The 56,236-nt window shown below is 68.0% G+C and carries 54 protein-coding genes and 1 tRNA gene (1 of these 55 cut by a window edge); 18 read left to right on the forward strand and 37 right to left on the reverse strand.

The features are described 5' to 3' along the window. The coding region (locus Q8R27_RS02395) for a DUF6855 family protein (RefSeq protein WP_305697511.1) at positions 1-398 on the forward strand (398 nt) is incomplete at its 5' end. Here the strand turns inward: Q8R27_RS02395 and Q8R27_RS02400 are convergent. Beyond that, positions 392-4,510, reverse strand: coding sequence for a translocation/assembly module TamB domain-containing protein (locus Q8R27_RS02400; RefSeq protein WP_305697512.1), 4,119 nt, complete (start codon positions 4,508-4,510; stop codon positions 392-394). The two genes, Q8R27_RS02395 and Q8R27_RS02400, sit on opposite strands and share 7 nt — an antisense overlap. Before the next feature lie 56 nt (positions 4,511-4,566). Next, on the reverse strand, positions 4,567-6,351 hold the full coding sequence (locus tag Q8R27_RS02405) for an autotransporter assembly complex family protein (RefSeq protein ID WP_371134635.1): 1,785 nt from the start codon (positions 6,349-6,351) through the stop codon (positions 4,567-4,569). A 285-nt stretch (positions 6,352-6,636) separates the two neighbouring features. Here Q8R27_RS02405 and Q8R27_RS02410 point away from each other — a divergent pair, with 285 nt between their 5' ends. The 3 genes from Q8R27_RS02410 to Q8R27_RS02420 are packed head-to-tail and all read left to right on the forward strand — an operon-like array spanning position 6,637 to position 10,020. Further along, entirely contained in the window at positions 6,637-8,076 is a 1,440-nt protein-coding gene (locus Q8R27_RS02410) for a circularly permuted type 2 ATP-grasp protein (RefSeq protein WP_371134636.1), read from the forward strand. Further along, entirely contained in the window at positions 8,073-9,017 is a 945-nt protein-coding gene (locus Q8R27_RS02415) for an alpha-E domain-containing protein (protein WP_305697513.1), read from the forward strand. The genes Q8R27_RS02410 and Q8R27_RS02415 overlap by 4 nt, the downstream gene beginning before the upstream one ends. 25 nt (positions 9,018-9,042) lie before the next feature. Then, entirely contained in the window at positions 9,043-10,020 is a 978-nt protein-coding gene (locus tag Q8R27_RS02420) for a transglutaminase family protein (protein ID WP_305697514.1), read from the forward strand. Positions 10,021-10,024: 4 nt separating this feature from the next. Here the strand turns inward: Q8R27_RS02420 and Q8R27_RS02425 are convergent, their stop codons facing one another. From Q8R27_RS02425 to Q8R27_RS02470, 10 genes are all read right to left on the reverse strand, one after another. Beyond that, positions 10,025-10,432 carry a hypothetical protein gene (locus Q8R27_RS02425; RefSeq protein WP_305697515.1) on the reverse strand — a complete coding sequence of 136 codons (408 nt, stop codon included), beginning with the start codon at positions 10,430-10,432 and terminating at the stop codon, positions 10,025-10,027. A 73-nt stretch (positions 10,433-10,505) separates the two neighbouring features. Beyond that, a complete protein-coding gene (locus Q8R27_RS02430; protein WP_305697516.1) occupies positions 10,506-11,537 on the reverse strand; it encodes a sulfate/molybdate ABC transporter ATP-binding protein in 1,032 nt (343 codons plus the stop codon). Between the two features lie 19 nt (positions 11,538-11,556). Next, positions 11,557-12,402: a sulfate ABC transporter permease subunit CysW gene (gene cysW / locus Q8R27_RS02435; protein WP_305697517.1), complete on the reverse strand. Its 846-nt coding sequence runs from the start codon at positions 12,400-12,402 to the stop codon at positions 11,557-11,559. Next, positions 12,399-13,298 carry a sulfate ABC transporter permease subunit CysT gene (gene cysT / locus Q8R27_RS02440; RefSeq protein ID WP_305697518.1) on the reverse strand — a complete coding sequence of 300 codons (900 nt, stop codon included), beginning with the start codon at positions 13,296-13,298 and terminating at the stop codon, positions 12,399-12,401. Before cysT ends, cysW begins: the two co-directional genes overlap by 4 nt. A gap of 236 nt (positions 13,299-13,534) precedes the next feature. Beyond that, a complete protein-coding gene (locus Q8R27_RS02445; protein WP_305697519.1) occupies positions 13,535-14,113 on the reverse strand; it encodes a hypothetical protein in 579 nt (192 codons plus the stop codon). Beyond that, positions 14,110-14,568: a translation initiation factor 2 gene (locus tag Q8R27_RS02450; protein ID WP_305697520.1), complete on the reverse strand. Its 459-nt coding sequence runs from the start codon at positions 14,566-14,568 to the stop codon at positions 14,110-14,112. The genes Q8R27_RS02445 and Q8R27_RS02450 overlap by 4 nt, the downstream gene beginning before the upstream one ends. 112 nt (positions 14,569-14,680) lie before the next feature. Next, positions 14,681-15,160: a GNAT family N-acetyltransferase gene (locus Q8R27_RS02455; protein WP_305697521.1), complete on the reverse strand. Its 480-nt coding sequence runs from the start codon at positions 15,158-15,160 to the stop codon at positions 14,681-14,683. Between the two features lie 92 nt (positions 15,161-15,252). Then, positions 15,253-15,507 (reverse strand): hypothetical protein, encoded by a 255-nt coding sequence (locus Q8R27_RS02460; protein ID WP_305697522.1) that lies wholly within the window; start codon positions 15,505-15,507, stop codon positions 15,253-15,255. A gap of 132 nt (positions 15,508-15,639) precedes the next feature. Next, a complete protein-coding gene (locus Q8R27_RS02465) occupies positions 15,640-16,080 on the reverse strand; it encodes a group III truncated hemoglobin (RefSeq protein WP_305697523.1) in 441 nt (146 codons plus the stop codon). A 66-nt stretch (positions 16,081-16,146) separates the two neighbouring features. Continuing rightward, positions 16,147-16,221 (reverse strand) — tRNA-Lys (locus Q8R27_RS02470). Positions 16,222-16,353: 132 nt separating this feature from the next. On the opposite strand from Q8R27_RS02470, the gene Q8R27_RS02475 reads away from it, so the two are divergent. Further along, the gene (locus tag Q8R27_RS02475) at positions 16,354-16,950 is read left to right on the forward strand and encodes a hypothetical protein (protein ID WP_305697524.1); all 597 of its coding nucleotides are present in this window, start codon (positions 16,354-16,356) and stop codon (positions 16,948-16,950) included. Here Q8R27_RS02475 and tgt read toward each other — a convergent pair. Together tgt and queA are read right to left on the reverse strand one after the other, a co-directional pair. After that, complete coding sequence (tgt, locus tag Q8R27_RS02480; protein ID WP_305697525.1) at positions 16,935-18,050, reverse strand: tRNA guanosine(34) transglycosylase Tgt; 1,116 nt, start codon at positions 18,048-18,050, stop codon at positions 16,935-16,937. The genes Q8R27_RS02475 and tgt overlap by 16 nt on opposite strands. Then, positions 18,050-19,126, reverse strand: a complete 1,077-nt coding sequence (queA, locus tag Q8R27_RS02485; protein ID WP_305697526.1) for a tRNA preQ1(34) S-adenosylmethionine ribosyltransferase-isomerase QueA — start codon at positions 19,124-19,126, stop codon at positions 18,050-18,052. Before queA ends, tgt begins: the two co-directional genes overlap by 1 nt. A 63-nt stretch (positions 19,127-19,189) precedes the next feature. Between queA and Q8R27_RS02490 the strand changes: the two genes are divergently transcribed. Beyond that, on the forward strand, positions 19,190-20,194 hold the full coding sequence (locus Q8R27_RS02490; protein WP_305697527.1) for an endonuclease/exonuclease/phosphatase family protein: 1,005 nt from the start codon (positions 19,190-19,192) through the stop codon (positions 20,192-20,194). Here Q8R27_RS02490 and Q8R27_RS02495 read toward each other — a convergent pair. The 4 genes from Q8R27_RS02495 to gyrA form a co-directional block, all read right to left on the reverse strand. Next, positions 20,166-20,633 carry a peptidylprolyl isomerase gene (locus Q8R27_RS02495; RefSeq protein WP_305596449.1) on the reverse strand — a complete coding sequence of 156 codons (468 nt, stop codon included), beginning with the start codon at positions 20,631-20,633 and terminating at the stop codon, positions 20,166-20,168. The genes Q8R27_RS02490 and Q8R27_RS02495 overlap by 29 nt on opposite strands. After that, positions 20,633-21,538: a peptidylprolyl isomerase gene (locus Q8R27_RS02500; protein ID WP_305697528.1), complete on the reverse strand. Its 906-nt coding sequence runs from the start codon at positions 21,536-21,538 to the stop codon at positions 20,633-20,635. The genes Q8R27_RS02495 and Q8R27_RS02500 overlap by 1 nt, the downstream gene beginning before the upstream one ends. 44 nt (positions 21,539-21,582) lie before the next feature. Continuing rightward, positions 21,583-22,080, reverse strand: a complete 498-nt coding sequence (coaD, locus tag Q8R27_RS02505; protein WP_305697529.1) for a pantetheine-phosphate adenylyltransferase — start codon at positions 22,078-22,080, stop codon at positions 21,583-21,585. A gap of 120 nt (positions 22,081-22,200) precedes the next feature. Next, positions 22,201-24,969 carry a DNA gyrase subunit A gene (gyrA, locus tag Q8R27_RS02510; protein ID WP_305697530.1) on the reverse strand — a complete coding sequence of 923 codons (2,769 nt, stop codon included), beginning with the start codon at positions 24,967-24,969 and terminating at the stop codon, positions 22,201-22,203. Positions 24,970-25,078: 109 nt separating this feature from the next. Between gyrA and Q8R27_RS02515 the strand changes: the two genes are divergently transcribed. The 4 genes from Q8R27_RS02515 (at position 25,079) to Q8R27_RS02530 (ending at position 28,281) form a co-directional block, all read left to right on the forward strand. Then, the gene (locus Q8R27_RS02515) at positions 25,079-25,609 is read left to right on the forward strand and encodes a superoxide dismutase family protein (RefSeq protein WP_305697531.1); all 531 of its coding nucleotides are present in this window, start codon (positions 25,079-25,081) and stop codon (positions 25,607-25,609) included. Continuing rightward, entirely contained in the window at positions 25,609-26,670 is a 1,062-nt protein-coding gene (locus Q8R27_RS02520; RefSeq protein ID WP_305697532.1) for a 2OG-Fe(II) oxygenase, read from the forward strand. The genes Q8R27_RS02515 and Q8R27_RS02520 overlap by 1 nt, the downstream gene beginning before the upstream one ends. Before the next feature lie 65 nt (positions 26,671-26,735). Next, positions 26,736-27,791, forward strand: a complete 1,056-nt coding sequence (locus Q8R27_RS02525; protein ID WP_305697533.1) for a 2OG-Fe(II) oxygenase — start codon at positions 26,736-26,738, stop codon at positions 27,789-27,791. A gap of 49 nt (positions 27,792-27,840) precedes the next feature. Next, complete coding sequence (locus Q8R27_RS02530; RefSeq protein ID WP_305697534.1) at positions 27,841-28,281, forward strand: DUF3617 family protein; 441 nt, start codon at positions 27,841-27,843, stop codon at positions 28,279-28,281. 5 nt (positions 28,282-28,286) lie between these two features. Here the strand turns inward: Q8R27_RS02530 and Q8R27_RS02535 are convergent, their stop codons facing one another. The 11 genes from Q8R27_RS02535 to flbT all read right to left on the reverse strand — a co-directional run bounded on the left by Q8R27_RS02535 (position 28,287) and on the right by flbT (position 38,366). Continuing rightward, the gene (locus tag Q8R27_RS02535) at positions 28,287-29,444 is read right to left on the reverse strand and encodes a CaiB/BaiF CoA-transferase family protein (RefSeq protein WP_305697535.1); all 1,158 of its coding nucleotides are present in this window, start codon (positions 29,442-29,444) and stop codon (positions 28,287-28,289) included. Positions 29,445-29,500: 56 nt separating this feature from the next. Then, positions 29,501-30,121, reverse strand: a complete 621-nt coding sequence (locus tag Q8R27_RS02540; protein WP_305697536.1) for a 2-hydroxychromene-2-carboxylate isomerase — start codon at positions 30,119-30,121, stop codon at positions 29,501-29,503. 36 nt (positions 30,122-30,157) lie between these two features. After that, a complete protein-coding gene (gene ssb, locus Q8R27_RS02545) occupies positions 30,158-30,649 on the reverse strand; it encodes a single-stranded DNA-binding protein (RefSeq protein WP_305697537.1) in 492 nt (163 codons plus the stop codon). A 102-nt stretch (positions 30,650-30,751) separates the two neighbouring features. Beyond that, positions 30,752-31,129: a hypothetical protein gene (locus Q8R27_RS02550; RefSeq protein ID WP_305697538.1), complete on the reverse strand. Its 378-nt coding sequence runs from the start codon at positions 31,127-31,129 to the stop codon at positions 30,752-30,754. A 38-nt stretch (positions 31,130-31,167) separates the two neighbouring features. Next, the gene (locus tag Q8R27_RS02555; RefSeq protein ID WP_305697539.1) at positions 31,168-31,842 is read right to left on the reverse strand and encodes a hypothetical protein; all 675 of its coding nucleotides are present in this window, start codon (positions 31,840-31,842) and stop codon (positions 31,168-31,170) included. Positions 31,843-31,907: 65 nt separating this feature from the next. After that, positions 31,908-34,685 carry a hypothetical protein gene (locus Q8R27_RS02560; protein ID WP_305697540.1) on the reverse strand — a complete coding sequence of 926 codons (2,778 nt, stop codon included), beginning with the start codon at positions 34,683-34,685 and terminating at the stop codon, positions 31,908-31,910. Between the two features lie 145 nt (positions 34,686-34,830). Beyond that, positions 34,831-35,661 (reverse strand): flagellin, encoded by an 831-nt coding sequence (locus tag Q8R27_RS02565; RefSeq protein WP_305697541.1) that lies wholly within the window; start codon positions 35,659-35,661, stop codon positions 34,831-34,833. Between the two features lie 174 nt (positions 35,662-35,835). Then, on the reverse strand, positions 35,836-36,063 hold the full coding sequence (locus Q8R27_RS02570) for a flagellar protein FlaG (RefSeq protein ID WP_305697542.1): 228 nt from the start codon (positions 36,061-36,063) through the stop codon (positions 35,836-35,838). Between the two features lie 181 nt (positions 36,064-36,244). Next, entirely contained in the window at positions 36,245-37,078 is an 834-nt protein-coding gene (locus tag Q8R27_RS02575; RefSeq protein ID WP_305697543.1) for a flagellin, read from the reverse strand. Positions 37,079-37,627: 549 nt separating this feature from the next. Beyond that, a complete protein-coding gene (flaF, locus tag Q8R27_RS02580; protein WP_305697544.1) occupies positions 37,628-37,981 on the reverse strand; it encodes a flagellar biosynthesis regulator FlaF in 354 nt (117 codons plus the stop codon). Continuing rightward, positions 37,941-38,366, reverse strand: a complete 426-nt coding sequence (gene flbT / locus Q8R27_RS02585; protein WP_305697545.1) for a flagellar biosynthesis repressor FlbT — start codon at positions 38,364-38,366, stop codon at positions 37,941-37,943. Before flbT ends, flaF begins: the two co-directional genes overlap by 41 nt. A 201-nt stretch (positions 38,367-38,567) precedes the next feature. Here flbT and Q8R27_RS02590 point away from each other — a divergent pair, with 201 nt between their 5' ends. The 3 genes from Q8R27_RS02590 to Q8R27_RS02600 all read left to right on the forward strand — a co-directional run bounded on the left by Q8R27_RS02590 (position 38,568) and on the right by Q8R27_RS02600 (position 41,914). Beyond that, positions 38,568-40,361, forward strand: a complete 1,794-nt coding sequence (locus Q8R27_RS02590) for a tetratricopeptide repeat protein (protein ID WP_305697546.1) — start codon at positions 38,568-38,570, stop codon at positions 40,359-40,361. Positions 40,362-40,424: 63 nt separating this feature from the next. Continuing rightward, positions 40,425-40,901, forward strand: a complete 477-nt coding sequence (locus Q8R27_RS02595) for a primosomal protein (protein WP_305697547.1) — start codon at positions 40,425-40,427, stop codon at positions 40,899-40,901. A gap of 137 nt (positions 40,902-41,038) precedes the next feature. Continuing rightward, the gene (locus Q8R27_RS02600; protein ID WP_305598431.1) at positions 41,039-41,914 is read left to right on the forward strand and encodes a MoxR family ATPase; all 876 of its coding nucleotides are present in this window, start codon (positions 41,039-41,041) and stop codon (positions 41,912-41,914) included. Between the two features lie 30 nt (positions 41,915-41,944). Here the strand turns inward: Q8R27_RS02600 and Q8R27_RS02605 are convergent, their stop codons facing one another. Both Q8R27_RS02605 and Q8R27_RS02610 read right to left on the reverse strand, forming a co-directional pair. Continuing rightward, on the reverse strand, positions 41,945-42,319 hold the full coding sequence (locus Q8R27_RS02605) for a hypothetical protein (protein ID WP_305697548.1): 375 nt from the start codon (positions 42,317-42,319) through the stop codon (positions 41,945-41,947). A gap of 32 nt (positions 42,320-42,351) precedes the next feature. Further along, positions 42,352-43,164 carry a universal stress protein gene (locus tag Q8R27_RS02610; protein ID WP_305697549.1) on the reverse strand — a complete coding sequence of 271 codons (813 nt, stop codon included), beginning with the start codon at positions 43,162-43,164 and terminating at the stop codon, positions 42,352-42,354. A gap of 128 nt (positions 43,165-43,292) precedes the next feature. On the opposite strand from Q8R27_RS02610, the gene Q8R27_RS02615 reads away from it, so the two are divergent. The 3 genes from Q8R27_RS02615 to Q8R27_RS02625 are packed head-to-tail and all read left to right on the forward strand — an operon-like array spanning position 43,293 to position 45,399. Then, a complete protein-coding gene (locus tag Q8R27_RS02615; protein ID WP_305697563.1) occupies positions 43,293-43,886 on the forward strand; it encodes an HD family hydrolase in 594 nt (197 codons plus the stop codon). A gap of 14 nt (positions 43,887-43,900) precedes the next feature. After that, positions 43,901-44,422, forward strand: a complete 522-nt coding sequence (locus tag Q8R27_RS02620) for a tyrosine phosphatase family protein (protein ID WP_305697550.1) — start codon at positions 43,901-43,903, stop codon at positions 44,420-44,422. Between the two features lie 8 nt (positions 44,423-44,430). Further along, positions 44,431-45,399, forward strand: a complete 969-nt coding sequence (locus tag Q8R27_RS02625) for an NAD regulator (protein ID WP_305697551.1) — start codon at positions 44,431-44,433, stop codon at positions 45,397-45,399. A gap of 48 nt (positions 45,400-45,447) precedes the next feature. Here the strand turns inward: Q8R27_RS02625 and Q8R27_RS02630 are convergent, their stop codons facing one another. After that, positions 45,448-45,984, reverse strand: a complete 537-nt coding sequence (locus tag Q8R27_RS02630) for a porin family protein (RefSeq protein ID WP_305697552.1) — start codon at positions 45,982-45,984, stop codon at positions 45,448-45,450. Between the two features lie 256 nt (positions 45,985-46,240). Between Q8R27_RS02630 and Q8R27_RS02635 the strand changes: the two genes are divergently transcribed. Next, entirely contained in the window at positions 46,241-46,594 is a 354-nt protein-coding gene (locus Q8R27_RS02635) for a septal ring lytic transglycosylase RlpA family protein (protein ID WP_305697553.1), read from the forward strand. A 12-nt stretch (positions 46,595-46,606) separates the two neighbouring features. On the opposite strand, the gene Q8R27_RS02640 is transcribed toward Q8R27_RS02635, so the two are convergent. After that, positions 46,607-48,286 carry an MFS transporter gene (locus Q8R27_RS02640; protein ID WP_305697554.1) on the reverse strand — a complete coding sequence of 560 codons (1,680 nt, stop codon included), beginning with the start codon at positions 48,284-48,286 and terminating at the stop codon, positions 46,607-46,609. Positions 48,287-48,450: 164 nt separating this feature from the next. On the opposite strand from Q8R27_RS02640, the gene Q8R27_RS02645 reads away from it, so the two are divergent. Beyond that, positions 48,451-49,488: an aldo/keto reductase gene (locus Q8R27_RS02645; protein ID WP_305697555.1), complete on the forward strand. Its 1,038-nt coding sequence runs from the start codon at positions 48,451-48,453 to the stop codon at positions 49,486-49,488. On the opposite strand, the gene Q8R27_RS02650 is transcribed toward Q8R27_RS02645, so the two are convergent. From Q8R27_RS02650 to glyS, 4 genes are all read right to left on the reverse strand, one after another. Next, positions 49,485-50,150 (reverse strand): SOS response-associated peptidase, encoded by a 666-nt coding sequence (locus Q8R27_RS02650; protein WP_305697556.1) that lies wholly within the window; start codon positions 50,148-50,150, stop codon positions 49,485-49,487. The genes Q8R27_RS02645 and Q8R27_RS02650 overlap by 4 nt on opposite strands. An 8-nt stretch (positions 50,151-50,158) precedes the next feature. Then, positions 50,159-51,334 carry a M48 family metalloprotease gene (locus tag Q8R27_RS02655; RefSeq protein ID WP_305697557.1) on the reverse strand — a complete coding sequence of 392 codons (1,176 nt, stop codon included), beginning with the start codon at positions 51,332-51,334 and terminating at the stop codon, positions 50,159-50,161. 161 nt (positions 51,335-51,495) lie between these two features. Further along, positions 51,496-54,192, reverse strand: coding sequence for a pyruvate, phosphate dikinase (gene ppdK / locus Q8R27_RS02660; protein WP_305697558.1), 2,697 nt, complete (start codon positions 54,190-54,192; stop codon positions 51,496-51,498). A 9-nt stretch (positions 54,193-54,201) separates the two neighbouring features. Further along, positions 54,202-56,236, reverse strand: the 3' portion of a protein-coding gene (gene glyS / locus Q8R27_RS02665) for a glycine--tRNA ligase subunit beta (protein ID WP_305697559.1). The gene runs 242 nt beyond the window's last position; only the last 2,035 of its 2,277 coding nucleotides appear in the window; the start codon falls outside the window, past its right edge; its stop codon occupies positions 54,202-54,204.

Here is a 56,236-nt window from a genome sequence, read left to right on the forward strand (position 1 = left end):
CCGGTGTGAAGGACGATCCCTGGACCCTGACCACGCCAAGCGGCGGGTCGCAGTTCCAGGCCTGGCGAGACGAAGCTCTCGATCCCCCCGCGCTGGTCGTCCAGGTCGGCAAGACCCAGTTGCGGTACGCCATCAGCGCCATCGATGACCTGCACGCCATGCTGCGTGACCACGGCGATTGGATGCTGCTTGGCGGCGCCGACGAGCAGAAGCCCGCCCCGGCCGACAGCGTCGAGGCCTGGGGCCGGGCGCCCGACAACCCGTACGGCGGCTGGTATGGCCTCAAGAAGGGCCTACGCGGCCGGTTTGGCGTCTATGTGCCGCCCGTGCTCGAGGCGTTGGGCCTCGTGGAGCTAGACCGATCGCCGCGTAACGGCAAGGTGCGGGCCGCTCAGTAGTCGCGCCGCCAGCGCACCGCGAGCTTGGCGTCCTTCTGTCCGGCCAGCTTCGACAGGATCGATAGGCTGCGCCCCACCCGCCATTCGACCTGCGCCGACGGCCCTTCGCGGCCGCCGCCGGTGATCTCCAGATAGACGTTGTCCGTCAGATACTTGCCGCCGGACACTGTGACGCCGGAAGCGTCGCCGCCGCCTAACGCCAGGCGGTCGAGCCCGGCGAACCCACGCAGCTCTCCGATCAGGTCGAAGCCGCCCCCGCCCGCCAAGGCCGATAGGGCCGAGGCGAGCTGGGCCGCCTCCAGTGGCGAGAGCTGCGACGCCGAGCGGCCGAACAGCACCTGGGACAGCACCTCGTCATTGGGCAGCACCGGCGAAGAGGTCAGCGTGATCTCCGGCTTCGCCGCGGTGCCGCGGATCCGCACCGCCGCGGTCAGCGCCGGATCGTCTCGTGTGGCGGTCAGGTCCAGGCGGATCTCCTGAGCGCGCGTGGACAGATAGACGACGCTCTGGGTGTCGAAGGTGAAGCGCTTGCCGGCGAAATCGTAGTCGCCGCGCACGATCCGCGCCGTCCCGCTCAGCACCGGCCGCGCCGTTGATCCCGCTACGCGGGCGTCCAACGAAAGCTCAAGGTCGAGGCCCCGGCCGCGTAGGAACACCCGCCGCGGCGCCTGCAGGGTGACGTCCAGAACCCACCCGTTCCCGCCACGCTTCGTCTGAGCCGGCAGGCCGCGATCCAGGGTGTCCGGCACATTGCGCTCCACCACCTCCATGGACACCACGCCGGACGGCGTCGGGGGGTCGGCGGCGACGTCGGCGCGGTCGATGGCCAGCGCGCCTGACAGCCGCACCTGACCGCTGGCCGCCCGGTCGATGGTCACCGGCCCAGTCGCCGAGGCTGTCGCCTGCTCATTGTCGATCAGCCTGAAACCCTTGAGATCGAGGCGAAAACTGCTGGCCCCTTCGCGGGTCAGGTTGATCCGCCCCTTGCCGGACAGCGTGCCGCCGTGACCATCGGCGCCGCTGGCCTGGGTCACGTCGATCGCCGTGTTGGCGAACTGGGCGCGGACCACCACGTCGCGCAACAACAGCCCCGTCGCGCCGTCCTCGAAGCGCCCTGCGTCCACCGCCGCCTGCCCCACGGCGCGCGGATCGGCAAGCGTGCCGGCCAGCGTCCCCTCGGTCCGCACGTGACCCGAGAGGCTGCGCTCGCCGCCGATGAGCAGATCCCACAGCGGGCGGATCTCGCCTTCCGCGAAGAACCGACCGCTCATCGGCCGGGTGCGTGCGACGGCGATGCGGACCGGCGCCGCGGTGGCGACCACCGGCACGGTCACCGCACCATTGGCCTTAAGGCCCTCGCTGTTGGTCGCGTCGAGGTCGAGCGTCAGGCTGTCTCCGGCCAATCGCGCCCGAAGCGCACCGTCCAGCCCCGACGCTGCATTGGCGCCGCGACCGCGCGCGCCGTCCAGCTTCGCCGACATAACGCCGTCGAGGCGCGCGCCGCGCCCGTTCAGGGTCATGTCGGCGTCGAAGCGGCCAGTGAGGTCCTCGTTGAGCATCTCCAGGCCGAGCTTGGCGACCTGGGCGCGGATCTCGGCGCCCCCGCCGGATAGGCGCGCGTCGACATTGACCCTGCCCCCATCAGCGGCGGCCAGCCTCAACCGCGCGCTGCGCTCGGGACCGCCGAAGCGCAGCACCGCCGGCTCGACGGTGCGCACCGCTCGCGTCCCGGCTTTCCCCGCACCGGAGAACGCCAACTCATAACCGGGTTTGGCTTCGGCCAAGGTCCCACCGCCATCGAGATTCCATGCCCCGCCGTTCATCCTGCCCTCGGCCTTCAACCGGTAGGGCAGCCTTGCCATCGGTCCCTCGGCGTTCAATGAGCCGTTGCGGATGGTCAGGTTCGAACCGCGCAGCGCCGCACCATCGGCGGTGAGCGCCAGATTGGCCTGCGCGCCGCCCCGGCCGTCGACGATCCTCACCCGGCCAGCGATGGATCCAGCGGTCAGGAACGCGCCAGGCCCTGCCTCCACCGTCAGATCGGCGGTGGATGGCGTGCGACGGCGCAGCGTCAGCGCGCCCGAGGCCTTCACCCCGCCGGCGTCGACGGCTAGGTTGGTGAGATCGACACCGCCGTGCGGGAACCGGAAATCCGAGCGCGCCCGCGCCGGACCGTATTCGGACTCCGCCGCGATCGTCACCAGCCCGGCCGCGCCGTCGGTCCTTCGCTGGAAGTTGAGCGTCACCCGCGCGGCCTTCAGCGGCAGTCGCGGCACGTCGATCACGTCGAAGTCGGCGATCAGGTCCGCGCGCGGCTGGGCCAACGAGCCGCCAATGGCGCCGGTCCCCTTGGCGCGCCCGGTGATCTCCACCGGGCCGGCGCGGAACGGGCCGTCGGCGGTCCAGTCGAGCTTGAACTTCAGCGCCCCGTCGCTGCCGAGCACGCCGGCGGTCTCTGCCTTGAGCGACGCGCCGGCCAGCTTGGCCTGGGCCACCGACACCTGCCTGCCCGCGATGTTGGCGCGCGCCTCGAGGCGCGGCGCGGGGCCTAGCAGCCGATCGGCCTCAGGATACCCGGTGGCGAACCGCTGGCCCTTAGCGTCGAGGCTGACGGTCCACGGCTTCCCCGCCCCGCCCTGGACCGCCGACCAGTCGGCGTCCAGCCCGCCGGAGGCGCCGGCGCGCGCGGCGGCGAGATTCGAGATCAGGACGCGCCCCTTGAAGTTCAGGCCGCCGAGCAGGCTGCGCCCGCCGCTGGCCTCGACCTTCAGGCCCGAGCCGGCGACGTCCAGACGGCGCAGCGACAGCCGCCCGTCGCCCAGGCGCTGGGCATCCAGCGCCAGGGTCGGACGCGCGCCCAGCAGCGCCGCTGCAAGGCCTCGTCCGGCGCCGCCGGCGCCCGTCAGCTTCGCCTCGACGCCCAGGTCGCCGTTGCGGCGGGAAAGGTTCAGCGGGCCGGAAACCCGCGACAGGACGTATCCGCCCAGGCCGATGTGATCCACCGACCCTTCGCCGGCGAAGCGCAGGTCCTTGGCGTCTCCGGTGAGCACGCCCGCGAGCCGCCCCGCTCCCGTGGCCGGTCCGCCGGTGATCTTCGACAGAGCGCGGGCGTCGGCCGTGAGCGTGAGACCCTTCGGGCCTGCGCGTTTCGCCTTGAAGTCGGCGAAGCCTTTCGCCGTCGCGTTGAGGTTCGCGGACCCCAGCCGCACGTCCACGGCGTACAGCCCGTCCGGCGCACGACGCGATCCGAAGGCGAAGCGCGCCTGCGGTCCGAACCGGGCGACCAAGGGCGCGGTGAGACGCGACGAGGCCAGCTCGATCCGCCCGCCGGCCTGTCCGCCATACGGTCGCCATGCGCCCTTAGCCGACAGGGGTCGCTGCTGGCCAGAGTCGGCGATCGCGGTGAACTTGCCGGAACCCGCCTGGCCGTCCGCGCGAACCGCCAGGCTGAAAGGCTGGTCCGCCGGCAGCCCGAGTGCGCCGGCCAGGGCGCCGCCGCTGGCTTCTTCCGCCAACGCCTCCACCAGCATCGGCCGGTTCTTACCGAGGTCGAAGCGGACCCGCAGGTGATCGCCGGCGTGCAGCAGGCTTTTCGCCGCTACCCGGCCGGACTGCCGGCCTCCGCTGCCGCGCGCCACGTCCAGCGCGCCGGTTACGTCATAGAGCCCGCGCCGATAGCTGAACGCCGGAGCCAGTTCGACTCGCGCCCCCAGCCGCGCGATGTGGAACGACACCGGCAAGCCGCCGGCCTTGCCCTTGGGCGTCAGCGTCGGGCGGCGCAGCAGCCGCAGGCTCTCGGCGTCGATGGAGTCGGCGTGGAAGCTGCGACGAAGCAGGTCGCCGTAGCGCCAGGTGACGTGGAGCTTGCTGGCCTCCAGCCAGACTCCCTTCTCGTCGGCGATGGTCAGCCGGCGCACGGTGAAATCGCGCCACACGTCGCCGTCCAGGCCCTCGATGCGCAGCTTTCCGAAACGTCCGATCTTCAAGCCCTCGAGCCGGGCCTCCAGTAACAACCGCCCCTGCGACGAGACCACGCCGTAGCGGGCGGCCACGAAGGCGCCGCCGATCAGCAGGAACAGCACCGCACACACCGCCACGATGATCTTGGGCAAGGTCGCGCGCCTGCGCGGCGGCGGCGTGTTTTCAGCCGGGGTGGCGTCAGGCGCGCTCAAAAGCTCTGCCCGATGCTGATGTAGATCTGGAAGGGCGCATCACCCTGGCGTTTCTCCAGCGGCACGGCGATGTCGGCGCGGATCGGTCCGAAGCCCAGGTCGTAGCGAACGCCGAAACCTGCGCCGACGCTGAGGTCCTTGCCGCTGGGATAGGGATCGCTGCCCACTGCGCCCGCATCGACGAACGCCACCACGCCCCAGCGGCGCGTCAGGTTGTGGCGCACCTCGAACGAGGTCTCCAACAGCGAGACGCCGCCCTGCGGCGTGTTGTCCGAGAGCCTCGGGCCCACCGCCTGGTAGCCATAGCCGCGCACCGACCCGCCGCCGCCGGCGAAGAACCGCCGCGACGCCGGAATCTCGGGGATCGAGCCGCCGACCATCGCACCGGCCCGAACCCGTGCCGCGACGACCGTCCGCGCCGCTTCGCCCAACGGAAGATAGACCGACGCCAGGGCCACCGTTTCCAGATACGGCAAGGTCGTCTCGCCGGTCAGCAGCGTGGGCTCCAGCCGCATGCCGACCCGCCAGCCGCGGCGCGGGTTCAGAGGATCGTCGGAGCGATCCAGAGACAGGTCGGCAAGTCCGGCGATCGCAAACAGGTCGCGCCCGAGCGGCGTCAGCGTGCCAGGCCGCCGTTCGTCGGTGCGGCTGAAGTCCAGCGAGCCGCCGACAGTCAGATAGGATGTCTTGCCGTAGCGCCGCTGCAGGTCGGCGCGGACGCCGACGCCCTTCTCGTCGTAGGCGTCGGTGCGGGTGCTGTAGGCCGCGGCGCCCAGCTTCAGCGTCTGCGCCGGCCTGCGCCAGTGCGGCAGGGCGACCTCGGCGGCCAGCCGGCTGTCGATGTTGGACAGCCGTCCGCTCAGAGACTGCGTGTCGGCGCGGCCCAGGACATTGTACCGCGTCCAGCGCGCATCCAGCCCGACGCCTTCGCTGGTGGAGTAGCTGGCCCCGGCTTCGAGCGTGCGGCGCTTGCGGTCGGCGAGGCTGACGATGATCGGGCGTAGCCCGTCTGTCGTGGTGTTCTGCTTCGGGGCCAGCCCTACGGTCACCGACTCGTAGACCCCGGTGTCGAGCAGCCGCCGCTCGAGCTCGGCGACATCCTCCGGATCGTAGACCTTTCCGGCGCGCCACGGCGCGAGGCGTCGCAGCCAGTCGGGGTCGGTGCGGCCGCGCGCGCCCGTGAGGTCCAGGCCGCCCAACCGCACCAGTTCGCCGGCGACAATCCGGTAGGTCGGCCGCACGGTGTGATCGGCATGGTCGACGATGACTTCGCGGGGCGCGGCGGCGACGTCGGCGTAGCCCTGCTTCTGCACCGTGGCCACCACCCGACCTTCGGCGGCGACCACGTCGGCCGCGCGGCCAGGCGCGCCGTCTCTCAGGCCCATGGCCGCCTCGCCCAAGGCGCGCACCGGGGCGCTGGGCTCGGGCGCGGTCCAGTCGACCTTCGGATCGGCGATCACGAAGCGTCCGCCGGGCGTCACCTTGACCACCGGCGTCGGCGCATCGCCCTCGCCGACGTCCGGGATCACCTCGTAGCCGTAGTAGCCCTCAGATCGCAGGACAGCGACGGCGTCCTCAGATGCTTCCCGCGCGCGTCGCCGCGCCTCGAACCGGTTGAGCAGAGGACGGTCGGTCTCGCCGATGGCCTTGACGATCGCGGTGCGCAGCGATGAGTCCATCTCGCCGTCGACCCGTGCACGCGGATCGGCCGCACGCGCCGGCGCAGCCCCGCTGAAGCACAGGACCGCGCATGCGGCCGCGGCGAAGACGATGCGTCCCACGCGTGTTTCCCTGCCGCCCCCGACGTCGGGGTGTAACGGCGGTCGCGCAGCATGTCACCACGCCGCGCGACGCTCGCGAAAAGCGCCCATTCGCTCAAGCCGCTTTCCATGCGGTGCGAACTTTGCCCAAATGTCGGGCAGTCGGGGCGCCTGCGAGCAAGTCGCTGCGAATGGCGTGCCTTAGACGGCCGCGTTCGCCCGCAGGATGCGCCGATGGACATGAGAGACGAGGCTGGCGTGGCGTTGAGCGTAGGACCGGAACAAGTCGCCGGAGAGGCCCGCATCATGGAGCCGGCGGTCGCGCCCTACGACGAAATGATCACGCCAGGTCAAGATGTACGCCCGCACTACGCGGCGCTGGCCAACCGGCTGTCGACACTGGGCGCCCAGGAGCTTTCCGAACGCCAGCGCACGTTGGAGCGGTTCTTTCTCCTGCAAGGCATCACCTTCACCGTCTATGGCGGCGAAAGCTCCACCGAGCGGATCATCCCCACCGACCTGCTGCCGCGAATCATCCCGTCCGACGAATGGACCAAGATCGAGCGCGGGCTGACCCAGCGCCTGCGCGCGCTGAACATGTTCCTGGCCGACATCTACGGCGACCAGCAGATCCTGATGGACGGCGTCGTCCCGCGCGAGCTGGTGCTGCAGGCCCCGTCGTACCGGCGCGAGATGCAGCACCTGTTCGTGCCGCACCAGGCTTTCGCAAATGTCTGCGGCAGCGACCTCATCCGCCAGCCGGACGGCTCCTTCGCCGTGCTGGAGGACAATCTGCGGGTGCCTTCGGGCGTCTCCTACATGCTCGCCAACCGCGAGGCGTCGAAGCGGGTGTTCCCGGGTACGTTCCGTGGCGCCGGCGTGCGCTCCATCGACCGCTATCCCGACCTGCTGCTGGCGACCCTGAAGAGCATGGCGGCCGATTGGCGGCCCGACCCGCAGGTCGTGGTGCTGACGCCGGGGGTCTACAACTCCGCCTATTTCGAGCACGCCTACCTGGCCCGCCTGATGGGCGCGCCGCTGGTCGAGGGGCGCGACCTGGTGGTGCACGACAACCGCGTCTACATGCGCACCACCACGGGCCTTCGCCGTGTCGACGTAATCTACCGCCGGGTCGACGACGACTTCATCGACCCCCTCACGTTCCGTCGTGACTCAGGACTGGGCGCGGCGGGGCTGTTCAACGCCTACCGCGCCGGCGCGGTGGTGATCTGCAATGCGCCTGGCACCGGGGTCGCCGACGACAAGGCGGTCTACGCCTATGTGCCGGAGATCATCCGCTACTACCTGGGCGAGGACGCCATCCTGCCGAACATCGAGACCTTCCTCTGCCGCGACCCGTCGCAGCTCAGCTACGTGCTGGCCAATCTCGACAAGCTGGTGGTCAAGGCGGTCGGCGCGTCCGGCGGCTACGGCATGCTGGTCGGCCCCCACTCCACCCAGGCCCAGCGCGAGGAGTTCGCCGACGCGCTGAAAGCCGATCCCGCCAACTACATCGCCCAGCCGACGATCCAGCTCTCGACCGCGCCGTGCCTGGTCGACCAGACGATCGAGCCGCGGCACGTGGACCTGCGCCCGTTCATCCTGTGCGGCGACAAGATAACCGTCACGCCCGGCGCGCTCACCCGCGTCGCCCTGCGCAAGGGCTCGCTGGTGGTGAATTCCAGCCAGGGCGGGGGCTCCAAAGATACCTGGGTGCTCGACGACGCCGGAGAGCTGCGCCCATGATGCTCGCCCGTGTCGCCGACAGTCTCTACTGGATCGGCCGCTATATCGAACGCGCCGAGCACATGGCGCGGCTTTCCGACGTCATGCTCAACGCCACGCTCGACCGCACGGAAGCGGCCTACGAGGTGGCGCAGATCGCCATCGCCGCGGTGGGCGAACCCGACCCGTCCAAGGCGGCCAACCCCTATCAGGCCGCACTCGCCCTAGCGCTGGACCGCGAGGACGCCGGCTCGATCACTTCATCGCTAGCCAAGGCGCGCGAAAACGCCCGCCAGGTGCGCGATCAGATCACCACCGAGACGTGGGAGCGGTTGAACCTGCTGTACCTGCGCCTGACCGGCCCCAACGCCGACAAGGCGTTCGCCGACGGCTCGTCGACCTTCCTGCACGAAGCGATCGCCGACCTGCATCTGTTCAAGGGGGCGGCCGACGCCACCATGAGCCATGGCGAGGGCTGGCGCTTCCTGCTGCTGGGCGTCTATCTCGAACGCGCCCAGCTGATCGGACGGCTGCTGGAGGTCTGCTTCGGCGATGCGCGCCGCGGGCCGATCACCGACCACTTCGCCCTGACCAGCCTGCTGCGCATGAGCTGCGCGCTGGAGCCCTATCTGCGGGTCTACACCGCCGACATCCAGCCGCGTTTCATCCAGGAATTCCTGCTGCTCGACGAGGAATTCCCGCGCTCAATCCGTTTCTGCACGTCGCGGATCGAAGAGCATCTCTCCAGCCTGACCCGGCACATGGATGTTCCCGGTCAGGTGGGGCCCGAGCGCCTCGCAGGGCGGCTGAAGGCGCGGCTGCAATACGCCGACATGGATGAGCTCGAGGCCAGCGGGGTCAGCGCCTTCCTGTCCAGCATCCTGGACGAGTGCGCGGCGATCCATCGCGGACTCTACGAGACCTTCGTAGCCTATCCCCTCGAGCTGCGACTGCCTGCCTAAAGACCCCCGCCTAAGGACCCAAGCCTTGCTCCTCGAGATCCGCCACGTCACCCAGTACCACTACGACGACGACGTCCGGGAAAGCGTCATGGAGCTGTGGATGCAGCCCCAGAAGGGCTCGCATCAGCGGCTGGTGAGCTTCGAGCTCGACCTCGACCCGCCGGCCCAGCTGTTCTCCTACGCCGACCCGTTCGGCAACGCCGTCTACCACTTCGACGTTCCCCAGCCGCACGACCGCCTGACCATCCAGGCCCGGTCGGCGATCGAGACCCAGCCGCCGCCTGCGCTGCCCGAGGCGCTCGACATGGGCGAGTGGGATCGGTTGCGCGGTGAATTCGTCCGCGGCGAGAACTTCGACTTCCTGTATCCGCACGGATTCGCCGTGCCGACGCCGGCGCTGGAGGCGTTTATCGACGAGCACCAGCTAGACCGGTTGAAAGCCCGCGATCCGCTCACTGCGGTCCGGGCCCTGTCGCAGGTTATCTACCAGGCCTTCGCCTACGATCCGGACGCCACCGACGCCGACAGTTCAATCGATGTCGCCCTGGCGGCCCGCGGCGGCGTCTGCCAGGACTTCGCCCACATCATGATCGCCATCTGCCGGTCGTGGGGAATCCCGGCGCGCTACGTTTCCGGCTACCTGTTCACCGACCGCAGCGGCGGTGACCGCTCCGATCCCGACGCCACCCACGCCTGGGTCGAGGTGTTCCTGCCGAGTGTGCGCTGGGTGGGCCTGGATCCGACCAACAACATCGCCACAGGCGAGCGCCACGTGGCCTGCGCCATCGGCCGCGACTACGCCGACGTGCCGCCCTCGCGCGGGGTCTACAAGGGCGAGGCTGACAGCCAGCTGGCGGTGGGCGTGTCGGTGCGCCGGGCCCGAGCCGCGGTCACCGAGCCGGAATTCATGCGGGCGGCCCAGACCACGGCGTCACGCGATGGCCGACGTCGGGGTCCGATCGGCGGCCTCTCCTACGACCAGCAACAGCAACAACAACAGTAGTCGCTCAGCGGTCGCCGAGCTGCAGGCTCGCCACACGAACGATGCTGCTGGGCGGCGTGGGGATCACCTTGGCGAGGCCCTCGCCATGTTGGTCCGCATCGTCATAGGCCAATTGCAGCGTCACTTCGCTGTCCCCGCGGACGAGCAGCACGTCGGCGGCGTCCGTGCGCAGATGTGACCGCTGCAAGGCGTGATCGACGGCCGCGCGCGCCAGTCGTTGGGCGCTGGCCTCGTCGGCCGCCAGGGCTGCGGCTTCCAAACCGTCCCGTGCGGCGCGTTGCAGCGCTCCGCCCATCCGTGCGTGTTCGATCCACAGGTTCAGGCCCGCGCCTAGCAAGAGCATGGCTGGCGCGAGGAACGCGAGCTCGACCCACGGCACGCGCCGAGCCGCCTTTTCAATGAGTGAATTCATGGAGAGCGCGCCAGTCATGCGCGACCTATCGCCGCGCCGAGTGAATCGCACGTTAAAGTCGAGCTTGTCAGTCTTACGCGGGAAAGACGTAAGCCTTACTGGGCGCCAATCGCAGCTTGGCGCCGGGCGCGAGGCCCTGCGCATTCTCCCGCGCGAAGTGGGCCTCGAACGGCAGTCCCGCCAGTGTCAAACCCTCAATGTGCACGACCGGCCCCTGGGCGGTGACCCGGTGGGCCACCACGTCGAAGCCGTCGCCATCCGCGGCGGGCACGAGGTCGTGCGGGCGCACGAAGGCGGTCGCTGAACCATTGGCGACGCCCGGCGCGGCCAGCGTGAGGCCTCCCCCCGTGAAGCGCTCGGCCTGAACGTCGCCTTCGAAACGGTTGGCGGCGCCGACGAAGCCGCAGACGAACGGACCGCTGGGCGCGTCATAGACTTCGGTCGGCGTCCCCACCTGCTCGATGCGTCCGAGGTTCAGGATCGCCACGCGGTCGGCCAGCTCAAGCGCCTCCTCCTGGTCGTGGGTGACGAAGATGGTGGTGACGCCGGTGGCGTCGTGGATGCGACGCAGCTCCTTGCGCAGCGACTTGCGCACCGTGGCGTCTAGCGCCCCGAATGGCTCGTCGAGCAGCAGCACGCGCGGATTCACCGCCAGGGCCCGGGCCAGCGCGACGCGCTGACGCTGGCCGCCGGAAAGCTGATTGGGGAAGCGCTTGCCCAGGCCGTCCAGCTCCACGAGCTTGAGCAGCTCGTCGACGCGCTTCAGGATCTCTTCCTTGGACGGGCGCTGGGCGCGCTTTCGCACGTCGAGACCGAAGGCGACGTTGCGCGCCACGGTCATGTGGCGAAACAGGGCGTACTGCTGGAACACGAAGCCGACCCGACGGTCGGCGGCGCCGGCCAGGGTCATGTCCTGATCGTCGAACAGGATCTGGCCCTTCTCGGGGAATTCGAGGCCGGCGATCAGTCGCAGCAGCGTCGTCTTGCCCGAGCCCGAAGGACCCAGCAAAGCCAGCAGCTCGCCCTCGGCGATCTCCAGGGTGACCCCGTTGAGCGCAGGGTAGCGGTCGAAGGTCTTTTCGATGTCGCGGGCGGTGATGGTCATGAGGGGTGCGGGCTACCGGTCAATGGCCAACCCGGCCGTGCGGCTGGGCGACTTCTAGCAGGGTCTTCAGCGTCAGGGTCACCACCGCCAGGCCGCACAGCACGCCGGCCACGGCGAAGGCGCCGACGAAATTGTACTCGTTGTAGAGGATCTCCACGTGCAGCGGCATGGTGTTGGTCATGCCGCGGATGTGGCCGGACACCACCGACACTGCGCCGAACTCGCCCATGGCGCGGGCGTTGCACAGCAACATCCCGTAGAGCAGCGCCCAGCGGATGTTGGGGGCCGTCACACTCCAGAACGTGCGTAGGCCCGACGCGCCCAGCGAAACCGCCGCCTCCTCCTCGTCGACGCCCTGTTCCTGCATCAGCGGGATCAGCTCGCGCGCCACGAAGGGGAAGGTCACGAACACCGTCGCCAGCACGATGCCGGGCGTCGCGAAGATGATCTTAATGTCGTGGTCGATCAGCCACTCGCCGAACCAGCCCTGCGCCCCGAACACCAGGACGTAGATCAGCCCCGCGACCACCGGCGACACCGAAAACGGCAGGTCGATCAGGGTGATCAGGAATGGCTTGAAGCGGAACTCGTGTTTGGCGACCGCCCAGGCGGCGCAGATGCCGAAGAACGCGTTGAAGGGCACGGCGATCGCCGCTGTCAGCAGCGTCAGCTTCATCGCCGCCACGGCGTCGGGCTCGCGGATCGCCTCCAGCGCCGGGCCGACGCCACGCCGCAGCGCCTCGACGAACACCGTGACCATGGGCAGGATCAGCACCAGCACCAAAAACGTCGCCACCACCGCCAGGATCAGCGCCTTGATCCAGGCCGGTTCTTCGGTGGCGAGCCTCGCTGTCGCGCGCTTCATGCGAAACGCCTCGCATAGGCCTGGATGGCGTTGATCACGAACAGCATGGCGAATGAAACCAGCAGCATGACGACTGCGATCGCCGCCGCGCCGGCATAGTCGTACTGCTCCAGCTCGATGATGATCAGCAGCGGCGCGATCTCCGACTTGTAGGGCATGTTGCCGGCGATGAAGATCACCGAGCCGTATTCGCCGACGCCGCGGGCGAAGGCCATGGCGAACCCGGTGACCCAGGCGGGCGCCAGCGACGGCATGATGACGCGCAGGATCGTGTCCAGACGGCTGGCGCCCAGACTGGCCGCGGCCTCCTCCACGTCGTGCGAGAGATCGCGCATCACCGGCTCCAGCGTGCGCACCACGAACGGCAGGCCGATGAAGGTGAGCGCGATGATCACGCCGAGCGGCGTGTAGGCGACCTTGACCCCCAGCGGCGCCAACAGGCCCCCGACCCAACCGTTCTCCGCATAGAGGCTTGCCAGCGCGATCCCCGCCACCGCGGTGGGAAGCGCGAACGGCAGGTCGATGATCGCATTGACCGCCGCCTTGCCGGGAAACTGGTAGCGCACCATCGCCCAGGCCGTCGGAAGGCCGAACAGGCCGTTGATCAAGGCCGCCACCAGGGCCGCCCCGAACGAGAGTCGATAGGCCGTGAACGCCCGTTCCGAGAAGGCCGCCGATAGGAAATCCGCGGGCCCCTGCCCCGCCGACCGGAGGATCACCGCCGACAGCGGGATCAGCACGATGCACGACAGGATGGCGAGGGTGACGCCCATGGTCAGGCCGAAGCCCGGGATGGCCGAGCGCCTGCGCCAGGTCCAGCCACGCCGGGGCGCGGCCTGCACGGCCGTGCGCTGAGGCGCGTTCGCCACGATGTTGCGATCAGTCGGGGCGGTCATGGGGAAAGCGGCGCTGGCCCTTTTCGACACGAAAACGCCCGCGCGCCAGGAAAGCGTCAGCCCCCTGTCCGCCAGCTCGCCTCCCGCTAATCCCTAGTTCGTCTATCGACAATAGAGATTTTCTGCGGAGCCCCCCGCGAAAGCTGGATCGGGGTCATCCGCCGAGCGGCGGGAAGGCCTGCATGCGGAAATGGTCGATGCGCCACCCGTCACCGGTGGACCGCAACGCCGCCGCGTTAAGGCGTTTTGGGTTCAATCGACTTGTCCTTCAATGATGCCCGGAGGCGCTCGATGAACGACTCGATGTTCGCCCGTACCGACGCCTCGTTCGCCAACCTCAAGCGCTCCACGCCAATCAGCGCGTCGCCCATGGTAGCGGTGCCCGTCGCCGCCACCGTGTCATCGAACACCACGCCGCCGCTCTTCAGGTCGGTGGCGCTGTAGCGAACCCTTGTCGTCACCGACATGTCGAGCCCGGCAAGAGGACGTTTCAGGTCGATCATACTTGCTGTGATCTCAGAGGTCGCGGCCTGGGCCTCGTCGGCAAGGTAGTTTGCGGCGCGCAGCGAAGCCTCGAGGGCGGCCTTGAAGTCGACGTTGGAGATGTTCGACATCCAGAGGGGATTGGTCTCCGAGCCGCCTTGCGTCGCGGCAACTCGAAATTGCCGGTAACCTAGTTCGCCAGCCGATGCAGGCGCTATCGTCGGGGCGGCGATCATCTGTGTGGAGCGCGCGCCCGACGCGCAGCCTGTAACGCCTAACGAGGCGGCCGCGAGCATCAGGGCCATCCCGGCCTGAAGCATGAATCTGGTCATTGCGTGATCCCCTGTGTTCCAGGCGCTGACGCGCCCGCGGCGGCTTTGTCCACGATGGTCTCTGCGTCCTTCTTCTCGAGGACGATATGGAGTGGATTGGGACTGAGGTCGTTCATCGCCCCGCTCGTCGCGTCGACCCCGACCCCGATGATCCCGCCGAAGATGATGTTCCCAGCCATGCCCGCCCCGCCGGCGCCCGCGATCTGCGTGCGGACATAGGACGAGGCGTTCTTGTAGCCCGCCTTTGAAGCAGTGACTTCGAACGGATCCTTGCGCGGCATCTTGAAGACGCAGGGCGTCGCTGGGCAGCTAAAGCCGCTAGAAGTCCTCACCGTCGCGCCTGGTGGTGTGGATTCCACGACGAACGAGGTCGTGGTCCCGCGGGTGATGGTCGCGCAGGCGCCGAGCGAAAACCCAAGCGCGGTCGCCGCCGCAAAGCGGATAGATAGCTTCACCATAGCCTCCCCACAACCTATGGTGAAGCTTACATCAGGTGACAATGTTGTCGAGAAAATTACTCTCTTTGATTGCGGTTCGGGCCAGCGAAAGCAACCAAAGAGGGTGACGTCATGCCGACTTCAAATGCTTCTCCATCGCATAGTTGTGGATCGCAACGCCGCGCACCGTGAGATCGCGACGCGCGACGATGCGAAACCCTTTGCGCAAGAACATCCGGCGCGCCGCCTCGCTTGCCTCCATATACAGCCGCGAGACGCCGTGCCCGCGCGCCACTCTCTCCAAGGCGTCGTAGAGCTGGGAACCCACGCCCTTCCCTACGACTTCAGGCCGAAGATACGTGTGATCGATGTGACCGTCGGCTTCGAGGTCGATGTAGCCGACAGGCCCATCGGCCTCATCCGTCGCTACAAGGAAGCTCAACCGGCTGGCGGCACGGCGCTCGAACGACAGCGGGTCCGGCGGTGCAGGCGCCCACGCCTCAACCTGCAAACGGCTGTAGTCGCGCAGGCCCGCTTGGCGGACGGAAGCGAAGAACAGGGCGGCCAGCGCGGGCGCATCCGCAGGTCGATAGGGGCGGATCGTGATCACGGAGGGTCCTGCCGGCGCGGCAGACGGCTGCGCATGCGAGCCGTCCTACGCCGAGATTAGCCGGTGGGCGGGGCGATTCGTCCGCCGGAGTTTCAGGCTTTGTGGGCGTCCCAACCCAGCAGCGGCGACATCGCTTCCTGGCCGGGCGCGAGGTCGTGGAGATGGCTCTCGAATTCTCGCTGCTTCTCGAAGGCGCGGATCTTGTCGGCGAGCTTGTCGAACCTTTCGGCCAGTGCAGGAGGCGGCGCCCAGGAGCGGGCCGGGTCATGCGGTCCGGCGTCCAGCGGATGCTCGAACAGGGTCCTCATCTCGCGAAGGACGGCCTCAAGTTCGGAATATGGGTTCATGGCGGCTTCCTACCGGATCAGCCGACGAGGCGCCCTCGCCGGCGCCGCCCGCCCCCCGTTCATCCGCGAGGCGGGGGCAGCCTTAAAATAGGCCTGCGGACATAAACGTTCCAGGGGTGTGGCGACGTAGCCTCAAGGGCTCTCGACCGGTGGGAACTCGCCGCGACTGACCGCGATGCCCAGCTTGAGGCTCTGGGCGATCAGCTCCGAACGCGCGACGAACAGCGCTGCGGCGTCAGCCGGGCAGAGCCGGCGCACCGTCTCGTGGAACAGCTCCAGCCAGCGGGCGAAGTGTTTGGCCTCGATGCCGCCCACCGCCACATGGGCCACCATGGGCGATCCCTCATAACGCGCGGTGCGCAGCAGCACCGACGACCAGAAATCGCACAGCTTGGCCAAGTGCTGGCTCCAGTCGTCGCCCAACACGCGGCCAAAGATCGGCCCGAGGTCCGGATCGATTCGCACTCGGGCGTAGAAGGCGTGGACGACCTCGTGGATCATCGCCTCGGTGACCCCAACGGCGACGCCCGCGCCGACGCGAAGCTTTGGGTTCGCAGGTTGTTCGGAAATCACGCGCACGCCCTCCTGACCGCAGATATGGGGTCGGCGGCGCGGGGGCGCATCGGCCCGCGACGATGTTGGTAGGCCGGGTGGGGGTCGAACCCACGACCACTCGATTAAAAGTCGGGTGCTCTACCACTGAGCTACCGGCCCTCAGCGCGACGCGATGGTTTGCGTCGGGCGAAGCGGCGCGGACCTTACCCAGCAGGCCCCGACGAAACAAGGCCGCGGGAGCGTGCGGGCCGCGGGGCGCGTTTAGCCTGGAGTGATATAGGATCGCTTCCGATGCGCTTCGCGACTCTCGCCCTTCTGCCCGTCCTGGCTCCCATCCTGCTGCTTGGCGCCTGCACGACGACGCGCGCGGACGGCTCGGCGAAGATCCAGACGACGTCGGAAGCCAACCGCGAGAACCTGCAGGGGGCGCTGGCTGCGCCGCTTCGCGACGTCAATGTGCTGCGTACCAAGATCCCCGACGTGCTGCTGCAGGCCGAGGCCGATCCCTATCAGCGCCCGACCGCCGGCGACTGCGAGGAACTGCGCGCCCTGGTCGCTCCGCTGAACGAGGCGCTGGGCGACGACCTGGACCTGTTAGCCATCGAGAACGCCAGCATGATGATCAGGGGGCGGGAGACGGCGCTTGGGGCGATCGCCGGTCTGACCACCGACGTGATCCCGTTCCGCGGCTGGGTCCGTAAGCTGACCGGGGCCGAGCAGCACGACAAGCTTGTGGCGCAGGCGATCATGGCAGGCGCGGTGCGTCGCGCCTACCTGAAGGGTCTGGGCGAGAGCAAGGGATGCGAGCCGCCGGCGACGCCGTCGCACCTGCTCAGCGGCACGCCGCCCGTCGAGCAGGAGCCGAAGCCCCGCTATCCCGTTCGCTGACGCGCGGCGAAGTCGCGGCGGAACACGTCCAGCCGGCCCTCGGCGATGGCCTCACGCAAGGCCTTGGTCAGGATGTGGAAGAAGGCCAGGTTATGCCAGGAGAGCAAAACCTGTCCCAGGATCTCCTGCGACTTCACCAAGTGATGCAGATAAGCCTTTGAATAGTCTGTGCTAGCTGCGCAGCCGCCGTTTGGATCAAGCGGCGTATCGTCTTCCGCGAAGCGTGCATTCTTCAGGTTCACCGAGCCTTCCCAGGTCCAGGCCTGGCCGTGGCGGCCCGAGCGCGTCGGCAGGACGCAGTCGAACATGTCGACGCCGCGGGCCACCGCCTCGACGATGTCGATCGGCTTGCCGACCCCCATCAGGTAGCGCGGACGCTCCGGCGGCAGCATAGCCGGCGCATAGTCCAGCACCTCGCACATGGCGGCATGACCCTCGCCCACCGCCAGGCCGCCGATCGCATAGCCGTCGAAGCCGGTCTCGATCAGCCGCTCCGACGATTCGCGCCGCAGCGCCTCGAACGTCGAGCCCTGCTGGATGCCGAACAGCGCCTGGGCCTCACGCGCCCCGAATGCGGCCTTGCAGCGCTCGCCCCATCGCGCCGACAGCCGCAACGCCTCGCCCGCGCGCGCCTCTTCCGCCGGCCAGGCGACACACTCGTCCAGCTGCATGGAGATGTCCGCGCCCAATAGGTCTGCCTGGATCTCGATGGACCGCTCCGGCGACAGCGTGTGGCGCGAGCCGTCGATATGACTCTGGAAGGTGACGGCATCCTCCCTGACCTTGGCGATCTTCGACAGGCTCATCACCTGGAAGCCGCCCGAGTCCGTGAGGATCGGCCCCTCCCAGCGCATGAACCGGTGCAGGCCGCCCAGCCGCGCCACCCGCTCGGCGGTGGGTCGCAGCATCAGGTGATAGGTGTTGCCCAGGATGATGTCGGCGCCGCTGGAGGCCACCTGATCGACGCTCAGCGCCTTGACCGTGCCGGCCGTGCCCACCGGCATGAAGGCCGGGGTGCGGATCGCGCCGCGCGGGGTCTGCAGCACGCCGGTGCGCGCGGCGCCGTCGACGGCGTCGATGCGGAACGGGAAGGCGCCCATCAGTCGGCCCGCCAGAGCAGGCTCGCGTCGCCGTAGGAATAGAACCGATAGCCATCGGCGATGGCGTGCTCATAGGCCTCGCGCATCCGATCCTGCCCGGCGAAGGCGCAGACCAGCATGAACAGCGTCGACTTCGGCAGATGGAAGTTGGTCATCAGGCCGTCGGCGGCGCGGAACCGATAGCCCGGCGTGATGAAGATCGAGGTCTCGTCGGCGAAGGGCTGCACCTGTCGGTCCTCGCCCGCCGCCGATTCCAGCAGCCGCAGGGACGTGGTGCCGACGCAGACCACCCGCCCGCCCGCCGCTCGCGTGCGATTGACCGCGTCCGCTGTGGCTTGCGACACCTCCCCGTACTCCGGATGCATGCGGTGGAGGGCGATGTCGTCTTCCTTCACCGGCAGGAAGGTGCCCGCCCCGACATGCAGGGTGACAAAGGCGCTTCCCACGCCGCGCTCGGCCAGGCGCTCCAGCAGCCGCGGGGTGAAATGCAGGCCGGCGGTGGGTGCGGCGACCGATCCGTCGGCCTGCGCGTAGACCGTCTGGTAGTCGCTGCGGTCGCGTTCGTCCTCTGGGCGGCGCGCGGCGATGTAGGGCGGCAGCGGCATGGCCCCGCGCTCGGCGATGGCTGCGTCCAGATCGGCGCCCGTCAGATCGAAGGCCAGCGTCACCTCGCCGCCGTCGCCCTTCGCATGGATCGTCGCGTTCAGCGCGCCAATCAGGCAGGCGCGGTCGTTGGTCTCGCCGAAGGACACCCGGTCGCCGGGCTCCAGCCGCTTGCCCGGCTTCATGAACGCGGTCCAGCGCGAGCCGGACAGGCGACGGTGCAGGGTGGCCTCCACCGCCACCACGCTGTCGCCGCGATGCCGCTTGCCTTTCAGCCGCGCCGCGATCACCCGGGTGTCGTTGAGCACCAGCAGATCGCCGGGTGCGAGCAGGCTCGGCAAGTCGTCGACGCGGCGGTCGGCCAGCGCTTCGCCGGGCTGCACCACCAGCAGGCGTGCGGAGTCCCTCGGTTCGGCCGGGCGCAGAGCGATGCGCTCCGCAGGCAGTATGAAATCGAAATCGGCAAGCTGCATGGATCGGGCTCAAGCGCATGCGCGCGGGCGCCCGTCAAGGCCATGCCGTGCTAGAGCGCACGCGTGTCGCTACGCTCCATCCTCCTGACGGTGACCCGCACGATCGGCGTCGCCCTGGCCCTGCCGCTGGGGCTGGTCTGCGCCGGCGCGGCGCTGGCCGCCCAGGGCGGTCGATGGAGCGCCAGCCTCGACGCGCTGGCCCACTTCGCGCCGTTTTGGCTGGCGGGGGCTTTAGGCGTCGCCGCCGCCGGCGTCGTGCTGGCGCGGGGCGTCTTGCGGGGTGTGCTGGTGGTGCTGGGCCTGGTCGGCGCATTGGCCGCCGGATCGCTGATGGCGCCTGAGTATCTGCGCGACGCCGGGCCTCACGCAGACGCCAAGGCGCCGCTTCAGTTGAAGCTGCTGCAGTTCAACGTCTGGTGGTTCAATGCCGATGTCGAGCGGACCGCCGACTGGATCGCCGCCCAGAACGCAGATGTCATAGTGCTGGAGGAAGCGCGCGCCAGCTTTCGTGACGCCATGCTGCGCCGTGGCCGCTACCACGTCAGTTGCGACGGGTGCTCTGTGACGATCCTCACCCGCGCCCAGCCGGTCGCGTGGGGCGGGCTGCCGGGTCCATGGCCGTCGCCAGCGATGACCTATGTCACCTTCGCGACCGCGCAGGGGCCGTTCACGGTGTTCGGCGTCCACCTGTCGTGGCCGACGTCCAACGGCTTGCAGCAGCGCCAGGGCGTCAACCTGGGCAAGGTGCTCAGCACCTACCCGCACAGTTCGCTGATCGTCTCGGGAGACTTCAACTCGACGCCATGGTCTTTCACCCGTCGCCGCATGGATCGCGACCTTGGCCTGATCAGACGCACGCGCGGGGTGTTCAGCTGGCCAGCCAGGGACGTCACCGGCAAGGTGGCGAAAGTCCCCTTCCCGTTCCTGCCGATCGACCATGTCTACGCCGGGCGCGAATGGCGAACGGTGAGCGTCAAGCGCGGCCCGCGCCTGGGATCAGACCACTATCCGGTGATCGTCACCCTGGCGCGCGATCCGGCTACAGGTCGGCGGCGACCTTCGCGCTGACGATCTTGCCCGGCGCGCGCGGCGGCTCGCCCTTGGGCAAGGCGTCGACATTGTCCATGCCCTCGGTCACTTCGCCCCACACCGTGTACTGGTTGTCGAGGAAGCGGGCGTCGTCGAAGCAGATGAAGAACTGGCTGTTGGCCGAATCCGGGTTCGAGGTGCGCGCCATCGAGCAGACGCCGCGAACGTGCGGCTCCTTGGAGAATTCCTGCTTCAGGTCCGGCTTGTCGGAGCCGCCGCTGCCGCGCCCCGTCGGGTCGCCACCCTGGGCCATGAAGCCAGGGATGACCCGGTGGAACACCACGCCGTCGTAGAAGCCCGAACGCGCCAGTTCCTTGATCCGGGCGACGTGCCCGGGCGCCAGATCCGGGCGCAGGCGGATCGACACCGGCCCGGTGTCGAGCGTCAGGATCAGGGTGTTCTCGGGATCGTCGGCCATTACGGGGTAACCTCTGCTGGAATTTCGATGTCGCACGCCGTGAAGTCGGCGCCCTTGGAGTGCCGGACCCAGGCGATCTCGGCCTTGAACCAGGCGCTCGCCGGATCGATGACCCGCACCTTGGGGCGTTCCGCCTCGGGGATGTCGGCCATCACCCGCACGCGGTCCATGCGGTCCTGCGGCTCGGCGACCGGTTCGCCGATCTTGATCGCCCGGACCACGTCCTGGCCGACGATGACGCGGCCCCAGGCGGTATAGCGCTTCTCAAGCGAAGGATAGCCGTCGCGCATCAGGAAGAACTGGCTGTTGGCCGAGTCGGCCTCGGTTCCCCGCGCCATCGCCGCGACGCCCGGGCAATACAGGGCCCAGGCCGAGACCTTGCCGTCGGTGGTCATCGGCGCGAGCATCGAGCTCTGGCTCATCACCGGCAGCGATTTGATGAAGCCGATCTCGGCGACGGTCTGATCGGCGGCCACCACCATCCCGGCTTCTGGGCCTCGGCGGAAGGTGAATTCGGCGGCGAGGTCCGGCTTCAGCGAACCGCCGGAGCCGGTGTTCTCCGGGTCCCCGGTCTGGTCCATGAAGCCGTCCACCACCCGGAAGAAGGTCAGGCGGTTGTAGAAGCCGTCGTGGGCGAGATCACGCACGCGGGTGACGTGATTGGGCGCCACCTGCGGGATCATCTCCACCAGCACGCGGCCCTTGTTGGTGTCGATCACCAGCACGTTGGCGGGATCGGGCGTGCGCCAGTCGGCGGCCGTCGGCGGGGCGGGCTTGGCGGGTGCGGCCGGCGCGGCGGCTGCCGGCGGTTCCGGAGGCGGCGCGCGCTTGGCTTTGCGCGGGGCGGCCTGGGACGGTGCGGCCAGGGCGAGCGCGGCGGCCGCCAGTATCAGGGTACGGATCATGCGATATTGGTAAACGCAGGCCGCGCGCGCCGCCAGTCCAAAGCTCAGCGCGCCGCGGCCGCCTTCGCCGCCAGCCGGTCAGTGACCCGGGTGCTCACGAACTTCGACACATCGCCGCCCAGTTGGGCGATAACCTTGACCAGGCTCGACGAGATCGCCTGGTGTTTGGGATCGGCCATAAGGAACACCGTCTCCACCTCACGGTCGAGCTGCTGGTTCATGGCCGTCATCTGGAATTCGTACTCGAAGTCGGCGGAGGTGCGCAGGCCGCGCACGATGATGTTGGCCCCGACCTCGCGGGCGTAGTGGATCAGCAGGCCCTTGAACGGTTGCACCACGATCTTGTCGCCGGCCCCGATCGCCTCGCACTCCGCGATGATGATCGCCACCCGCTCTTCAAGCGTGAACAGAGGTCCCTTGCCCTCGTTGAGCGCCACTCCGATGACCAGCTTGTCGACCAGCTTCACCGCCCGCCCGATGATATCGGTGTGCCCGTTGGTGAACGGATCGAAAGTGCCCGGATAAAGACCGACGCGGCTCATGCAGCCCATTCCCCTTACTTGCGCCCGCTTCGGCTTTCGCCGCGCGCCGTTCTGTTGGCAAGCCAATTCTTGCACGGCGACAACACATTACGGAAGGACGCTCTTGCCGTAGAGCAGCGATCAGGTCTCGTCGGTCGCCTCGGGCTCGTCGCCCTCCGCCACGTCGTCCTCCGGCTCTTCGCCAGCGTCGGCCAGCCGTTCCACGGACACCACATGCTCGTCCTGGGCGGTGCGGAAGATGGTGACGCCCTGGGTGTTGCGTCCGGCGATCCGCACCTGGCTGACAGGCGTGCGGATCAACTGTCCGGCGTCGGTGACCAGCAGAAGCTGATCGCCATCGTCGACCGGGAACGAGGCCACCAGCCGCCCCCCGCGCTTGGTCAGGTCGTGGGCGATGAGCCCCTGCCCGCCGCGGCCCGTCCGCCGGTAGTCGTAGGCCGATGTGCGCTTGCCGAAGCCTTCGGTGGACACCGTGAGGATGAACTCCTCGGCCGCGCCCAGCTCGGCGATCCGCTCGACGCTGAGCGAGGTCATGCCTTCGCCTTCGGCCTCTTCCTCATCGGGAACCACGGCCTCTTCCGGCTCGCCGCTCTGGGCGGCCAGCATGGCCTTCTCGTGCCGCAGATAGGCGATGCGTTCGGCGGGCGTAGCGTCGACGCCGCGCAGGATGGCCATCGAGATCACCGAGTCTCCCTCGGCCAGGCGCACGCCGCGCACGCCGGTGGACTCGCGGCCGGCGAACACCCGAACCTCGTCGACTGCAAAGCGGATGCAGCGACCGAGCGCGGTGGTCAGCAGCACGTCGTTGGCGGTGGTGCAGACGCCCACCCCCATGATCGCGTCGCCCTCATCGAGCTTCATGGCAATCTTGCCATTGCGGTTGATCTGCACGAAATCCGACAGTTTGTTGCGCCGCACACCGCCCGAGCGGGTGGAGAACATCACGTCGAACTGGTCCCAGGTCGCCTCGTCCTCGGGCAGTGGCATGATGGAGGTGATGGTTTCGCCGGGTTCGATGGGCAGCAGGTTGATGAACGCCTTGCCGCGTGAGGTCGGCGTGCCGACCGGCAGGCGCCACACCTTGAGCTTGTAGACCTTGCCCCCGGACGAGAAGAACAACACCGGCGTGTGGGTGTTGGCCGAGAACACCCGGGTGACGGCGTCCTCTTCCTTCGTCGACATGCCCGAACGGCCTTTGCCGCCGCGATGCTGGGTCCGATAGGTGGCCAGCGACGTGCGCTTGACGTAGCCCGAGTGGGTCACGGTGATCACCATGTCCTCGCGGGTGATCAGGTCCTCGTCCTCGACGTCGGCGTCGCCTTCGACGATCTCTGTCCGCCGCGGCACGGCGAAGGCGGCGCGGACCTCGGTCAGCTCCTCGCGCACCACCGCCATGATCCGGTCGCGCGACGACAACATCTCCAGGTGACCGCTGATCGTATCGGCCAGCGCACGCGCCTCGCCGAAGATCTCGTCGCGGCCAAGGCCCGTGAGCCGCGACAGCGTCAGCGCCAGAATGGCGCGGGCCTGTTCTTCCGTCAGGCGCACGCGGTCGCCGCCGACAAGTTGGGTCCGCGGATCGGCGATCAGCGCGATCAGGGGCATCATGTCGCCCGCCGGCCAGTCGCGGGCGACCAGGCGCTCGCGCGCCTCGGTCGGATCCTTCGACGATCGGATGATGTGGATCACATCGTCGATGTTGGCGACGGCGATGGCCAGACCGACCAACACGTGGCCGCGGTCGCGCGCCTTGTTGAGCTCGAACTTGATGCGCCGCACGACGACTTCCTCGCGGAAGTCGACGAAGGCCTTGAGCATCGTGTGCAGGCCCATCTGCTCGGGCCGGCCACGGTTCAACGCCAGCATGTTGACCCCGAACGAGGTCTGCAGGGGCGTGAAGCGATAGAGCTGGTTCAGCAGCACCTCGGCCGAGGCGTCGCGCTTCAGCTCGACGACCACACGCATGCCGTCGCGGTCGCTTTCGTCACGCAGGTCGGAAATCCCGTCGATGCGCTTCTCGCGCACGAGTTCGGCGATCCGCTCGACGAGGGCGGCCTTGTTCACCTGATAGGGAATCGCCGTGATGATGATCGCTTCGCGATCCTTGCGGATCTCTTCGATGGCGGCCTTGCCGCGCATGATCACCGAGCCCCGGCCGCCCATCAGCGCCGCCCGGGCGCCGGTGCGCCCGATGATTTCGCCGCCGGTCGGGAAATCCGGTCCCGGCACGATATCCAGCAGGTCTTCCTGGCTGATCTCGGGATTGTCGATCAGGGCCAGACAGGCGTCGACGATCTCGCCCAGGTTATGCGGCGGGATGTTGGTGGCCATGCCGACGGCGATGCCGCCCGCGCCGTTGACCAGCAGGTTGGGGATCCGCGACGGCAGGACCGTCGGCTCGCTCTCCGAGCCGTCGTAGTTCTCCTTGAAGTCGACGGTGTCCTTGTCGAGGTCGGCCAGGATCGACATCGAGGCCTTGGTCAGGCGGCACTCGGTGTAGCGCATCGCGGCCGGCGGATCGTTGTCGACCGAGCCGAAGTTCCCCTGGCCGTCGATCAGCAACAGACCCATGGAGAACGGCTGGGCCAGCCGCACGAGGGTGTCGTAGATCGCGGTGTCGCCGTGCGGATGGTATTTGCCCATCACGTCGCCGACCACGCGGGCCGACTTCACATAGGAGCGATCCGGCGTGTGCCCCTGCTCGTTCATCGAGAACAGGATGCGCCGGTGCACCGGTTTCAGCCCGTCACGGACGTCCGGCAGCGCGCGGCTGACGATGACGCTCATGGCGTAATCGAGGTAGGAGCGCTTGAGCTCGTCCTCTATGGCGATAGGAGCGATGTCCCCGCGCCGGCCGTCGTCCGGAGGGGTCGTGGTTTCGTCGGTCAAGGGAGGGGTTCAGCCGTCAGAATCGGACACAGGAACTTGTTGGTTCTGTTAACATTGAGACCCCAGCGCGGCAACGTCCAGCGGCCGCTCAAGCCCAGGAAAACGCCTCATGAGACTGATCGCCCTCAGCATCGCCGCCATTCTCGCGGCGGGCGCCGCCGTTGCGGCCGATTCGCCGACCGCCGTGACCGTGGATGTGAAGAACGCCGCCGGTGACAGCCTGGGCCAGGCGACGATCACCCAGGCTCCGAACGGCGTCCTGGCGCGCTTCCAGCTCAAGGGGCTGACGCCAGGCTGGCACGGGCTGCATTTCCACGAGAAGGGCGACTGCTCGAAGGCCGACTTCACCAGCGCCGGCAGCCATGTCCACGACAAGGCGACGATCGTCCACGGCCTGCTGAACCCTGACGCCAACGATTCCGGCGACCTGCCGAACCTGTACGCCGGCGCCGACGGGACCGCGACCGCCGAGGTCTTTTCCCCGTACGTGACGTTGTCCAACTCGACGGGGCGGCCGAAGCTCGCCGACGCTGACGGCTCGGCCATCGTGGTCCACGCGTCTCCCGACGACTATCGCACCCAGCCGATCGGCGGCGCCGGCGCGCGCATCGCATGCGGTGTGATCGCCCCCGGCGCCTGATGTCGCTGATCCTAGGGGAGCCGGCGCCGTGGTTCACCGCGGCGACGCCTTCGAACCCGGAGTTCGCCCTCGACACAGCGGGCGGCCGCTTCGTGCTGCTGTGTTTCCTGCCCCCGGCGCCTGAGGCGCGCGGTCCGGCCATGCGTGCGGTTGCCGCCCGCCAGGCGCTGTTCGACGACGCGCGCGCTTGCGTCTTCTTCGTCGTGCCGCAGGCCCATCAGCCCGGCGCCCGCGACCTGCGCGGGCTTCGCTGGTTCCTCGACGAAGACGGCGCGGTCGGCCGGCTCTATGGCGGGCTGGAGGCGGACGGTTCCGCACGGCCCCGGTGGGTGCTGCTCGATCCATCGATGCGGGTGCTCTCGATCGCGCCGATCGATCGAGCGGAAGCCGTCATCGACCAGGTCGCCGCCCTCCCCGCGCCCGGCGATCACGCTGGCGTCGCCCTGCACGCGCCCGCCCTGGTCGTCCCGAGGGTGTTAGAGCCCGAACTCTGCGCCCAGTTGATCGCCCTGCATGAAGCCGACGGCGGCGCATTCACCGGCGTCATGCGCGACATCGACGGCCGTACGGTCGCGGTCATGGACGAAGCCAAGAGCCGGCGCGACATCTGGATCCACGACGAGGCCTGGCAGGTAACGCTGCACGGCGCACTCGAGAGCCGCCTCTTCCCGATGCTCCAGCGCGCATTCCAGTTCGAGGCCGCGGGGATCGAGCGCTATCTGGTCAGCCGCTACGCCGCCGAGGAAGGCGGCGTCTTCCGCGCCCATCGGGACAACACGACCAGGGGTACCGCGCATCGGCGGTTCGCCTGCACCATCAACCTCAATGACGACTACGAAGGCGGCGACCTGCGCTTTCCTGAATTCGGCCCCGGGCTCCACCGTGCGCCGGTGGGCGGGGCTGTAGTTTTCTCCTGCTCGCTGCTGCACGAGGTGACGCCGCTGACGCACGGCCGACGCTATGCGTTCCTGCCGTTCTTCTATGATGCTGCGGGCGCAGGCGTGCTGGCCGACTATCGCGCCACCCTGACCGAAGGGGATGCGAGCCAAGACCAAGCCTGATCTGGCGCAAGCGGCGCGCCATTGGCTAAAATGCCCGCCGGTTCGGGCAAATGGGGGCGGGACAGATGGGTCTGGGTTTCGGAGAGGCTGCGCCCTACTTCGCCGGCGACACGGCCGCCAATCCGCGCTTCCAGTTCTCCTCCGTCGCCGGGCGTTTTGTGCTGCTGGGCTTCGCGCCGCCGAATGGGGCGCCGGTTGCATTGGATATGTTCCAGCGACGTCGGGCGCGTTTCGACGATATCAACCTTGTCTGCTTCATCGTCGCCGGCGACCAGGCGACGATCGCCCAGGCCGTAGACGAAACGCCGGGCCTAAGATGGTTCCGCGATCCGTCCGGCGCGATCGCCGAGGCCTATGGCGAGGCGCCTGACTCGGGCCGCTGGCTGTTGCTGGACCCGACATTGCGGGTGATAGCCGCCCTGCCGTGGGGCTCCGCCGACGCTCTGCTGGAGCAGATCGACGCCCTGCCGGCGCCCGACCTGCACTCCGGAGCCGATATCCACGCACCCGTGCTGATCGTACCCCGCATCTTCGAGCCAGACATCTGCCAGCGCCTGATCGCCCACTACGACGCCGTGGGCGGCGCACGATCCGGCGTGATGCGCAACATCGACGGCAAGACCGTCGGGGTGATCGACAACTTCAAGAGCCGCCGCGACGCCGACGTCACCGACGAGGCGTTTCGCCAGCAACTGCGGATCCGACTGGCGCGACGGCTGGTTCCGGAGATCAAAAAGGCGTTCCAGTTCGATGTCACCCGCATGGAGCGCTACATCGTCGCCTGCTACGACGCCGGCGAAGGCGGCTATTTCCGTCCACACCGCGACAACACCACCCCCGGCACCGCGCATCGCCGCTTCGCGGTGACTATCAACCTGAACGCTGGTGATTATGACGGCGGCGATCTGCGCTTCCCCGAGTTCGGATCGCGGGCTTATCGCGCGCCGACCGGCGGGGCTGTGGTGTTCTCCTGTTCGCTGTTGCATGAGGCGCTGCCCGTCACGCGCGGGCGCCGTTACGCTTTCCTGCCGTTCCTCTACGACGAGGCGGGCGCGCAGATCCGTATCGCCAATCAGGCCACGATCGTGAACGAGGCGCAGCCCGCCGAGGTGGACGGCTGAGGCGCGCTCGCGTCTACCTTCCGCCGGGATTGGCTGCTATCGGGGCGCAATGAAAAGACCTCTCGTCGCCGGCCTTCTGGGCCTGTCGATCGCCGCCGGCCCCCTGAGCGCCAGCGCCGCCGAACTCATCCAGCCGGGCTATTGGGAATCCACCAACCGGATGCTGTCGCCCATTCCCGCCAAGAGCGTGGAGCGGCGATGCATCACGCCGGCCGACGTCGCCAAGTTCCTGATGGGCCCCAGCAACCGCCACTACGCCTGCACCTACCCGACCCGCAGCTTCGAAGGCGGCAAGATCCTGCTCAAAGGGAGCTGCGTCAGCAAGAAGGGCCGGCGCGTCCAGGTCGAAGGTCAGGGGAGTTACTCCCAGACCAGCTTCAGTCTCACCGCGCAGGTGGCGACCGAGTTCTCCGGCATCCCGATCGCCGGCAAGGTGCGCACCGAAGCCAAGCGCATCGGCGACGCCTGCCCGGCGCCCGCCGCGAGCTGACCGCCCTATTCGGCCGCCGCCGCGCGCTGCTGCAACTCGGCCAACAACTCATCGGTGTGCTCGCCTAACTTCGGCGCACGGCGCTTCGCGTTGGCCGGACTGCGCTCGAACGTCGCCGGATGGTTGGCGTGGCGGATGACCCCGAATTCCGGATCCTCGATCTCGACCACAGTTTCGTTGTGGCGCGCCTGAGGGTCCTGCATCAGGTCGACCACGTCGTTGACCTTGGAGAACGGCAGGTCCTGGGCGACCGCGCGGGCGATGAAATCCGCGGTGGTCATGCGGCCGACGTCAGCGGCGACGGTCTTGTAGAGCAGTTCGAGGTTGGGGACCCGCGCCGCGAACCCTGCGAAACGGGGGTCATCGATCAGGTCGTCGCGACCGATCGCCTTGCAGAATCCGCGGTAGTGGTTGTCCAGCAGCAACAGGCCGATCACCTGGCCGTCGGCGGTGCTCAGCGCGCGGAACATGTTGACCCCGCCTCGGGCGGGGGGTTCGACCTCTGCGAAAGTATAGGGATTCAGCATCTCCGGCAGCATGTAGGCGGCGTAGGAATCCAGCAGATTGGTGGAAACCTTCTGGCCCTCGCCGGTACGCTCGCGATGCAGCAGCGCGGCCAACGCCGCATGCGAGGTGAAGATGGCCGTCACCTTGTCCACGACATAGGTGTTGATCGCCTTGGCCGGGCCGTCCTCGCCCTGCACGGGCATGAAGCCGACCACGCCCTGGATCACCTGGTCGAACACCGGCTGGTCCGCCTTTGGGCCGCTTTCGCCATACCCGCTGACCTTCAGGTAGATCAGGCGGGGATTGGTGACGCGCAGGCTCTCGTAGCCGAGGCCCATCTTCTCCAGAACGCCCGGGCGGTAGTTCTCCAGCACGATGTCGGCGCTGTCGATCAGCCGTCGCACGGCGTCGACGCCCTGCGGCGTGCGCAGGTCGGCGACGAAGCTGCGCTTGCCGCGGTTGAATTGCTCGAAGCTGGCCGCGAGGCCTTTGTAACCCGCGGCGTTGCGCATCAAGTCGCCGCCCGGATCTTCGATCTTGATCACGTCGGCGCCCAGGTCGGCCAGCAATTGGCCGCAGAACGGCGCGGCGACATAGCGCGCAATCTCGATCACCCGCACACCGTCGCAGGGCCCCTTGGCCATCGGATCAGCCATCGTAAGTCCTCCCGTATCGGCCGCGTTCGCGACCATCTTTTCGTTCCAGCCATCGCCTAAGCGGCGGCTTTGCGTTCCATCGCCAGCCGCAGCAACTGAATGCGGTCGACGCCAAAATACATATCATCGCCGTCCAGATACATGGTCGGCGAACCGAAGGCGCCGCGCGCCATGGCTTCGTCGACATTACGCCTGAGCGCGTCCTTGACGCCCTGCTCGCCGATCTTGGCGAACATCCCGGCCGGGTCCAGGTCGGCCTGCCTGAACAGGTCCTCGACCACGGCGTCGGTTGAGAGGTCGCGGTCGTCGGTGAAATAGGCCTGGAAGGCCGAGCGCGCGAAACCGACCAGCTTCGGCGGCGCGCTATCCAGCAGCACCATGCAGGCGCGCATCACCTTGACGCTGTTCACCGGGTGGCCGGTCGGCAGGAAGCGAATCGTGACGCCCAGCGCCTTCTCCCAGTCGCCGATATCCTTGCGCACATAGGCGGACTTCGCCGCCGGCGACGGCGGCCGGTTGCGGATGTCCGCCGTTGGATTGATCGCGTTGAAGATGCCTCCCACCAGGATCGGCCGCCAGATCAGATCCGCTCCGAACTCGGCGGCCAGCGGCTGGATGGCCTCGAACGCCAGATAGGTCCAGGGGCTCGAGCAATCGAAGAAGAACTCGATCTTCATGCCGTCACCCTGCCCTGAACCTGCGCCGTTGCGAACCTAGAACGGGATCTCGTCGTCCAGGTCGGCGGAAAACTCCTCGCGCGGACCCGAGCTCGCGGCGCGTGGTCCGCCGCCGCCGCCGCTGGAGAAACCGCCGCCGTAGCTTGCGCCGCCCTCGCGATCGGGATCGCCGTCGCCGCGTCCGTCCAGCATGGTCAGCTCGCCACGGAATTTCTGCAGCACGACCTCGGTGGAGTACTTCTCGACACCCGACTGATCGGTCCATTTGCGCGTCTGGATCGCGCCTTCAAGATACACCTTAGAGCCCTTGCGCAGGTAGCTCTCGGCGACCTTCACCAGATTGTCGTTGAAGATCACCACCCGGTGCCACTCGGTACGCTCCTTACGCTCGCCCGAGCCGCGGTCGCGCCAGGACTCCGAAGTGGCGATACGCAGGTTCGCCACCCGGTCGCCGGACGTGAGCGTGCGGATTTCGGGGTCTGCCCCGAGGTTGCCGATCAGAATGACCTTGTTGACGCTGCCCGCCATGTCGCAATTCCCACCGTTGTTGATTTAGCGGGCCAACGCCCGCCGCCACGCTAGCCTCGGGTTCAAATCGAGGCAATGTTCTATATTCGTTCCGCGACCGACCTACTGTTGGCTGACGGCTCCGGGGATCGCCAGACGTCCGTCGCCGGTCCGCACCAGCGCCAGGTAACCGTGCGTCTCAAGCGATGACGAGGTGAAGACTCCCTGACGATCGATGAAGAGGAAATTTCCCTGATAAGCGCCTGTAATGTCTCGCGTATTACCCCCCATCCTGAGGAATTTTATGCGCATCGCCTCAAGGTTCGCCGCACAGCGTTCCAGGCTCGGCACGTTCTCCACGAGGCGGTTGTATCTCAGCTTGCCATCCTTCTGGACGACGTGGAAGCAGACGCCGACGTCGCCGGGCGGCAGGGTGCGCTTGGCGCAGCCGGCGAGCAGCAAGCCGGCGGCGAGAGACGCGATCAGCAGGGGTCGAAGCATGCGATCAACCTACACGCGGCAATGCGCTGGTGCGAGAACTACGCGAGCGGGGGAATGACACAGCCGGCGGCCTGGTCGGCGAGCTTGCGGAAGCTGCGGTTGTCTTCCGACACCTCGACGCGCCCGGGGACCAGACGCAGCGTCTGAGCCATCCAACGGCCGTAGGTGGCCCCGCCCGGCCGCTCACAGCGTCCGGCGAAAAGCGCCTGCACGCAGCCATCGAGGCTGAGATCGGCAGGCAACTGGCGCCATTCTCCCTGCGCGTAACGCCAGCACGCGCCCGCCGGCGGCCCGGCGACAGGCGCGACGGCGACAGGCGCGGAGGCCGGCTTCGGCTGAAGCGCCACCGTCACGGGCGGCAGGGGCGTCAGCACCGTGCCGGCGGCGTCCGCGGCGGCCAGCGCACCCGTTTCATCGACGCCCACGTCCAAAGCCCCGGTGGCGACGCCGTTTCGCGTCGCGCAGTCGCTCAGCGTCAGTTCACCGACAAACTGGCCGGCGACGAAGCAGCGCAGCGGCTTGGCGGGATCGAGGGAGGCCTCCTCACCCTGCCCGGTCTCGATCACCAGGCCGCCTTGCGATGCGGGCGGCGGCGGCGGGGTATCGTCGCGATGGCGAAGGCCGAGACCGGCGGCGATACCCAGCCCCGCAAGCAACGCCAGCGCGCCCCCGATGAGCACGAGCCGGCCCTGGCGGTCCTTGAGGAAGTCCATGCGTCCTGGCTAGACCGCGCGCCCGCGCGTTTCAAGCGGTGGCGGGCGGTGGCGACCGAAGTCGCTTAGGCGGTCAGTCGGTCGAGGGCGGCCTGGTAGTTGGCGATCTGGTTGGTCAGGTAGGCCGGAACCGGGCCGCTGGCGGCGGCGGCCGTCGACTGGGCGCTCTTCGGCGTCGCCGCGGTGACCAGGTCCTTGTAGGCGGTACGGATCACGCCCATCGCCGCGGCGATCTCGGCGATCGTATGCTTGATCTGGTCGGGATCGCTGAGGTTCAGGTCGGCCGGCAGGCCCAGGCCGTAGATATTCGGCTTGCCGTCGGCGGGCACCAGCTTGCCGGCGGCATTGGTCACGGTCGCACGCACCAAGCCCTCCGGCAGGCCGAGGCTCGCCAGCGCGTCCTTGTCGCCCTTCCCGGGTTCGATCTCGATCAGCGAGCGCGGGTTCAACGGCTTGATCTGCAGGCGTCGCCCGCCCTCGATGGTGACAATGTCCACCTTGGCCTGGAAGCCCAGGGCGCGGCGCACCTTCACCGCCAGGGTGTCGAGGGTGTCCTTGGTGTCGATGGTCACCGGCACGCGGCGGCCATCGCCGGCGCGCACAGTGAAATAGTCTCCGGCCCGCAGCGCCGTCTGGGCGGTGAGCTGGGTGGAATCCGTCGTGTCGATCGTGCCTCGCGGCAGGCCCAGCTTATCGAGGACGCTGGATCCCGTCGCGTCGACGGCGATCGAGGTCGGCGCGGCGTAGCCGTCCTTGCCAGTGAAGCGGCGCGACCAGTCGACGGCGCCGGTGTTGACGTCGAGGCGCGTGAGGAACCCGTCCTTCTTGCCCATCGGATCCTGGTTCGGCAGGTCGGTCCCGGCGGAGCCGGCGATCCACACCTGTCCGCCGGAGACGGCCAGCGCCGTCGCCTTGTCGTCGCCGGAGCCGCCGTAATAGGCCAGTCGGTCGCTTCCGCTGGCATTGAGGTCGGCGGAGATCCGCGCCGCGAAGGCGTCGGAGCCGCCGGCGTGCGCCCGCGTGATCGTCCCCGCCGACAGCGCCGGATTGGCCGCCGTGCCGGCGATCACCAGTTGGCCGTTGTCCATCGCGATGCCGGCGATGCTGCCGCCCTGCAGGTCGCCCAGGTCGCGCGTGGCCATCAGGGTCGGCGGCTGGGCGGTGGTGTCGAAGCGACGCAGCACCGCGCGGCCGTTTTCGACGCTCGCCACCACCAGCGCGGTCCCGTCCATCACCATGCCGGCCGAATGATCGTCGCTGGCGGTCCCGAATTGCTGGGTGAACACCGCCTTGACCTTGCCGTCGGCGCCGGCCTTGAAGCCTTCGATATAGCCGTCTCGACCGCCGAGCGCAGTGGCGCCGGGCATGGTCGACTTGGCGTCGCCGGCCACGAACACCGTGCCGTCCGCGCCGAAGGTCAATTGCGTCGCCGCATCGTCGGCGCGTGCGCCGCGACGCTGGGTCCACAGTTCCTGGCCGTCCTTGTCGTACAGGGTGACGAAGCTGTCGGTGTTGTCGGCGAACGAGCCCGTCGCGCCGGAGTTGAGCGGCCCATCGACCGCGCCGCCCAGCGTCCCCTTGACCGATCCGGCGATCGCCACCTGGCCGTCGGCCGATATCGCCAACGCCAGGCCGCTCGCGGTGTCGGACGCCCCCAGGGTGCGCCGATAGACGACGTTACCGGCAGAGTCGTACTTCAGCAGGGCGACATCCTGTTCGCCCTTGATCGTCTGGCCGCCGATCTTGGCGCTGACGTCGGCCAGCACATAGACCGAACCGTCCGGACCGGTGGCCGAGGCGCGCACGGCGTCGACTTCCGGACCAAGGGTCACGGCGAACGAACGGCCTTCGACCCAATAGGTCGAACCCGTCCCTTGCTGCGGGGCGGACACCTGACTGGAATCGGTCTGGAATTTGAGGAGTTGGCTGGGCGTCACGCCGTCCTTGGTGGATGCCTTGCCGTCGGGATCGGGGTTGCCGACCTTCTGGGTCAGGTAGACCGACGGCGCGGTGACCGGCGCATCGAAGCTGACCGTCTCGCCGGAGTCGGCCTTGATTTTCAGCGCCCACTGATCGGGCGAATTACCCAGGCTGACAGTCTTGCCGCCGACCACGGTCGTGCGCGGCGCGCCGGCGATCCGCTGGCTGGCGAACCGCGTCGACAGCCCCTCGTCCTGTAGCTTCTGATTGATGAAGGTGATCACATTGCCCAGCGTGCGGTCCTGGGCCCCCATCTGGGACAGGTCGATGCTGACCGTGTGGTCGACGTTGACGCGCTTGACCTTGATGTCGAACTTCACGTCACCTTGGAACGCCGCAACCACGCCGCCGCTTGATCCGCTGACCAGCGGCGCGGTGACGTATTCGGTCTTGGCGCGAGGCACGCTGGCTGTGGTGCGCGCGCTGGTCGCCGCTTCGCCCTTGGTCAGGCGCAGCAGGTCGAGCTGGGCGTCGTCGGCATAGGTGGAAACCTCGGCCAGGCCCTTGGCGAACACCGACTGGATGCGTCGCAGCTCGGTATCGGTCAGCAGCTTCGCCTGGGCGCGCTCGGCGACGCCGCTCAGGGTGTTGAGGCCCTGATAGAGCGCGAACAGCTTCTTGTAGTCGTCGCTGGCGCCCGCCAGGTCCAACTGCGCCGCGCCTTCGTTGATCAGCTTGCGCCCGAGCAGCGCGTCCTTCACCGCCGCGCTGGCTTGGGCCGTGGTCATGCCCTGGCCGGACCATGGTGCGGTCGGCGCGACCTTGGCTCTGGTCGACGTCCCGCTCGAACCCGTCGTCACCGGTACGCCGGCGCGCGACTGGTAGTAGTTGAGCAGGATATTGGTGTCGAAGCCGATGGTCATCGCATTCCGTCCGCGGACGCAGGTCCGCAGTCGAAGCATGCACGATCAAGGCTGACGGTCCGTTAAGCCGACAACAAAAAGGCCCCGCGCATCGGCGCGGAGCCCTTCGTAACGCCCCCGTCAAACTGGAGATGAATTCAGAAGCTTACTGGAAGAGCCGCAGGATGATCTGCGGCGCCTGGTTAGCGATCGAAAGAGCCTGGGCGCCCAGCTGCTGCTGCACCTGCAAGGCCTGCAGGCGCGCGCTCTCCTTGGCGATGTCGGCGTCCACCAGGTTGCCGACGCCCGATTCGAGCACGTCGGTCAGTTTGGAGACGAAGACGTTGTGATTCTCGATCTGCTTGGCCTGCGAGCCCAGGTCGCCCAGCGACTGGTTGACGTTGGCGATCGACGCATCGAGCTGGGTCATGATGCTGGTGGCCAGCGTCACGGTGCCGATCGACGAGGCCGCCGCCATGGTGATGATCGAGCCGCCGAGAGACAGGTTCTTGCTGGACAGCGTGATGTAGGCGTTGGCGTCGGCGTTGGCGAGGAAGCGGATGCCGCCGGTGATGCTGCCGTTGAGGATGTTGGCGCCGTCGAACGCGGAGTTCTGCACCACTTGGGTGATCTGCCGCAGCAGCGACTTGTAGTCCGAATTGACGGCCGTGCGGGATGCGGTGTCGAGCGACGGATCGAGCGCGGTGACCACCTTCTCCTTCAACTGCACCAGCAGGTCGGACACCGACTCGCCCGCGCTCATCGCAACGTCGGAGATCGACTTCGCCCGGTCCAGGCTCATACGCACCGCCGACAAGGCGCCGATGTCGGCGCGCTGGCCCTGGGCGATGGACCACACCGCGGCGTTGTCCTTGGCGTTGGCGATCTTCAGGCCGGTATTGATCCGGTTCTGCGCGCCCGCGAGATCGTCGTTGGTTTTATTCAGGTTCTGCAGCGCCACGAGCGCCGACTTGTTGGTATGGACGCTGATGGACATCGACGGCTCCCGGCTCCGAGGGGCGCTCGCTCGATTCGCGACGCAGCCCCCGTGGCCAGGAAGCTACGGATTCATGGTGTCCAGAAAGTTAACGCGCCCATATGACGCGGCCGCCACCGGCGGGACCGGGGCGGTTAACACTCGCAAGTCGCCTCTCCGGAAGCCCGGCCGGCGTCAGACCTTGGCGCGGATCATGGCGCCGGCTTCGTACTCGGCCTCACGCTTGAGGCGCAGGACGTTCTCGCGCGGGATCTGGGCGATCACCTCGCCCGTCAGCCGATCGACGGTCTTGTAGACGTATGATCCATTGGCCTGGTCTTCTTCTATCACCAGACGCAGGTCGGTCTGGCTGGCGGTCTCCCCGGGAATGATCTTGGCGGGAGCTGCGGGCTCTGGCGCCACGTTCCGGATGGGAGGAATGAGACCCGCCTCCTGTGTGGACGGTATTCTCGACACGGTACTCTCCGTTGAGCCGCCCGGCGGTCGTAAGCTCGGGCGTTTCGGGGAATGCTCACGGCGGAGAGGTCTCCCTCCCCGCCGCGGCAGCCTGCCGCGGGCTTTCACCCGCGGCGTCGCGCCTCGCCTATCGGAACAAGCCGAGCAGGATCGAGGACGATTGGTTAGCGATCGATAGCGCCTGAATGCCGAGCTGCTGCTTCGTCTGCAGAGCCTGCAATCGCGCGCTTTCCTTCGCCAGGTCGGCGTCCACCAGATTGCCGACACCGGCGTCCAGGCTGTCCTGCAGCTTGTCGATGAAGCTCAGATGGGAGGCGAGCGACTTGGAGCCCGTACCCAGCTTCGACAGAGCGGTCGAGACAGCGCCGATGGCGGTGTTGACGGTGGCGATCATCGCATTCGCGATGGTCTGAGTGCCGATCGAGGCCGTGGCCGCGATGCCGGTCAGCGCAGTGCTGCCCAGCGCCAGGCTTTGAGCCGCGACGGTGATCTTCGACGTGCCGTCCGCGTTGGCCAGAGCCATGACGGTCGCGCCGGAGGCCTTGATCATGTTCGAGCCGTTGAAGTCGGCGTTGGTCACGGCCTTGGTGATCTGATCCCGGAGCGACTTGAACTCGTCGTTCAGGGCGGTACGGCTGGCCGTGTCGAGGGTCGTGTCGGAAGCCGCGAGGGCCTTTTCCTTCATTTGAAGCAGAAGGTCCGAAACCGTTTCACCGGCCGCCAGCGCCACGTCGACGGTCGACTGACCGCGTTGCAGCGAGGAACGGACGGCGTTCAGGGCGTTCGACGTCGCACGCTGGTTCTGAGCGATAGCCCAGATAGCGCCGTTGTCTTTCGCGCTGGCCACTTTCTTACCCGTGTTGATGCGCGCTTGCGTCGTCATCAACTCGTTGTTGGTGGAGTTCAGGTTTTGCAGGGCCACCAGGGCGCCCACGTTCGTATTGACGCTGTTCATCGGCATACGAGTAATTCCCTATTCTCAGGAAGGTCGGCCGCCATTTTGGCGACCGTGGGCGTTTTGCCCGCCCCTCCCCGAGCAAGGCGCGGGCCACTGCGCTGTCAGGGGGCCGACGCCACAACACATGGAAATCATTGCGTTATAGGGCTGTTATCCATGCTTTGAGCCGGCAGTTTTTGCCTAGTCGCGAATCCACCCGGCACTTCCTGCCTACCGCTGGTGGGCAAGCGGCGCCGGGCGGAATGCTGGTGCGCGTCAGCAGCGTCATCCTCGGGCTTGTCCCGAGGATCGATGCACCCCGGAGACGCAAGCAAGATAGCCGAGCCGCCGCGCAACCCCGCGACGGCGGTGTTCATGGATCCTCGGGACACGCCCGAGGATGGCGCTGCGATGCGGACAGGCCGCGCCCTTAACCGCTCACCCCGGCGAAAGCCGGGGCCCACGCTGAGTTTCGGTTTGCGCGCGGACAGCCCGCTTGGGTCCCGACTTTCGTCGGGATGAGCGGGTTCGAGGTAAAGATAACGCCGGGACCTGGCCCCGGCACGCTTCAGGTCAGCCTTCGCCGCCGAGGCCCTGCATGATCATTCGATTGACGTCGATCAGAGGTTCGATCTCCTCCTCGCGACGGATCACCGCACTGGTGTGTTTGTCCACCCAGATGCTGAGCGAGATGATCGAGGCGCGCAGCGGCGCCGGCAGGCCGTTCTTGGAGTCCGCGCAGTCGGAGCCCAGCGTCGACCAGAGACGCCGGTTCCAGTCGAGCGCGTCGACACGGGTCCGCGCATCCGTCGGATCGGCCTCCGCCGCGGACATCAGCGCGCGCGTGACCTGCCCGAACAGGCGGTATTCCGCCTCGCGCGGGGATTCAGCTCTCGCTGTGGCTTGCTGGTAAGCTCGCAGGGACATTGCCCAACCTCTCGTCTTCGTACTCGATCAACTTCCGACACAGCATCAGCGCCTTGTAGTATTCGCGCTCCATGCAGTGCTTGGAGATGGCCACGCATTCCGCGAGCACCTGCGGATTGCCGATCACCCCCATGAACTCGGCGAGGCGCTGGACGAACTCGTCGTAATAACGAGCGGCCCCAGCCTCATCGAGGTACATCATCATCATCGGGAAATAGATCCGCCGGGCCGGCGTGGTGACGTCTTCTTCCTGCATGATGTCCTTCTCGCGAAGGACCGACGCCTTGTTCTGCAGGACGAGCACGCCGCGGCGGTCCCCGTTCTGCACGACAGCGCCGTTCAGCACGAACTTCTCGCCCGGCTTCAGCGACAATTTGAGCGGCAAATTCCGACTCCCTCGATTGGCGTCGAAACGAGCCAACCTTGTTCCGAGTGACGCCCCCCGAGGCGGATCGGACGATCCACTCCTCTATACGGCGCGAGTTAACGGGCCATTGCACGCAGCCCGGGCGATGAGCTTAAGGAAAGGTTAGGCATGCGCGCGCGAAGCATGGCCCAATTCTCACCCCTTGGGGAGTCGCAGGCCATGTCGCGTCCGGGCCAAACCAGCGCCGTCTCGCAAACTGCGCTGGAAGCAGGCGCCGTGGCGACGCCGCCCCGTCTTTCGGCCGAGGCCATGGGCCGTTCGGGGTCGAGCGAGGCGTTGGCCAAGCTGGACGCCGCGGTGGCCGAACTGCGCGCCATCGCCATCCAGCCGCTGCTGCAGGCCTCGATCAACGCGCTGAATTCCGGTGACGCCCAGACCGGCGCCGAATGGGCGATCAAGACGCTGGAGAAGGACGAGCGTAACGGGCTCGCCTGGTACCTGCTGGCCTTCGCCCGCGAAGCCGCTGGCGACTTCGTCTCTTCCATCCGCTGCTACGAGTCCGCGCTGAGCCTGCTGCCGGACCACGCGGAGGTCGCCAACGACCTCGGGCGCCTGGCGTTTCGCATGGGCATGGTCGAACAGGCCGAGAAGCTGTTCCGGCACTTCGTCGATCGCCACCCGTTCAATCCCGAGGGCGCCAATAACCTGGCCTGCGCGGTGCGCGACATGGGCCGCCACGACGAGGCCGCCGCGATCCTGAAGGACGCGCTGCTGGCCAATCCCGAAGTCCCGATGATGTGGAACACGCTCGGCACCGTGGTTACCGAGCAGGGCGAGGTGCACACCGCGCGGGTGTTCTTCGAAGAGGCGTTGCGCCTCGATCCGGTGTTCGCCAAGGCCCGCTATAACCGCGGCAACACCCGCCTGGCGCTCGGCGACGTGGCCGGCGCGCTGGAGGACTGCGAGGCGGCCATGGCGTTGAAGCCGCCGGAGGGCGAACGCCAGATGATGCAGCTCGCCCGCTCGACCATCCTGATCGCCGACGGGCGCCTCGCCGATGGCTGGGACGCCTACGAAGCCAGGCTCGATCCGCAGTTCGCCGACGTGACCCAGTTCATGGTCGACCGGCCACGCTGGGCGCCGGGCGACGATCTGGCCGGGAAGTCGCTGCTGGTAATCGGCGAACAGGGCCTGGGCGACGAGGTGCTGTTCGCCAACACCCTGCCCGACGTCGTCAAAGCGCTGGGTCCCGATGGGCGGCTCTCCATCGCCGTCGAGAAGCGCCTGGTCCCGTTGTTCGAGCGCAGCTTCCCGGGCGCGCGCGTCGGCGCCCACGCCACCTTCTCGGCAGGCGGGCGCAGCGTGCGCCTGACGCCCTTCCTGGAGGACCACGCGGACATCGACCTTTGGACGCCGATCGGCTCGCTGCTGCGTGAATTCCGCCGCTCGCCGGAAGCCTTTCCCTTGCGCGACCGCTATCTCATCCCCGACCCCGCGCGTGTGGCGCATTGGCGCGCCGTGGTGGAGCAGGCGCTGCCCGGCCCGCGCGTCGGACTGCTGTGGAAGAGCCTGATCAAGGCCGGTGCGCGCAGCCGCTACTTCTCGCCCTTCGAGCAGTGGGAAACCGTGCTGCGCACGCCGGGCGTCGCTTTCGTCAACCTGCAGTACGGCGATTGCGCCGAAGAGATCGAGCAGGCGGAGCGTGAGCTGGGCGTCAGCATCTGGACACCGCCCGGGATCGATCTGAAAGCCGACCTGGACGATGTGGCCGCGCTGACCTGCGCGCTCGATCTGACCATCGGCTTCAGCAACGCGACCCTGAACCTCGCCGGCGCCTGCGGTGCGCCGACATGGCTGATCTCCACGCCCGGCGCCTGGCCCAGGCTCGGGGCGGACCGCTACCTCTGGTATCCGCAGACGCGCCTTTATGCGCCATCCGCCTTCGGCGAATGGGCGGGCGTGATGCAAGCGGTGGCCGACGACCTGGCCGCTTTCGCCGCCGCGGAACACTAGGCGCACGCACGGGTTTCCCATTCGAACCGGCGCCCCCGCGCCGCCGCAATGGAGGATCTCCCGATGCCCGGCCCGGAAACCGACGAAGGCTTCGACGACCAGGACCGCGCCGAGGTCCTCGACGAGACCAACTACGACGGCGGCGAAGGCCCCGGCGAATTGCGCACCTTCGAGGATCTGGTCGACGTCTTCGACGTGACACGGGCCGACGGCGACGCCGATGAGGACGAGGCCGTGGCGCTCGACGCCGCAGATTTCGACGAAGAGGCGATCGACGACGAGGATCTGGAGGAAGACGACGACGTCACCGAGTTGCTGGCCGCCGACGAGACCGACCTCACCGACGACGTCGATTCCTTCGACGAGGACGCACTCGACGATCCCGACAATATCGAAGGCCTCGACGAGGTGGCCGACGCAGACCTGGTCGCCGGCGGCGAAGACAGGTTCACCGACTTCCAGTCGAAGGGCGTCGGCGACGCCGATCTGCAGCGGATGGGCTATTCCGACGAGAACGGCCTGGCCAAGGACAACGACTGACGACTGGCTCATTTTCACTCTGCGAGCGCGGCGCGCCTTGAATGTCGCGCCGCGCTCGTTAGGCTGCGCGTGATTGAACACCTGTTTGAAATCGCGCGGGCGTGCGAGCCCACGATGCGAGAGTCCGCGAGGAGCCCATGACCAACCGCTTCGAAGGCACAGAGAAGTACGTCGCGACCGAAGACCTCAAGGTCGCGGTCAACGCCGCGATCGCGCTGGAGCGCCCGCTGCTGATCAAGGGCGAACCCGGGACCGGCAAGACTGTGCTCGCCTATGAGATCGCCGAGGCGCTGAACGCGCCGCTGATCACCTGGCACATCAAGTCGACCACCAAGGCGCATCAGGGCCTCTATGAATACGACGCGGTGACCCGCCTGCGGGATAGCCAGCTCGGCGAAGAGCGGGTGAAGGACGTCCGCAACTACATCAAAAAGGGCAAGCTCTGGGAGGCGTTCGATGCGCCCCAGCGCCCCGTGCTGCTGATCGACGAGATCGACAAGGCCGATATCGAGTTCCCGAATGACCTCCTGCAGGAGCTCGATCGGATGGAATTCTACGTCTACGAGACCAACGAGACGATCAAGGCCGCGATCCGCCCGATCGTCCTGATCACCTCTAACAACGAAAAGGAGCTGCCGGACGCTTTCCTGCGCCGCTGCTTCTTCCACTACATCCGCTTCCCCGACGTCGAGACGATGAACGAGATCGTCGAGGTCCACTATCCGGGCGTGAAGCAGAAGCTGGTCGCCGAGGCGCTGCGCATCTTCTACGACATGCGCAAGGTGCCGGGCCTGAAGAAGAAGCCCTCGACGTCGGAGTTGCTCGACTGGCTGAAACTGCTGATGTCGGAGGACATCAGCGAGGAGACGCTGCGCGAGCGCGACCCCACCAAGCTGATCCCGCCGCTGCACGGGGCGCTGCTGAAGAACGAGCAGGACGTCCATCTGTTCGAACGGCTGGCGTTCCTCGCCCGTCGCGAAGGCGCGGCCGGCACGCCCCGCCCGGGACAATAGCCCCGAGCGACGCGCACGACGGCCGGGGCCTCAGGTCGCCGGCTGCACCTCGACCACCTTGTAGGTCAGCGGACGGCCGTCCTCATCGGTGATGGTGACGTATTCGCCGACCGCGAACCTATGCTCGCCCAGGCGGTGGACCGGCTCGTCGTCGGCCGAATCCTCTTCGTCATAGTCGAAGAACCAGCGCTGGCCTTTGCGCGCCAGCCGGCCGTCAACGGCGTCTTCGTCAGGCGCGAAGCGGCGCACGGTGCAGGCGTCTCTCGCCTTGGCGTAGGCCGCCTCGTCGAGCTTGCCGTCGGGCAGCAGCGGCGCCGTCAGGGCGTACCCGCGATGGTCGTCGCCGCCTGCGAACTCGGTGCCGGGATTGCGGGCAAGCCGCATGACGATGCGCGACAAGGACATAGGGTCACCTTGAATCTAGTGGGACGGGGAATCTAGTGCGACAGGAAGAGAGACGGTTGCTCGATGTTCAGCAGGCTGCGGGTGGTGCCGCCGAAGATGAACTCCTTGAGCCGGGGGTGGCCGAAGGCGCCGGCGACCAGCAGATGGGCCCCGGCGCGCGCCGCACCGTCCTGCAGCGCCGGCGCGACCTCACCGCCGTCGCTCAGCACATCAAGCTCGGCGTTCACACCACGCGCGGCGTAATAGGCCTGCAGGCGCGAGGGTTCGAAGCTGCGCGACGCCGACTTGGGCGCCGCCAGAATCACCACGCGTTCGGCCTTCTCCAGCATCGGCAGAGCGAGGCGCGCGGCGCGCGAAGCCTCCTTGCCGCCGTCCCACGCCACGGCGATCACCCCGCCGGGCCGCAGGCCTTCGCGTGCGATCAGCACCGGGCGCTGTTCGTCGGCCATGACCTGTTGGAAGCTCTCGGCCAACGGACCGCGACCGCGGGCGGAATCATTGCTGAACACCACCACGTCGGACAGCCGCGCCTCCGCCGACAGGCCGGCCCACACAGGCGACTGCAGGGAAAAGAACCGCCGCTTGGCGTACGGACAGGCGTCGAGCGCGGCCTGGGCGCGGGTCTCGCCGTTGGCGGCGGCTTCGCGGAGGGACTCGAGCGCCGTGGTCTGCACGCCGCCCATCAGGCCTTCGCCCATCCAGGGCATCACGTCGGCCACGTCCGGCGGCGCGTAGACGCCGGCCAGCTCCGCGCCGAACGGTTCGGCGAGCATCGCCGCCGCGGCCAAGACCGCGCGGTCGCTGTCCGCTCCGCTAAGCGGCGCCATGATTCGAGCCCAGCTCATGTGTTTTCCTTCATCGCTCAGGGTCGCCAAGGCTAAGGAGGCCCGAACCCTACCTTGACTGTGAAGGGAACGCATCGGTGAGAAAAGGGCTGCGTCGCGAGAAGGCCGCACCGCGCGCCTGGCAGCGAATGTTGTCGGGCCGCCGACTCGACCTGCTGGATCCCTCGCCGATGGACATCGAGATCGAGGACATCGCTCACGGCCTGGCCCGCGTCGCGCGCTGGAACGGCCAGACGGTGGGCGAACACCCCTTCTCCGTCGCCCAGCATTCTCTGGTGGTCGAGGAGATCGTCGCCCACGTCCAACCCGACATCGAGCCGCGCTGGCGGCTCGCGGCGCTGCTGCACGACGCCCCGGAGTACGTGGTCGGCGACATGATCAGCCCATTCAAGGCGGCGCTTGGCCTGGACTACCGCACGTTCGAGGGTCGGCTGGAGACCGCGATCCATGTCCGCTTCGGCCTGCCGGCCCGCTCGCCGCCCGCGGTGGAACGCGCGATCAAGGCCGCCGATCGCGCCTGCGCCTATTTCGAGGCGGTCGCGCTGGCGGGTTTCAGCGAGGCCGAGGCGCTGGAGCTGTTCGGCGCGCCGCCGGCGGGCTTCCACGCCAATGTCGAGCCGATGACGCCGGCCATCGCACAGGCGCGCTATGTCCATCGCTTCGAACTGTTGTCGGAAGCGGCGGGTTTCACCAGCACGGCGCAGGCGTTCGACACCGAATAGGCTAAGAAGGAGCCATGGTGTTCATCATCTGCGGATTGAGCGAGGTCGAACGGCTGGCGAAGGATCGCCTGCCGTCACACATGATCACGCTCATCGATCCCGCGACGCCGGTCTCGACCCCGCCCAGCCTGGCGCCGAACCGCCACCTGCGGCTCAACGTCAACGACATCACCGCCCCTGCCGAAGGGCTTGTCGCGCCCAGCCACGCCGTGGTGGAGAAGATCCTGGGTTTCGGCGCCGACTGGGACGAGGCCGCGCCGATGCTGATCCACTGCTGGGCTGGAATCAGCCGATCGACCGCCACCGCCTTCATGCTGGCCTGTGAGCGCAGCGCCGAGGCCGACGAGCGCGAGATCGCGCTGGCCATGCGCCGAGCCGCGCCCCACGCCTTTCCCAACCGCCGCATCGTAGCGCTCGCTGACGAGGTGCTGGGACGCCGCGGTCGGATGGTCGCTGCGCTCGAGGTCATGGGCGAGTTCGATCACACGTTGGCGCGGCCGTTCGACTTCGCCGCCCGCCATCACAACCCCACCTGAAGGCCCGCATGGACACCCCTGTCGTCATCGGACTATCGGCCGTGGTGGTGGCGATCCGCGACGACGACGCGGTGGTGCTGACCGTGCGTCCGCGCGCAGGCATGCGCGGCCTGCCGTTCGGGCCGTTCGATCCTGAGGGGCACCGCACCTTCGAACTGGCCCTGCGCGCCTTCGTGACCGAGCAGACCCGCTTCGACCTGGGCTATGTGGAACAGCTCTATACGTTCGGCGACAAGGGCCGCGACGCGCCGATCGCCGACATGGGCGATGGGCCGCGCACCGCGCGCGTGCTGTCGGTGGGCTATCTCGCCCTTACTCCGGCGGCCGTCGACACCCAGGCGCCGGACACCGAGTGGTCGGCCTGGTCGAGGTTCTTCCCGTGGGAGGACTGGCGCGCCGGCCGGCCGGCGGCCTTAGGCGCCCTAGAGCCGGCGCTGCAGAGCTGGGCCGCCGCCGCCCATGGCGCAGAGGCGGCGCGGCGCGCCTCGAGCATCCGGCTGCTGTTCGCCCTCGACGGCGCGGCGTGGAACGAGGAGCGCGTACTGGAGCGTTATGAGCTGCTGTACGAGGCCGGCCTCGCGCCGGAGGCCGCCCGCGACCGCGGCGAAGGCGCGCCGGCCTATGCAACGGGTCTGGGGGCCGCCTTGGGCGAGCCGATGATCAGCGACCACCGGCGCATCCTGGCGACCGCATTGTCGCGGCTTCGCGGCAAGCTGAAATACCGACCGGTCGCCTTCGAGCTGATGACCGAGGCCTTCACGCTGTCGGCGTTGCAGCGGGCCGTGGAGGCGATCGCCGGCGTGCCGCTGCACAAACAGAACTTCCGCCGGGCGCTGGAGCGCGCCGGTCTCGTCGAGGGGCTAGGACGACTGGATTCAGAGACCGGCGGGCGGCCGGCGGAGCTGTTCCGTTTCCGACGGGAGCTGCTGGGCGCGCGGCCCGTGCTCGGGCTGGCCCTGCCCCAGCTACGGGATTGAGCCTGCGCAGGAGGGCGGGGCGAAGCCCCGCCCTCCCCGCCCGGTGGGCTAGAACTTGCGGACGTAGGCCAGAGACCAGACGTCGGCGTCGCCGTCGTCCTTGAAATCGTGCCGGGTGTAGTCAGCGCGCACGCCGTTGGCGCCGTCGAAGAAGTACTGACCGCCGACGCCATAATTCCAGGAGTCGCCGTCCACAGTGGCCGACACGCCGCCGACCTGGCCCTTGATCTTGCTGGTCCCGTAGCCGACGCGGGCGAACAGATCCGCACTCGGCGTCACCGGAACGCTGGCGACGCCATAGACCGCCACCTGGGACTGCAGTTTCACATTCACCGGCGTGCCGGCGACGGTCACGTCGTCCTCCTTTACGCCGCCGGCCAGTTCGCCTTCCACGCCGAGATAGGAGCCGAAGCGGGCGCCGACCCGCCCCTGGATTGCGCCCAGATCCGCTCCCTCTACGTCTGTGTGGGCGTAGCCGAGCGTCCCGTAGATCTGCGGCCCGGAGTCCTGCGCGGACGCCATGAGCGGGGTTGCGGTGACGAGGACCGCGGATGCGGCGGCGGCGATGAGCGTAAGCTTATTCACGATTGGAACTCCGATACACACTGGTTGTCCCCCAACCCGGTGGGTCGGCGACAAACGCGGCGTCATAGAGACGGTTCGATTGCAGACTTGTACCGACGGGCGGATGTGGCGCGCAGACCACAGCTCGCCCCGGGACTCCCGCCGAACAGCCCCGAAAATTCATGCTTTGGCCGAACGGGGATCGGTCCTTGCGGCGGAGCGTTGCCGTGACATGACTCCATGTCGCCTCGTTGTCCTAGTCAGCCTCGCCGCCGTCTTGGCGACGACTCTCGCGCAGGCGGAGGAAGCCGCGCGCCCGCCCAAGTCTGAGACTGGCGAGGCGTCGTTCTATGGCGAACAGTCCGCCGGCGAGACCACCGCCAGCGGCGCGCCGTTCGATCCCACCAAGCTGACCGCCGCCAGTCCCACCCTGCCGTTCGGAACCAAAGCCAAGGTCACAAACCAAGCGACGGGTCAGTCTGTGAACGTCACGATTACCGACCGCGGCCCTTTCGCGAAGGACCGGATCATCGACGTTTCGCCGAAGGCGGCGGAGCATCTGGGCATGAAGGAAGACGGCGTCGCCCAAGTGAAGATCCAGCCACTGAGCGTGCCTAAGAAGGCGCCCTAACTGCGATGCACGTCACGCGGCGTGGGTCGGATCGGTCAAGGGATCAGGAACGCCCTGCGGATTTATCGCCTCATGAGGGGCGATACGTGTCTGACGCTCGATCATGCGATGCACGACCGGCCGCTCACCGCCCCGATGCAGGGCCAGCACGCGGTCGGTGATCACCCTGTCGGCCTCCGTCGGGCGCTGGTTGTGCCGCACGTAATCCACCCACGTCGGCGTCTGATAACGTTCGATCCAGACGCGCGGATCGGCCAGGTCGCGCATCAGCCGCCAGTTGCGGGCGCCGTCGCGTCGACGGATCCGCCGCCGCTCGGCCATGGCGGCCAGGAAGGCGTCGATGTCAGCGTCGTCGATCAGATATTGCACGGTGACGATCACCGGCCCGCTGGTCGGCTGGATATCCACCGCCAGATTCGGCTCTTGCCAGCGGTTGGACGGATCCAGGCTGAGATCCGAGGTGGAGGCGAGCGGAAATCGCAGGCCGATCAACGCGCAGGCGAACTGCAGCCCGCCCGACACGAACAGCGCCTGCTTCAGGCCCTCGTATTCGGCGACCATGCCCCAAACCCAGCTGCCCAGCGCCATGCCGCCGAACGCGGCCACCTGATAGAAGGCGAGCGCACGCGCCACCACCCAGCGCGGCGCCGACATCTGGGTGGTCACATTGAACGTCGACATGGCGAGCACCCAGCCGCCGCCGCCCACCGCCAGGACGATCACCGCCACGATCAGCGAGCTGGTCAGCGCCAGGGCGACGGTCGATGCGCTGAACACCAGGCATGCGTACCGCACGATCTGTTCGTTGGAGAAGCGGCCGCGCAGCTTGGTCATTGTCGCCGCCGCCGCGACGGCGCCGACGCCGAACGCGCCGAGCAGAAGGCCGAAGGTGCGCGGCCCGCCGCCTAGGGCGTCGCGCGCGATCAGAGGCATCAGGGACTGGACCGCGCTCGCGCTGACGCCGAACACAAAAGCGCGAAGCAGGACCGACCCGATGCGACCCGACATGATCACATAGCGGAACCCTGCGCTCATCGCCACGCCGAGCCCTTCGCGCGGCAGGGTCTGGACCTCGCGCTGCGGCCGCCAGCGCGCCAGTACGACAATCAGTCCCAGATAGCTGAACACATTGACGGTGAACGCCGCGGCGGCCCCGGCGGCGGCGACGATCATCCCGCCGATCGCAGGGCCGGCGGTGCGCGCCAGATTGAAGCCCATGGAGTTCAGCGCCACGGCGCCGGCGATCTCTTGCCTGGGCACCATCTCGCCGACCGAGGCCTGCCAGGCCGGGCCGTTCAACGCCGAACCGCAGCCGATCAGGAAGGTGAACATCAGCAGCACCCATGGCGTGATCAACCCGGAAAAGGTGCAGATGCTGAGCGTGATCGACACCGCCAGCATGAAGCCCTGGGCGCCCAGCATCAGCTTGCGCCGATCGAATGTGTCAGCCAGAGCGCCCGCCGGCAGCGACAGCAGCATGATCGGCAGGGTCACCGAGGCCTGCACCAGGGCGACCATCTTCGGCGAGGCGATCGACGTCATCAGCCACGACGCGCCCACCGACTGGATCAGGTAGCCAAAGTTCGAAGCCAGGCTGGCGATCCACACGGCCCGAAAAACGCGACTGTTCAGCGGACTGAACAGCGACGGCGGGGCGGACCGAGACCCGGGATCAGACTCCGACGAACTCATACGTCTCACTTGCGATGCGAGATGAGAATCTATCCCCTCAGCTAACCCTTTGGCCGGGCGTGCGCCATGGCCGAGCCGCCTGGACCGAATACCGTGGAGCGAACGCGCCTTCGCAACGCCTCAGCCGGTCGCTAGGTTCGCGGAAAATCAAAGGGAGAAGCGCCATGGAATATCGCGTGCTCGGCCGCACGGGCTTGAAGGTCTCGGCCTACTGCTTCGGGGTCATGACGTTTGGCGGCGTCGGCCGCTTCTCCCACATGGGTCAAGTGCAAGTCGAGGAGGCCAGGCGCCTGCTGGACCAGTGCTTCGACGCGGGCGTCAACCTGGTCGACACCGCCAATGTCTATTCGAACGGCGTGTCGGAGGAGATTCTCGGAGAGGCGCTGGGCGACAAGCGCAAGGACGTGCTGATCGCCACCAAGTTCCACAGCCCGATGGGGACCGGCCCCAACGACCAGGGCGCCTCGCGCCACCACATCATCCAGGCCTGCGAGGCCAGCCTGAAGCGCCTGCGCACCGACTACATCGACCTCTATCAGGCCCACAATCAGGACCTGTTGACCGCGCCGGAGGAATCCATGCGCGCCCTGGACGACCTCGTGCGCGCCGGCAAGGTTCGCTACATCGGCTCATCCAACCTGAGCGGCTGGTACACCATGAAGTCGCTGGCCGCGTCCGACCGCATCGGCCTGACCCGCTACGCCAGCCAGCAGATTCAGTACTCCCTGCTGTGGCGCGACGCCGAGGACGAACTGCTGCCGCTGGGCCTCGACCAAGGCGTCGGCGCCCTGATCTGGAGCCCGCTGGCCAGCGGCTACCTCTCCGGCAAGTACCGCAAGCCCGGCGAGAACGCGGCCACCCGGCTGAGCGGCGACGCCCTGTCGACGGTGGATGACGAGCGCGCGCGGGCCATCGTCGACGTGCTGGACGACATCGCCACGGCGCGCGGGGTGAGCGCCGCCCAGGTCGCGCTGAACTGGGTCGTGCGGCGCGCCGGCGTCACCTCGGTAATCATGGGCGCGCGGACCGAGGCGCAGCTCGCCGACAATCTGGCTGCGGCGCGCTGGTCGCTGAACGACGAGGAGATGGAGCGGCTGACCACGGTCAGCAAGCCGCCAAGGCGCTATCCCTACTACCACCAGGCGACGTTCGGCGCCGCGCGCAACCCCGTCCCGCCGCTGCAGGCGCCCCTGTCTCTCTAGTCCGCGGTGAATGTCAGCGTGCCGGCGGGAGGCGGACGCAGCTGCGCCTCGCCGGGCCCCGACAGGTCCAGCCACTGCGCGCCGGCGGCCGCGTCGAGGATCACCGGCTGGCGGATGTGGTAAGGGCTGACGTCCTCGCCGGCCGAGCAGGTGGCGAGGGTGAAGCTCTGCAACGGGCCGTCATGATCGCTGGGACGCGACTGCTCCCACAAGCCCGGGAAGTAAAACACCTCCTGTCCCGGCGCGGTGACCCGCCAGCGCTGCTTCGGCCCCTTGGGCTTGGCGGGATCCAGCGGGGTCCATTCGAAGAAGTGGGTCGCGGGAACCAGGCAGCGGCGGCGCGCATAGGCTTCGCGGTAGGCGGGCGTTGTGGCGATGGTTTCGGCGCGCGCGTTGGTGGTCATCGCCTTCCAGGCCTTTACCGGCCCGCGATGAAAGAACGGGATCAGCCACCACCGCAGCTCGACGAGTTCCAGGCCCGCCGCGGCGCCTTCGCCCGTATCGCGGGCGCGCAGGATCGGTGCGGGATCGGTAGGTCGGATCAGGTCGCGAGGTTGCAGATTCGGCACCCGGCCATCGTCGAACCTTAGTGGCAGGTCAAGCTGGCGGAAGCTGTCGATCAGCTTGTCGATCGGCGCCAGGTAGCCGTAGGCGTTGCACATGGTCCGATCTAACGCACCTGGTGGGCCGCCTTCCAGTCCATCGCTCGGCGGATGCGCGCGCCGACCGAGGGGTGGCTGTAGAAGATCGCCTCCTCCAGATTCCCCGGCGTCGCATAGCGGTACTCGACGGTCTTCATCAGCGCGCGGGCCAGGCCGTCCGGCTCGCGAGCGCGCTCCAGCGAGAAGCGATCGGCGGCGGCCTCGCCGATGCGGGTCATGGAGTTGGTCAGCGGCGTCGCCGCCAGCGCCATGAGGGTGACAATGATCCCCACCGCCGGGAAGCCTGCGGGATCGGCTAGACCTTCGACGCCGCGCGCGCCCGTCAACCGCAGCACCAGCGGGAACAGCCGGTCGACCAGCCAAAGGGCGAAGATCGCCAGCAGGCCGTAGCCGCCTGCCATCCACAGGACGTGGTGCTGGACATAGTGGCCCATCTCGTGGCCGACGACGGCGCGCACCTCGCCCAGGTCCGCGCCCTTGGCGAACATCACGTCGCTCATGGCGATCCGCGCGGTCCCGAAAAGGCCGGAGACGTTGGCGGTGTAGCGGTTGGACTGACGCGAGCCGTCATAGATCACGATCTTGTCGGCCGGCACGCCGTTCTCGCGGGCCAGCCTCTCCACCGCCTCGCGGACCGGGCCGGGCGGGGCCGGGCGATAGGTGTTGAACAGCGGCTGGATGAACACAGGCGCTGCGACCATCAGCAGGACGACGAAGACCGCTGTGAGTCCGCCGCTCCACGCCCACCAGGTGCGCGGTGCGCGGCGGGCGAGCGCATAAAGGCCGCTCGCCAGCAGCAAGGTGATGACGATCGAGACGGCGAGGCCGATGGCGTGCTCGGTGAGCCAGCCCACCAGAGGCTGATCGGAGAGCCCATAGCTGCGCTCGCGCGCCCAATCCTCGTAGATATCCCAAGGCGTCAGCAGCAGGCCCTCGGCTAACAGGTCGACGGCGACCACGGCGAGAACCGCCAGCCAGGGTCGGTTGATCCTGCTGCGCAGGCGCACCAGCAGGCCGGAGCGCAGCACCAGCCAAGCGGCGGCGACCGCAGCCAGCGCGCCGAACAGCAGCAGCCAATGGCCGCCTTGGGTGTAGGCCTGGGCGCGGGCGTGCGCCTCGGGCGGCAGCTGCGCCAGGTAGGCCGCCGTCGCCGCGGCCGGATCGAAGCTCGATGCGGGAATCATCCAGGCGCCTCCGCAGGAGCGGTCAGCTTACGGCTGCCCGGCCTGCCCTTACACCGCTCATCCCGACGAAAGTCGGGACCCAAGCGGAAGATCAGCGCGCAATGCGCAACTCAGCTTGGGCCCCGGCTTTCGCCAGGGTGAGCGAGACGTAGGGGTCGCGCCTAGCGGTCCTTCTCGCGTTCGCCGATGGCCGCTTGGGCTGCGGCCAGGCGTGCAATCGGCACGCGGTAGGCCGAGCAGCTCACGTAATCCAGGCCGACCTTTTCACAGAACTCAATGGAGGCCGGGTCGCCGCCGTGCTCGCCGCAGATGCCGAGCTTGACGTCCGGGCGCGCCGCGCGACCCCGCTCCACCGCGATGCGGATCAGGTCGCCGACGCCTTCCTGGTCGAGGCTGACGAAGGGATCCTTCTCGAAAATCCCGGCCTCGATGTAGGCGTTGAGGAAGCGGCCGGAGTCGTCGCGGCTGATGCCGAACGTGGTCTGGGTCAGATCGTTGGTGCCGAACGAGAAGAACTCGGCGTTCTCGGCCAGGTCGGCGGCGCGGATCGCGGCGCGCGGCAGCTCGATCATGGTGCCGACCAGGTATTCGATCTCGCACTTCTTCTCGGCGATCACGGCCTTGGCGATCCGGTCGGTGAGCTCGCGCAGGAACTTCATTTCCTCGCCCTTGGCGACCAGGGGATGCATGATCTCCGGCACGGGAGCAGCCTTGCCCTTGCCGACGATCTCGCAGGCCGCCTCGACGATGGCGCGGACCTGCATCTCGTAGATCTCGGGGTAGGCGACGCCCAGGCGGCAGCCGCGATGGCCCAGCATGGGGTTCACCTCGTGCAGCTCGCGGGCGCGCTGCATCAGCTTGGCGGGGTCGAGGCCGGTGGCCGCGGCGACGGCGGCCACATCCTCCTCGGTGTGCGGCAGGAATTCGTGCAGCGGCGGGTCGAGCAGTCGGATGGTGACCGGCAGGCCTTCCATGATCTCGAACAGCTCGACGAAATCGGCGCGCTGCATCGGCAGGATCTTGGCCAGCGCCGTGCGGCGGCCCTTCTCATCGTCTGCCAGGATCATCTCGCGCACCGCCGCGATCCGGTCGGTGTCGAAGAACATGTGCTCGGTGCGGCACAGGCCGATGCCTTCGGCGCCGAACTGGCGGGCCGCGCGGGCGTCCTGGGCGGTCTCGGCGTTGGCGCGGACCTTCAGGCGGCGCACGCCGTCCGCCCAGGTCATCAGGGTGGCGAAATCGCCGGACAGCTCGGGCTCGATCATGTGCACCGCGCCCTCAAGCACCTCGCCGGTGGAGCCGTCGATGGTGATGATGTCACCGGCGCGCCAGGTGCGGCCGCGGACCCGCATCTCGCCGGCCTTGCCGTCGATGTGGATCTCGCCAGCGCCGGAGACGCAGGGACGGCCCATGCCGCGGGCGACGACCGCGGCGTGGCTGGTCATGCCGCCGCGGGCGGTGACGATGCCGCGGGCCGCATCCATGCCGCGGATGTCCTCGGGGCTGGTCTCTTCGCGCACCAGGATCACCGACTCGCCCGCGCCGCCCAGGCGTTCAGCCTCCTCGGCGTCGAAGACGATCTTGCCGGTGGCCGCGCCGGGCGAGGCCGGCAGGCCGGACGCGATCACATTGCGCGGTGAGCTCGGGTCGATGGTCGGGTGAAGCAACTGGTCGAGGGACGCGGCCTCGACGCGCATCACCGCCTCTTCGCGGGTGATCAGGCCTTCGCTGGCGAGGTCGACGGCGACCTTCAGCGCGGCCTTGGCGGTGCGCTTTCCGTTGCGCGTCTGCAGCATGTACAGACGGCCCTTCTCGACCGTGAACTCGATGTCCTGCATGTCGCGGTAGTGGTGCTCGAGGCGCTCCACCACCGACTTGAACTCGTTGAACACCTCCGGCATCGCCTCTTCCATGGACGACGACTTCTCGCCCATTTCCTCGCGCGCGATGCGGGTCAGCGCCTGAGGCGTGCGGATGCCGGCGACAACATCCTCGCCCTGGGCGTTGATCAGGAACTCGCCATACAGGCGGTTCTCGCCGGTGGACGGATTGCGGGTGAAGGCGACCCCGGTGGCCGACGTCTCGCCCATGTTGCCGAACACCATCGACTGGATGTTGACCGCGGTGCCCCAGCTTTCCGGGATGTCGTGCATGCGCCGGTAGAACTTGGCCCGATCGTTCATCCAGCTCGCGAACACCGCGCCGACCGCGCCCCAGAGCTGGGCCTGCGGGTCCTGCGGGAACGGCTGGCCGAGCTCGCGCTGGACTGCGGCCTTGTAGTCGGCGACCACCTTCTCCCAGTCGTCGGCCGACAGCCCGGTGTCGACGGTGACGTCCAGGCGCTCCTTATGCTCGTCGAGGATCTCCTCGAACATGTGGTGGTCCAGATCGAGCACCACGTTCGAGTACATCTGGATGAAGCGACGATACGAATCGAAGGCGAAGCGGCGGTCGCCCGACAGCTTCGCCAGCCCGTCGACGGTGGCGTCGTTGAGCCCAAGGTTCAGAACCGTGTCCATCATCCCCGGCATCGAAGCCCGCGCTCCGGACCGGACAGAGACCAGCAGCGGGTTGGCCGCGTCCCCGAACGTCTTGCCGGTAATCTGTTCGATCTTCGCCAGGCCCTCGGCCACCTGCGCCTGCAGCTCGGCCGGATAGGCGCGCTGGTTGGCGTAGTAGTGCGTGCAGCACTCGGTGGTGATGGTGAAGCCGGGCGGCACCGGCAGGCCCAGCGACGACATCTCCGCCAGGTTGGCGCCCTTGCCGCCCAGCAGATTCTTCATCGAGGCGTCGCCGTCGGCGGCCCCGCCGCCGAACGCGTAGACCCAACGCGATTTGGTCAGGGTTTCCGTATTCATCCTGTCCTCTCAGCCCGTCACTTGCGAAAAGTCCGCGACACGGCCCATGGCCTCGCGGACCTGCACCAAAAGCCGCAGACGATTTTCGCGTTCCGCCGCCACTTCAGAGTTCACCAGCACCTTATCGAAGAACCCATCCACCGGCGCGCGAAGTCCCGCAAGCGCACGCATGGCCGCGGCGAAATCTTCCTGCTGCAACGCCTGCGCCACAGCCGGTTCGGCGCCCGCCAACGCTGAAATCAACGCCTTCTCCTGTTCGGGCGCAGAGTCCATCGGCTTGGGGTCGCCCTGCGGCAGCGGGCCCTTCTTCTCCTCGGCCTTGAGGATGTTCACCGCGCGCTTGTAGCCGGCCAACAGGTTCGCCCCGTCGTCGGTGGCGAGGAAGCGGGCCAGCGCCTCGACCCGCGCCTTGATGCGCACCAGATCGTCGTCGCCCAGGGCGAAGACCGCGTCCACCAGGTCGTGGCGTTCTCCCTGCTCGCGCAGCAGCACCTTCAGGCGCTCAGCCAGGAAGGCGGTCACTTCTTCGACCACCTCCGGATAGGGGCGGAAAGAGTACTGCAGCTCGCCGTCCGGTTCGGCCCCTGCCCGCGCGCTGCGGTCGAACTCGACGTCCACCTCGCGGTCCGTGGAAACCACCAGAGGCGTCGCCACCAGCAGGGCTTCGTCGAACTCCTTCAGATAGGCGGCGAATTCCTGCGACGCGGCGCGACCGCGCGCGCCGAGGTAGGCGGTGGTGCGGTGCGTAGAGATATAGAGCGCCCTGCCCGGATCGACGAAGCAGCGCAGCGAACGGTACCAGCCGGCCACCAATTCGCGCACCGGCGCGCGGGCCTCGGCGCCCAGCAGGATGCGGATCACGCCCAGCGCCGCGCGACGCAGCGCATAGGGATCGCGCGATCCCGTCGGCTTCTCGCCGATAGCGAAAAAGGCGGTGAGCGTATCGATCTTGTCGGCCAGCGCGACGGCCATGGTCACCGGCGTGTCCGGCGCCTCGTCGGAGCCGCCCAGCGGGCGGTAGTGATCGCGGATCGCCTCGGCGACCACTGGCGTCAGGCCCTCTTCACGGGCGTAGTAGCCGCCCATGACGCCCTGAAGTTCGGGGAACTCGCCGACCATGCCGGTGGCGAGGTCGGCCTTGGCGAGGCGCGCGGCCAGCACCGCCTTGGCGGGATCGGCGCCGACCTTGGGCGCGATCTCGCGGGCCAGCATCTCCATCCGCTCCATGCGTTCGTAGAGCGTGCCGAGCTTGGCGTGGAAGGTGACGCCCTTCAGCGTCTCCAACCGGTCCTCGAGCCGCAGCTTGCGGTCCTCGTTCCAGAAGAAACGCGCGTCGTTCAACCGCGCCGACAGCACGCGTGCGTTGCCGGCGGCGATCGCCGCACCACCGTCAGGCGCCTCGATGTTGGCGACGGTGACGAAGTGCGGGGCGAGTTTGTTGGTGCGAGGGTCGCGCACGGCGAAATACTTCTGGTGGTTGCGCATCGAGGTGCGGATCACCTCCGGCGGCAGATCCAGGAACGCCGGATCCATGTCGCCCATCAGCGGCGTCGGCCATTCGGCCAAGCCCGAAACCTCGTCCAGCAGGCCCTCGTCGCTCACCAGCTCCAGCCCGCGCGCGAAGGTCAGCGTGCGCGCGCCGTCCATGATCCGCTCCTTGCGCTCCTCGGGATCGAGGACCACGAAGTGGCGTCGCAGGCCGTCGGCGTAGCTGTCGAAGTCGCGCACGGTGAACGGCTGGGCAGGGCCCATGAACCGATGGCCCTCCGAGAGCGCGCCGCTGGCGATCCCGTCGATGTCGAACGCCACCACCTCGCCGTCGAACAGGCAGGCGATACGTTTGAGCGGGCGAACCCAGCGCAGCGTGCCGACACCCCAGGTCATCGACTTGGGCCAGGGGAAGTCGCGGACGATCTCGTCGACCATCACCGCGATGATCTCCGCCGTAGGCCGGCCGCGGCGCTCGATGGAGGCGAAATAGACGCCTTCACGCTCCACCAGCTGATCGCGCGTCAGGCCGGTCGAGCGCAGGAAGCCCTCCACC

This window comes from Phenylobacterium sp., assembly GCF_030697305.1.
In the GTDB taxonomy this organism is placed as follows: Bacteria; Pseudomonadota; Alphaproteobacteria; order Caulobacterales; family Caulobacteraceae; genus Phenylobacterium.

Coding starts and splice junctions, on each gene's coding strand:
- Q8R27_RS02600 (WP_305598431.1), top strand. CDS start 41,039: ATGACCAACCGCTTCGAAGGCACAGAGAAGTACGTCGCGACCGAAGAC.
- Q8R27_RS02555 (WP_305697539.1), bottom strand. CDS start 31,842: ATGGACTTCCTCAAGGACCGCCAGGGCCGGCTCGTGCTCATCGGGGGC.
- Q8R27_RS02640 (WP_305697554.1), bottom strand. CDS start 48,286: ATGAGTTCGTCGGAGTCTGATCCCGGGTCTCGGTCCGCCCCGCCGTCG.
- Q8R27_RS02650 (WP_305697556.1), bottom strand. CDS start 50,150: ATGTGCAACGCCTACGGCTACCTGGCGCCGATCGACAAGCTGATCGAC.
- Q8R27_RS02525 (WP_305697533.1), top strand. CDS start 26,736: ATGGGTCTGGGTTTCGGAGAGGCTGCGCCCTACTTCGCCGGCGACACG.
- Q8R27_RS02565 (WP_305697541.1), bottom strand. CDS start 35,661: ATGTCCATCAGCGTCCATACCAACAAGTCGGCGCTCGTGGCGCTGCAG.
- flaF (WP_305697544.1), bottom strand. CDS start 37,981: ATGTCCCTGCGAGCTTACCAGCAAGCCACAGCGAGAGCTGAATCCCCG.
- Q8R27_RS02520 (WP_305697532.1), top strand. CDS start 25,609: ATGTCGCTGATCCTAGGGGAGCCGGCGCCGTGGTTCACCGCGGCGACG.
- Q8R27_RS02445 (WP_305697519.1), bottom strand. CDS start 14,113: ATGACCAGATTCATGCTTCAGGCCGGGATGGCCCTGATGCTCGCGGCC.
- Q8R27_RS02410 (WP_371134636.1), top strand. CDS start 6,637: ATGGAGCCGGCGGTCGCGCCCTACGACGAAATGATCACGCCAGGTCAA.
- Q8R27_RS02645 (WP_305697555.1), top strand. CDS start 48,451: ATGGAATATCGCGTGCTCGGCCGCACGGGCTTGAAGGTCTCGGCCTAC.
- Q8R27_RS02655 (WP_305697557.1), bottom strand. CDS start 51,334: ATGATTCCCGCATCGAGCTTCGATCCGGCCGCGGCGACGGCGGCCTAC.
- coaD (WP_305697529.1), bottom strand. CDS start 22,080: ATGAGCCGCGTCGGTCTTTATCCGGGCACTTTCGATCCGTTCACCAAC.
- Q8R27_RS02605 (WP_305697548.1), bottom strand. CDS start 42,319: ATGTCCTTGTCGCGCATCGTCATGCGGCTTGCCCGCAATCCCGGCACC.
- Q8R27_RS02540 (WP_305697536.1), bottom strand. CDS start 30,121: ATGAAGATCGAGTTCTTCTTCGATTGCTCGAGCCCCTGGACCTATCTG.
- Q8R27_RS02620 (WP_305697550.1), top strand. CDS start 43,901: ATGGTGTTCATCATCTGCGGATTGAGCGAGGTCGAACGGCTGGCGAAG.
- Q8R27_RS02590 (WP_305697546.1), top strand. CDS start 38,568: ATGTCGCGTCCGGGCCAAACCAGCGCCGTCTCGCAAACTGCGCTGGAA.
- Q8R27_RS02535 (WP_305697535.1), bottom strand. CDS start 29,444: ATGGCTGATCCGATGGCCAAGGGGCCCTGCGACGGTGTGCGGGTGATC.
- Q8R27_RS02500 (WP_305697528.1), bottom strand. CDS start 21,538: ATGATCCGTACCCTGATACTGGCGGCCGCCGCGCTCGCCCTGGCCGCA.
- Q8R27_RS02430 (WP_305697516.1), bottom strand. CDS start 11,537: ATGACCATCACCGCCCGCGACATCGAAAAGACCTTCGACCGCTACCCT.
- Q8R27_RS02415 (WP_305697513.1), top strand. CDS start 8,073: ATGATGCTCGCCCGTGTCGCCGACAGTCTCTACTGGATCGGCCGCTAT.
- Q8R27_RS02610 (WP_305697549.1), bottom strand. CDS start 43,164: ATGAGCTGGGCTCGAATCATGGCGCCGCTTAGCGGAGCGGACAGCGAC.
- Q8R27_RS02615 (WP_305697563.1), top strand. CDS start 43,293: ATGTTGTCGGGCCGCCGACTCGACCTGCTGGATCCCTCGCCGATGGAC.
- ssb (WP_305697537.1), bottom strand. CDS start 30,649: ATGGCGGGCAGCGTCAACAAGGTCATTCTGATCGGCAACCTCGGGGCA.
- Q8R27_RS02495 (WP_305596449.1), bottom strand. CDS start 20,633: ATGGCCGACGATCCCGAGAACACCCTGATCCTGACGCTCGACACCGGG.
- tgt (WP_305697525.1), bottom strand. CDS start 18,050: ATGGGCGCCTTCCCGTTCCGCATCGACGCCGTCGACGGCGCCGCGCGC.
- Q8R27_RS02550 (WP_305697538.1), bottom strand. CDS start 31,129: ATGCTTCGACCCCTGCTGATCGCGTCTCTCGCCGCCGGCTTGCTGCTC.
- queA (WP_305697526.1), bottom strand. CDS start 19,126: ATGCAGCTTGCCGATTTCGATTTCATACTGCCTGCGGAGCGCATCGCT.
- Q8R27_RS02530 (WP_305697534.1), top strand. CDS start 27,841: ATGAAAAGACCTCTCGTCGCCGGCCTTCTGGGCCTGTCGATCGCCGCC.
- ppdK (WP_305697558.1), bottom strand. CDS start 54,192: ATGAATACGGAAACCCTGACCAAATCGCGTTGGGTCTACGCGTTCGGC.
- Q8R27_RS02460 (WP_305697522.1), bottom strand. CDS start 15,507: ATGAACCCATATTCCGAACTTGAGGCCGTCCTTCGCGAGATGAGGACC.
- Q8R27_RS02425 (WP_305697515.1), bottom strand. CDS start 10,432: ATGAATTCACTCATTGAAAAGGCGGCTCGGCGCGTGCCGTGGGTCGAG.
- Q8R27_RS02475 (WP_305697524.1), top strand. CDS start 16,354: ATGCGCTTCGCGACTCTCGCCCTTCTGCCCGTCCTGGCTCCCATCCTG.
- Q8R27_RS02595 (WP_305697547.1), top strand. CDS start 40,425: ATGCCCGGCCCGGAAACCGACGAAGGCTTCGACGACCAGGACCGCGCC.
- cysT (WP_305697518.1), bottom strand. CDS start 13,298: ATGACCGCCCCGACTGATCGCAACATCGTGGCGAACGCGCCTCAGCGC.
- Q8R27_RS02560 (WP_305697540.1), bottom strand. CDS start 34,685: ATGACCATCGGCTTCGACACCAATATCCTGCTCAACTACTACCAGTCG.
- cysW (WP_305697517.1), bottom strand. CDS start 12,402: ATGAAGCGCGCGACAGCGAGGCTCGCCACCGAAGAACCGGCCTGGATC.
- Q8R27_RS02515 (WP_305697531.1), top strand. CDS start 25,079: ATGAGACTGATCGCCCTCAGCATCGCCGCCATTCTCGCGGCGGGCGCC.
- Q8R27_RS02625 (WP_305697551.1), top strand. CDS start 44,431: ATGGACACCCCTGTCGTCATCGGACTATCGGCCGTGGTGGTGGCGATC.
- Q8R27_RS02575 (WP_305697543.1), bottom strand. CDS start 37,078: ATGCCGATGAACAGCGTCAATACGAACGTGGGCGCCCTGGTGGCCCTG.